This window comes from Ruminiclostridium cellobioparum subsp. termitidis CT1112 (assembly GCF_000350485.1).
Taxonomy (GTDB): Bacteria; Bacillota; Clostridia; order Acetivibrionales; family DSM-1351; genus Ruminiclostridium; species Ruminiclostridium termitidis.
Window position 1 is genome coordinate 403,701 of sequence record NZ_AORV01000065.1, and the last position, 57,671, is coordinate 461,371.

53 protein-coding genes (2 of these 53 cut by a window edge) are annotated in these 57,671 nt (G+C 41.2%); 8 read left to right on the forward strand and 45 right to left on the reverse strand.

Translation table 11 applies throughout. The features are described 5' to 3' along the window. From CTER_RS23950 to CTER_RS24035, 19 genes are all read right to left on the reverse strand, one after another. On the reverse strand, positions 1-409 hold the beginning of the coding sequence (locus CTER_RS23950; RefSeq protein WP_004629923.1) for a glycoside hydrolase family 31 protein. Its footprint begins 1,592 nt before the window's first position; 409 of the gene's 2,001 nt are visible here — the first part of the coding sequence; its start codon is at positions 407-409; its stop codon lies off the left edge, out of view. Between the two features lie 58 nt (positions 410-467). Further along, the gene (locus tag CTER_RS23955) at positions 468-1,304 is read right to left on the reverse strand and encodes a carbohydrate ABC transporter permease (RefSeq protein WP_004630111.1); all 837 of its coding nucleotides are present in this window, start codon (positions 1,302-1,304) and stop codon (positions 468-470) included. A gap of 1 nt (position 1,305) precedes the next feature. Continuing rightward, positions 1,306-2,205, reverse strand: a complete 900-nt coding sequence (locus CTER_RS23960) for a carbohydrate ABC transporter permease (RefSeq protein ID WP_004629629.1) — start codon at positions 2,203-2,205, stop codon at positions 1,306-1,308. Between the two features lie 87 nt (positions 2,206-2,292). Next, on the reverse strand, positions 2,293-3,582 hold the full coding sequence (locus tag CTER_RS23965; protein ID WP_004629873.1) for an ABC transporter substrate-binding protein: 1,290 nt from the start codon (positions 3,580-3,582) through the stop codon (positions 2,293-2,295). Positions 3,583-4,280: 698 nt separating this feature from the next. Further along, a complete protein-coding gene (locus tag CTER_RS23970) occupies positions 4,281-4,736 on the reverse strand; it encodes a hypothetical protein (protein WP_040762013.1) in 456 nt (151 codons plus the stop codon). Between the two features lie 71 nt (positions 4,737-4,807). Continuing rightward, a complete protein-coding gene (locus CTER_RS23975; protein WP_004630085.1) occupies positions 4,808-6,043 on the reverse strand; it encodes an ABC transporter substrate-binding protein in 1,236 nt (411 codons plus the stop codon). A gap of 18 nt (positions 6,044-6,061) precedes the next feature. Beyond that, a complete protein-coding gene (locus CTER_RS27230) occupies positions 6,062-7,606 on the reverse strand; it encodes a response regulator transcription factor (RefSeq protein ID WP_004629612.1) in 1,545 nt (514 codons plus the stop codon). Positions 7,607-7,652: 46 nt separating this feature from the next. Further along, on the reverse strand, positions 7,653-9,521 hold the full coding sequence (locus tag CTER_RS23985) for a cache domain-containing sensor histidine kinase (RefSeq protein ID WP_004630066.1): 1,869 nt from the start codon (positions 9,519-9,521) through the stop codon (positions 7,653-7,655). Between the two features lie 225 nt (positions 9,522-9,746). Then, on the reverse strand, positions 9,747-11,228 hold the full coding sequence (locus CTER_RS23990; RefSeq protein ID WP_004630005.1) for a hypothetical protein: 1,482 nt from the start codon (positions 11,226-11,228) through the stop codon (positions 9,747-9,749). 37 nt (positions 11,229-11,265) lie between these two features. After that, positions 11,266-12,438, reverse strand: coding sequence for a SpoIIE family protein phosphatase (locus tag CTER_RS23995; protein WP_004630253.1), 1,173 nt, complete (start codon positions 12,436-12,438; stop codon positions 11,266-11,268). Continuing rightward, positions 12,435-14,159, reverse strand: coding sequence for a [Fe-Fe] hydrogenase large subunit C-terminal domain-containing protein (locus CTER_RS24000; protein WP_004629692.1), 1,725 nt, complete (start codon positions 14,157-14,159; stop codon positions 12,435-12,437). Before CTER_RS24000 ends, CTER_RS23995 begins: the two co-directional genes overlap by 4 nt. After that, the gene (locus tag CTER_RS24005) at positions 14,156-14,413 is read right to left on the reverse strand and encodes a (2Fe-2S) ferredoxin domain-containing protein (protein ID WP_004629721.1); all 258 of its coding nucleotides are present in this window, start codon (positions 14,411-14,413) and stop codon (positions 14,156-14,158) included. The genes CTER_RS24000 and CTER_RS24005 overlap by 4 nt, the downstream gene beginning before the upstream one ends. 236 nt (positions 14,414-14,649) lie before the next feature. Then, positions 14,650-14,784, reverse strand: a complete 135-nt coding sequence (locus CTER_RS29085) for a hypothetical protein (RefSeq protein WP_278245951.1) — start codon at positions 14,782-14,784, stop codon at positions 14,650-14,652. A 72-nt stretch (positions 14,785-14,856) separates the two neighbouring features. Continuing rightward, on the reverse strand, positions 14,857-16,542 hold the full coding sequence (locus CTER_RS24010) for a [FeFe] hydrogenase, group A (protein ID WP_004629896.1): 1,686 nt from the start codon (positions 16,540-16,542) through the stop codon (positions 14,857-14,859). 135 nt (positions 16,543-16,677) lie between these two features. Further along, positions 16,678-18,549 carry an NADH-quinone oxidoreductase subunit NuoF gene (gene nuoF / locus CTER_RS24015; protein ID WP_004629885.1) on the reverse strand — a complete coding sequence of 624 codons (1,872 nt, stop codon included), beginning with the start codon at positions 18,547-18,549 and terminating at the stop codon, positions 16,678-16,680. After that, positions 18,546-19,022 (reverse strand): complex I 24 kDa subunit family protein, encoded by a 477-nt coding sequence (locus tag CTER_RS24020; RefSeq protein ID WP_004629678.1) that lies wholly within the window; start codon positions 19,020-19,022, stop codon positions 18,546-18,548. Before CTER_RS24020 ends, nuoF begins: the two co-directional genes overlap by 4 nt. Before the next feature lie 287 nt (positions 19,023-19,309). After that, on the reverse strand, positions 19,310-19,642 hold the full coding sequence (locus CTER_RS24025) for a pyridoxamine 5'-phosphate oxidase family protein (protein ID WP_004630139.1): 333 nt from the start codon (positions 19,640-19,642) through the stop codon (positions 19,310-19,312). 27 nt (positions 19,643-19,669) lie between these two features. After that, positions 19,670-20,770 carry an aldo/keto reductase gene (locus CTER_RS24030; RefSeq protein ID WP_004629904.1) on the reverse strand — a complete coding sequence of 367 codons (1,101 nt, stop codon included), beginning with the start codon at positions 20,768-20,770 and terminating at the stop codon, positions 19,670-19,672. Positions 20,771-20,963: 193 nt separating this feature from the next. Beyond that, positions 20,964-21,713: a M48 family metallopeptidase gene (locus tag CTER_RS24035; RefSeq protein WP_004629815.1), complete on the reverse strand. Its 750-nt coding sequence runs from the start codon at positions 21,711-21,713 to the stop codon at positions 20,964-20,966. Between the two features lie 267 nt (positions 21,714-21,980). On the opposite strand from CTER_RS24035, the gene CTER_RS24040 reads away from it, so the two are divergent. Further along, a complete protein-coding gene (locus CTER_RS24040) occupies positions 21,981-22,598 on the forward strand; it encodes a putative ABC transporter permease (RefSeq protein ID WP_278245954.1) in 618 nt (205 codons plus the stop codon). Here CTER_RS24040 and CTER_RS24045 read toward each other — a convergent pair. From CTER_RS24045 to CTER_RS24065, 5 genes are all read right to left on the reverse strand, one after another. After that, a complete protein-coding gene (locus CTER_RS24045) occupies positions 22,554-23,204 on the reverse strand; it encodes a GyrI-like domain-containing protein (RefSeq protein WP_004629706.1) in 651 nt (216 codons plus the stop codon). The two genes, CTER_RS24040 and CTER_RS24045, sit on opposite strands and share 45 nt — an antisense overlap. A gap of 170 nt (positions 23,205-23,374) precedes the next feature. Then, positions 23,375-23,917, reverse strand: coding sequence for an AAA family ATPase (locus CTER_RS24050; RefSeq protein ID WP_004629887.1), 543 nt, complete (start codon positions 23,915-23,917; stop codon positions 23,375-23,377). A 57-nt stretch (positions 23,918-23,974) separates the two neighbouring features. Then, the gene (locus CTER_RS24055; RefSeq protein WP_004629734.1) at positions 23,975-24,310 is read right to left on the reverse strand and encodes an arsenate reductase family protein; all 336 of its coding nucleotides are present in this window, start codon (positions 24,308-24,310) and stop codon (positions 23,975-23,977) included. Further along, positions 24,311-24,817, reverse strand: coding sequence for a GNAT family N-acetyltransferase (locus tag CTER_RS24060; protein WP_004630043.1), 507 nt, complete (start codon positions 24,815-24,817; stop codon positions 24,311-24,313). Positions 24,818-24,938: 121 nt separating this feature from the next. Continuing rightward, entirely contained in the window at positions 24,939-25,580 is a 642-nt protein-coding gene (locus CTER_RS24065; RefSeq protein ID WP_004629789.1) for a PilZ domain-containing protein, read from the reverse strand. Positions 25,581-25,961: 381 nt separating this feature from the next. Between CTER_RS24065 and CTER_RS24070 the strand changes: the two genes are divergently transcribed. Further along, positions 25,962-26,699, forward strand: a complete 738-nt coding sequence (locus CTER_RS24070) for a DUF8091 domain-containing protein (RefSeq protein WP_004629596.1) — start codon at positions 25,962-25,964, stop codon at positions 26,697-26,699. A gap of 86 nt (positions 26,700-26,785) precedes the next feature. On the opposite strand, the gene CTER_RS24075 is transcribed toward CTER_RS24070, so the two are convergent. Continuing rightward, entirely contained in the window at positions 26,786-27,247 is a 462-nt protein-coding gene (locus CTER_RS24075; protein WP_004629843.1) for a hypothetical protein, read from the reverse strand. Between the two features lie 290 nt (positions 27,248-27,537). Here CTER_RS24075 and CTER_RS24080 point away from each other — a divergent pair, with 290 nt between their 5' ends. Next, positions 27,538-28,083 (forward strand): CDP-alcohol phosphatidyltransferase family protein, encoded by a 546-nt coding sequence (locus tag CTER_RS24080; protein WP_004629638.1) that lies wholly within the window; start codon positions 27,538-27,540, stop codon positions 28,081-28,083. Positions 28,084-28,217: 134 nt separating this feature from the next. Here the strand turns inward: CTER_RS24080 and CTER_RS24085 are convergent, their stop codons facing one another. The 12 genes from CTER_RS24085 to CTER_RS24140 form a co-directional block, all read right to left on the reverse strand. Then, a complete protein-coding gene (locus CTER_RS24085) occupies positions 28,218-28,901 on the reverse strand; it encodes a CPBP family intramembrane glutamic endopeptidase (RefSeq protein WP_004629767.1) in 684 nt (227 codons plus the stop codon). 3 nt (positions 28,902-28,904) lie between these two features. Then, entirely contained in the window at positions 28,905-29,420 is a 516-nt protein-coding gene (locus CTER_RS24090; protein WP_004630277.1) for a GNAT family N-acetyltransferase, read from the reverse strand. Between the two features lie 231 nt (positions 29,421-29,651). Continuing rightward, positions 29,652-30,905: an MFS transporter gene (locus tag CTER_RS24095; protein ID WP_004629943.1), complete on the reverse strand. Its 1,254-nt coding sequence runs from the start codon at positions 30,903-30,905 to the stop codon at positions 29,652-29,654. Positions 30,906-31,062: 157 nt separating this feature from the next. Continuing rightward, positions 31,063-31,536, reverse strand: coding sequence for a MarR family transcriptional regulator (locus CTER_RS24100; protein WP_004629588.1), 474 nt, complete (start codon positions 31,534-31,536; stop codon positions 31,063-31,065). A gap of 612 nt (positions 31,537-32,148) precedes the next feature. Further along, a complete protein-coding gene (locus CTER_RS24105) occupies positions 32,149-32,943 on the reverse strand; it encodes an ABC transporter permease subunit (protein ID WP_004629821.1) in 795 nt (264 codons plus the stop codon). 64 nt (positions 32,944-33,007) lie between these two features. Next, positions 33,008-33,802 (reverse strand): ABC transporter permease subunit, encoded by a 795-nt coding sequence (locus CTER_RS24110; RefSeq protein ID WP_004629988.1) that lies wholly within the window; start codon positions 33,800-33,802, stop codon positions 33,008-33,010. A gap of 4 nt (positions 33,803-33,806) precedes the next feature. After that, positions 33,807-34,691 carry an ABC transporter ATP-binding protein gene (locus tag CTER_RS24115; RefSeq protein WP_004629586.1) on the reverse strand — a complete coding sequence of 295 codons (885 nt, stop codon included), beginning with the start codon at positions 34,689-34,691 and terminating at the stop codon, positions 33,807-33,809. After that, complete coding sequence (locus CTER_RS24120; RefSeq protein WP_004630104.1) at positions 34,688-35,347, reverse strand: TetR/AcrR family transcriptional regulator; 660 nt, start codon at positions 35,345-35,347, stop codon at positions 34,688-34,690. The genes CTER_RS24115 and CTER_RS24120 overlap by 4 nt, the downstream gene beginning before the upstream one ends. 187 nt (positions 35,348-35,534) lie before the next feature. Further along, complete coding sequence (locus CTER_RS24125; RefSeq protein ID WP_004629940.1) at positions 35,535-36,458, reverse strand: dihydrodipicolinate synthase family protein; 924 nt, start codon at positions 36,456-36,458, stop codon at positions 35,535-35,537. A gap of 30 nt (positions 36,459-36,488) precedes the next feature. Further along, a complete protein-coding gene (locus CTER_RS24130) occupies positions 36,489-37,331 on the reverse strand; it encodes a carbohydrate ABC transporter permease (protein ID WP_004629797.1) in 843 nt (280 codons plus the stop codon). A 14-nt stretch (positions 37,332-37,345) separates the two neighbouring features. Then, positions 37,346-38,296 (reverse strand): carbohydrate ABC transporter permease, encoded by a 951-nt coding sequence (locus CTER_RS24135; protein ID WP_004629912.1) that lies wholly within the window; start codon positions 38,294-38,296, stop codon positions 37,346-37,348. A gap of 161 nt (positions 38,297-38,457) precedes the next feature. After that, complete coding sequence (locus tag CTER_RS24140; RefSeq protein ID WP_004630120.1) at positions 38,458-39,852, reverse strand: ABC transporter substrate-binding protein; 1,395 nt, start codon at positions 39,850-39,852, stop codon at positions 38,458-38,460. Between the two features lie 426 nt (positions 39,853-40,278). On the opposite strand from CTER_RS24140, the gene CTER_RS24145 reads away from it, so the two are divergent. Together CTER_RS24145 and CTER_RS24150 are read left to right on the forward strand one after the other, a co-directional pair. Beyond that, entirely contained in the window at positions 40,279-42,093 is a 1,815-nt protein-coding gene (locus CTER_RS24145) for a cache domain-containing sensor histidine kinase (RefSeq protein WP_004629837.1), read from the forward strand. Beyond that, the gene (locus tag CTER_RS24150; protein ID WP_004629652.1) at positions 42,071-43,693 is read left to right on the forward strand and encodes an AraC family transcriptional regulator; all 1,623 of its coding nucleotides are present in this window, start codon (positions 42,071-42,073) and stop codon (positions 43,691-43,693) included. Before CTER_RS24145 ends, CTER_RS24150 begins: the two co-directional genes overlap by 23 nt. A gap of 16 nt (positions 43,694-43,709) precedes the next feature. Here CTER_RS24150 and CTER_RS24155 read toward each other — a convergent pair whose 3' ends face one another. The 5 genes from CTER_RS24155 to CTER_RS24180 form a co-directional block, all read right to left on the reverse strand. Further along, positions 43,710-44,807: a GerAB/ArcD/ProY family transporter gene (locus CTER_RS24155; RefSeq protein ID WP_004630147.1), complete on the reverse strand. Its 1,098-nt coding sequence runs from the start codon at positions 44,805-44,807 to the stop codon at positions 43,710-43,712. A gap of 252 nt (positions 44,808-45,059) precedes the next feature. Beyond that, positions 45,060-46,226 (reverse strand): Ger(x)C family spore germination protein, encoded by a 1,167-nt coding sequence (locus CTER_RS24165; protein ID WP_004629791.1) that lies wholly within the window; start codon positions 46,224-46,226, stop codon positions 45,060-45,062. Beyond that, on the reverse strand, positions 46,223-47,779 hold the full coding sequence (locus CTER_RS24170; RefSeq protein WP_004630213.1) for a spore germination protein: 1,557 nt from the start codon (positions 47,777-47,779) through the stop codon (positions 46,223-46,225). Before CTER_RS24170 ends, CTER_RS24165 begins: the two co-directional genes overlap by 4 nt. Before the next feature lie 379 nt (positions 47,780-48,158). Continuing rightward, the gene (locus CTER_RS24175) at positions 48,159-48,458 is read right to left on the reverse strand and encodes a hypothetical protein (protein ID WP_004630028.1); all 300 of its coding nucleotides are present in this window, start codon (positions 48,456-48,458) and stop codon (positions 48,159-48,161) included. Between the two features lie 84 nt (positions 48,459-48,542). Next, positions 48,543-48,932, reverse strand: coding sequence for an iron chaperone (locus tag CTER_RS24180; RefSeq protein ID WP_004629872.1), 390 nt, complete (start codon positions 48,930-48,932; stop codon positions 48,543-48,545). Between the two features lie 156 nt (positions 48,933-49,088). Here CTER_RS24180 and CTER_RS24185 point away from each other — a divergent pair, with 156 nt between their 5' ends. Together CTER_RS24185 and CTER_RS24190 are read left to right on the forward strand one after the other, a co-directional pair. Continuing rightward, the gene (locus CTER_RS24185; RefSeq protein ID WP_004630206.1) at positions 49,089-50,414 is read left to right on the forward strand and encodes a D-alanyl-D-alanine carboxypeptidase family protein; all 1,326 of its coding nucleotides are present in this window, start codon (positions 49,089-49,091) and stop codon (positions 50,412-50,414) included. Positions 50,415-50,655: 241 nt separating this feature from the next. Then, positions 50,656-52,446, forward strand: a complete 1,791-nt coding sequence (locus tag CTER_RS24190; RefSeq protein WP_004630017.1) for a dockerin type I domain-containing protein — start codon at positions 50,656-50,658, stop codon at positions 52,444-52,446. Positions 52,447-52,552: 106 nt separating this feature from the next. On the opposite strand, the gene CTER_RS24195 is transcribed toward CTER_RS24190, so the two are convergent. Both CTER_RS24195 and CTER_RS24200 read right to left on the reverse strand, forming a co-directional pair. Then, positions 52,553-55,606 (reverse strand): FtsX-like permease family protein, encoded by a 3,054-nt coding sequence (locus CTER_RS24195; RefSeq protein ID WP_004630136.1) that lies wholly within the window; start codon positions 55,604-55,606, stop codon positions 52,553-52,555. Beyond that, positions 55,600-56,301 carry an ABC transporter ATP-binding protein gene (locus CTER_RS24200; RefSeq protein WP_004629936.1) on the reverse strand — a complete coding sequence of 234 codons (702 nt, stop codon included), beginning with the start codon at positions 56,299-56,301 and terminating at the stop codon, positions 55,600-55,602. Before CTER_RS24200 ends, CTER_RS24195 begins: the two co-directional genes overlap by 7 nt. A 174-nt stretch (positions 56,302-56,475) precedes the next feature. Between CTER_RS24200 and CTER_RS24205 the strand changes: the two genes are divergently transcribed. After that, on the forward strand, positions 56,476-57,048 hold the full coding sequence (locus tag CTER_RS24205) for a TetR/AcrR family transcriptional regulator (RefSeq protein ID WP_004630016.1): 573 nt from the start codon (positions 56,476-56,478) through the stop codon (positions 57,046-57,048). 10 nt (positions 57,049-57,058) lie between these two features. Here CTER_RS24205 and CTER_RS24210 read toward each other — a convergent pair whose 3' ends face one another. After that, positions 57,059-57,671, reverse strand: partial view of an anaerobic sulfatase maturase gene (locus tag CTER_RS24210; RefSeq protein ID WP_004629840.1) — the 3' portion only. Its footprint extends 512 nt past the window's final position; 613 of the gene's 1,125 nt are visible here — the last part of the coding sequence; its start codon lies beyond the right edge, outside the window; its stop codon occupies positions 57,059-57,061.

The following is a 57,671-nucleotide window of genomic DNA, read 5'->3' on the forward strand; positions in this document are numbered from 1 at the left end:
CTTCCGGGTCGGATTCAAATCTTAGAGTCAGCTGGTAATCCCCGCCGATTATGGGCTTGAATTCCCGGGAGTCAATATTCAGCGAGCTGCAGAATTCCTTTAAATTATTACGGTTCCGTACAAATTCCTCCAGCAGGACTTTATTATTTTGATTAAAAAAGGTTACTTTTCCTCCCTCCGATACCACTGCCCTGATCCTGCCGTTTGTAATGCTGGCAGTATCGCCGTTTATTTCAATTTTTGCCGTCAAAGTCGTCTGGTGTAAAAGTGCCCAATCCTCCTGCTCCACCGCAGCCTCATTTGTGGCCCTGACACGCAGGCTGTTCTCACCCCAGGGCTCGATCCAGAGTTTTTCGGAATCATACCTGCGTATAAGTCTGTTTCCATCAATACTAAAAAAATCACTCATTTGTATGCCCTCCCAAATCTGTTTAATACATGTCAATATCACTGCCGTCAGCATGTGATCAACCTTTTACCGCCCCATTTGTCAAGCCGCTGATGATATATTTCTGCATAAATATAAAAATCAATACAACCGGCAGTATGGTCACTACCCCAAAGGCCATTAGGTAATTCCAGGCAATCCCGTACTGTCCCATAAAATTGAATATTCCGGCTGTAATTGGTCTCATCTCCTGTTTATTGATAAAAGTCATTCCATATACCAGATCCCCCCATGCAAACAGGAATGAGAAAACAGCCGCCACAATAACTCCGGGATAGGCTATGGGAACCATTATCCGCAGAAAGGCGGTAAAGTGGTTGCAGCCGTCGATTTTTGCCGAATCATCAAGTTCCTTGGGAATAGACAGGAAGTATGTTCTTAAAATCAGAACCGAAAAGGGAATCCCTATTGTACAGTCAGCAATTATGGGTGACAGATAGGTATAAAGGATTCCTGTCTTATTGAATATTATGAAAAGCGGGGTCAGTACAAAAACCGCCGGCAGCATTTGTGTCACCAGAAACAGCAGGATAAAAAGCTTTTTGCCGTAAAATCTGAATCTGGCAAGACCATAGGCTGCCGGAATTGACAGAATTGTGGAAATGACCAGCACACTTACCGAAATGACAGCACTGTTGAAAAAAGATCTGAACATATTGTACTGACCGCTTCCAAGCTGAGAAACATAGGAATCCACAAAAATCCTTTCGGGGAACAGCGACGGATGACTCCTGAATATGTCGGCTTCAAACTTCAGGGAGGTAACCAGCATCCAATACAGCGGAAAAAGGAGTACGACAGCTATTATAACTGATACTGCATTTAAAATTATTTTCCTAACCTTCCGATTTTCCATCCTACATCACCTCTTCTTCTCTGACAAGCCTTAAATAAAACAAACTGACAACGAACAGTATTAAGAATAATATGTTTGCAACCGATGCCCCCTTGCTGAAGTTGAATTCAGTGAAGGATAATTTGTATGAATAGGTGGAAAGCATCTCGGTAGCATTTACAGGTCCGCCCTGGGTCATAACATAAACCAGGTCAAATACTTTAAAGGTATATATGAAACCAAGTACCAAAACAGCCTGTATGGATTCCTTCAGCATGGGCAGAGTTATGAAGAAAAACTTTTCAAACCTGCTGGCACCGTCTATATTGGCACTTTCATAAATATCACCGGGGATGGTCGAAAGCCCGGTGGTGATAAGGATCATATTAAACGGAATACCGATCCATATATTGGCGATTATTATTGCCCACATTGCTGTACCGGAATATACAAGCCATTCAACAGGCTTGCTTATAATATGCAAATTCATTAAAAATTCGTTGATTATACCGCCATTGGCACCAAACATAAATTTAAACATAAGTGCCGTGACTGTAACAGGTATCATCCAGGCTACCATTAACAACCCTCTTACTGGCTTTGAAAAGGTAAAATTCTGATTAAAAAACAGCGCAAGAGCAAAACCGACAACAAATTGAAAAATGATGGAACCCACTGTAAAAATCAGTGTATTGGGTATAGCTGCTCTTAAAATGTCATCCCTGAACAGCTCGATATAATTCTGAATTCCCACAAATTCCTTGACCTCATTGTTAAAGGTCATAACATCAACATTCTGAAAGCCAAGGATTATATTATTAATTATCGGATAACCGATAAAGGCCAGCATGAAAAGTAACGCAGGCAGCACAAAAAAGTAACCCACGGATTCATTTCCAAATATTTTAGTCCTATGCTTCATCCAAGTCACCCACTATCTTATTAAGTTAGATGGGATTGCCTCAAAAGTACATTCTGAGACAGTCCCATCACAGTCTGCTGTTGTGCTTTATTTAATGGCTTTATCTATTTTTTCCTGGGCATCCTTTGCTGCGGCTTCGGGAGTCTTTACTCCTGCTATGACCTCCTGCAGTGCCTGGGAAACAGCATTTGAAAGCTCGGGCCATTTGGGATGTGGGCCTCTGGGCTGCGCATACTGCAATTCATCAATAAACACCTTGTATATTGGATCTCCGGTGAATTGAGGATCGGAGGCCAGATCCTTTCTTGAAGGAAAATATCCGAATTTACCGATGTAACCTTTAAGAACATCCACCTGTGTAACGTATTTCAGGAACTTAACCGTGGCATCGACATTTTTGCCGTTTACAACACCCCAGTTTTCACCTCCCAGAACGGACGCATACTGTTTGTCCTTGGGTATTAGAGTTACATTCCATTTTAAATCCGGTGCATCCTTTTGCAGGGTCGGTACCTGCCAGGGTCCGTTGAACATCATGGCAATCTTTCCCGCCATAAACTGTTTCAATACGTCGGACTGTACCCAGTTCATAACTTCCTTGCTCATGGAGCCGTCCTTCACAAGGTCAGAAATCATTGTAAAAGACTTTATGCCTTCGGGGCTGTTTATCTTTGTAAGGTCACCGCCTGCAGAAAGTATCCACGGCATGAACTGGAAGGTTCCTTCCTCTGTTTTTGGGGCTGATACACCCAGACCTGTCACTCCGTTGCCGGTGAGTTTTTTTGCTGCAGCTCTGAGTTCATCCCAGGTTTGCGGCGGCTTGACTCCCGCTTTATTCAACATGTCCTCATTGTAATAGAGAGCCAGGTCATTACTTCCGAAAGGAATGCCGTAAACCTTGCCGTCTAAAGTACAGGATTTCCAGGGTCCTTCAAAATACTGCTCCTTATCGGGCCAGTCCTTGATTTTATCTGTAATATCCGCAAACAGGCCCATAGCCGCATATGCCGCATGGTCAGGATTATCTATAAGTACCAGGTCAGGAAGCTTGCTTGCTGCAAGTCCTATGGACAGCACTTTCTTAAAGTCCGCAAAGGGATAATACTCATTGGTCACTTCAACCTCGTTTTGTGAAGTGTTGTACTGCTTGACTATGTCAGTCAGGATCTGCTGATGGTCTTTATTTTCCCAGTAATACCACAGGGTGACTTTTGCTTTTTCAGCCGGTGCGGCGGGGGTGGATACTTCACTTGCCGCCGAGCCTCCTGAACTCTGGGGACCGGTACTTGACGAAGCTGTCCCGTTTGAACTTCCGCAGCCTGCAAACAATCCAAGCACAAGCATGGATACCATAAGAAAAGCTATAACTCTTTTCATAAATACGTCCTCCTAAAAATTCGTTCTGCTTTTGATGATTCCCGCGCGCTTGGGATCAATTGCTTTTACAACTTAATTATAGAACGTAACCCGGTATTTGATTATTCCAAATGTCTAAGAAAGGTGGATAAATCCAAAGTAAAATAAATCGTAGTGCTAGTTATCAATATTACCAGTAAGAATTGTACTGATTATATCGGTACTTCCGTACAACTTCAATCAATGGCTGCACACAAAGCGCTTACTTTAAATAGTACGGTTCACAACAAGTATTTTACCATGCTGACCATTGCTTGAAGTTATACTCGCGTACCGGTATAATCATATAACGACTTTAACTATAATGTTGAGAGTTAATTTAACTAGCACGATGAGCTATATTAAAAAACCGTTGAAATGAGAAGCCCACAAAGGAAACACCTGAAATCTGTACGCTCAACACAAGGCTTTTTGCTGGAGCTTCAATTTATTGATGTTGTCCTCGTGCACTATGATTAATATTGATTTAATGTATTACAATTGTATTATTTTGAGACAAGTCTTTTTGACAGCAGCGTGGTGCTATGTTGCTACAATTCTGATGACCATCAAGTTTGGTGTACCCTTGGTGCCTCGGCGGTTTTTAACAGAAATCCATATCTCCGTTCCCGCTTATCATTTCTCTTTGTAAATTGAAATTTCGCGGCTACACATAGAGCTCATAATCTTTTGAGTGAACATACTTCATCCCGATAAATTAGCAGAAATTCCCTTTGCCATTCGACCAGTTTTTTCTCATTGTTCCAAATCCACTTATCAATGGATTCAGATTCATCAATCCATTTTTGCGGATAATTGAAATTCCCAATAAATTGAGGAGACTGGTAATCATGTTTACCCAGACAAAACATATGATGAAGCTCTTTCCATGAGCAACGTGACAAGTATTGCGCTGTCAACTGTAAGTCTTGCATATCTGCAATTTCATAATAAGTCCAGACCCCACTTCGCAAGGAGTTCCCGAACCATTGAGAGATTGTGCTGTATATTCGGAGACAATCAGGAATATCAGCCGTTCCCATTTTAATTATCTCTAGCATGAAATCCGTATCAACATGATAAAAGTCACTTATATCTGTTTCTTCAAGTTTTTTATATAGCTTTTCAAATTCCATACTATTCTCCATCAAAAGGCTTAAATTTATATTTCCCTTCATATATACACTCCACATGCTATGAAGTTCCGTTATTTCGCTAATTTTTCCATATCGGCCTGGGCTGCTTTTGCTGCGGCCTCAGGTGACTTTCTCTGGGTCAGGACTTCATGGAGTTCACCGGTAACTATTTTTGATATTTCGGGCCAGTTGGGATCAGGACCCCTGGGAATGGCTTTGTGGACCTCTTCACCGAACAGGCTCACTCCAGGCCGGTTCAACTCTTCATCCACCGGAACGTCCTTCCTCGAGGGGAAGTATGCCATTGATTTTGTAAAGGTTCTTACATTTTCAGCACTGCAAAAGAATTTCAGAAATTCAAAGGCCTTGTCCTTATTCTGACCTTTAACAACACTTATATTTTCACCGCCAAGAATTGTGACTGATTTTTTATCCATGGGAATCCTGACAATGCCATATTCCAGCTCAGGCGCCTTGATCCTGAGCTCGGACAGCTGCCACGGGCCATTGAGCATCATGGCGACTTTCCCGTTGGCAAACTGCTTCATCACATCAGCCTGTGACCAGTTGATGATTTCCTTGCTCATTGCCCCCTGGTCCACCAGCTCGGCCAAAAATGTAAATGCCTTTACAGCTTCGGCGCTTTGAAGATCGGAGGTATCGGCTCCTGCAGAATACAGCCATGGCAGAAACTGAAACATTCCCTGTTCGCTGTTTTGTGCACAGATCCCCATTCCATGGACATTTCCATTTGACAGTTTAAGAGCTGTTGTTTTCAGCTCGGACCATGTCTGCGGAGGACTGAGTTTCTTATCCTCCAGCATTTTTTTATTATAAAACAATGCCAGGCAGTTTTGGCCTATGGGCATTCCGTATATCCTTCCCTTGTAAGTACAGGCTTCTATTGAATTTTCATAAAACTGTGTGAAATCCTGCCAGTTTTTGATATTGTTGGTTATGTCCTCAAGAATACCCCTTTCGGCTAAATACGCATAATCCGGCACATCATAGATGACCAGGTCTGGCGGGTCTCCCTGGGCCATACCCGTCAAAAGTTTTTTCTTCAATTCCTCAAAAGGCACAAACTCCGGTATTGCTTCGCTTTCCTCCTGCTGGTTGTTAAAGGCATTGCAAAGATTATTGACGAGTGAAAATCTCTCCTGTCCTTCGTAATAAAAAAGCAGAGATAATTTTGTTCTTTCAGCATTTCCCATCCGGGCCGGGGTATTGTCCTTCTTCTCGTCGGCACATCCGCTGAAAGAATATAAAAGTAATATGCATGTGATTATCAACAATAATTTTTTCACAGATCTCACCACCAGATATTATTTATATGCTTTTTGATATTCCCCCGGGGTCAAACCGGTTGTTTCCTTAAAAACCCGGCAGAAATATTTGGGATCGGAATACCCCACCTGCCGGGATATTTCATAGGTTTTCAAATCCTTGCCTATCAGCAGCCCTTTTGCTTTTTTTATCCTGAACTCCTTAATGTAAGTACTGAAATTTATACCCATCTCCCTGTTGAAAAGAGAACCGAGATATTCCGGTGTTATGTTAAGCCGTGCCGCGGTCTGATCCAAAGTTATACCGTCCTTGTAAAATTCATTCACCAGGCTTACCGCTTTCTTGACAATCAGACTTACAGCCTGTATTTCCCTGTTTGAACCGGCTGTGATTTTTTCAATTATTGAAAACAGTGCACTATGAAGCTCATTCCAGGTAATTGAATCTATGAGTTTCTGCAGTGTTTCCTTCTGGTTTATTGCTTCATAGAGATCATAATCCGTCTCTTTGATCACATTTATGATTGAAGATGCAAACCTGACAAAGGCTTCAATGACCCCTGCCGGGTGATAGAGCTCCTTTCTCCACCAGGAGGCGAATTCTTCAAAAAGTCTGTTCAGCCTGCCCGGATCATTTGAAAATACACAGGCTTTTGAAGCCGACTCCAGCTCAATCGGATAATGAATGAGCTTTGTGTTTATCTGACGGGTTTTGGGATAGGATATCAATATATCTTCTCCAAGCACAATGGACCATTTCAATTCTTTTCTGATGGTGTTTATGCTGTTTTTTATATTTTCCGGTCCGGTGAACTGTATCCAGCCAAAAGCCAGGCCTTTAAAATCCTGTCCCAATATATCCCTTATTGCCCTGTTTTGAAAAAACCTTTCATAAGCCTGAAGGTTCTCACTATTGTATATTAAAACTATAATTTCCTGATGCAGGGCCAGATCAAATATTGTAAAGCTGCCCGAACCAAAGCCTGTCAGGTCATCTGCCAAAATTATCTTCAATTTGTTTATATGGTCCCGGTCATCTGTACCGTAATAAACGCTTACAGCCGCAAATTCCGTATTCTGTCCAAGCCCATACCTGTCGGATAAAAACCGGTACATTTCTTCAACTTTATCGCTGCCGCCCATAACAATATTTTGAAAAATATTTTCAATGGAGCTGAGCACCTGAGTCTGATTTGCCTCCAGCATTTTCTCCATAAGGATTTCTTTTTCAATGTTTAATAGGGTTTGCTCCAGATCGTTGGCTGTTACGGGTTTAAGAAGATATTCACTTACACCCAGCTTGATGGCTTTCTGAGCAAATTCAAAATCCGAATAACCGCTGAGAATTATTGTCTTGTGCTTTATACCTTTTTCCTTCAGCTTTGAAAGCATCTCAATCCCATCCATCAACGGCATTTTGATATCGACGATAACCAGATCCGGTTTATTTTCCAAAATCGTGTCAACTCCTGCAAGACCGTTTTCGGCTTCGGCAACAACCTCGTATTCAGGCTTTATCTTACCTATAAGCTTTACTACCCCTGAACGAACTCTATATTCATCTTCCACCACAACAATTCTCATTCCAGGCTCCTATCTGCGTATACTGCCGGCCAAACAACAGTTTCTGCTACAGTTTTGGTATTTTAAGGGTTATGGTTGTACCTTTTCCCGTTTCACTCTCCACCTGCCAGCTGCCGCTGTCTCCGTAATACATCTTTATCCTGTTAAATACGTTGCTTGCTCCCAGACCGCTTCCTTTTGCCGTGATTTCCTTATCATCGGGTGAGTTAAGTTTTGAAACAGTCTCAGGATCAATTCCTTTACCGTTGTCCCTGATCACAATCATTATTGAATTCTCCCGACCTTTAATGCCTATATCCAGGACCCCTCCCTTGTTAATTCCTTCAAAACCATGTATTATCACATTTTCTATAAAGGGCTGGAACAGAAGCTTGTGAATATTAAAATCCAGAACGTTTTCATCCACCTCCATGAAGCACTCAAAAGAATAGTTAAATCTGGTCTGTTGAAGGTAAATGTACTGTTTGAGCCATTCTATCTCTTCCCTGAGTTTTACTATGCTGTTGCTTTTATTAACACTGTAACGCAATATTTGAGCCAATGATTTGAGCATATTGCTTATTTCATGCTCATCCTTTTCAATTGCCATCCAGTTGATGGCATCAAGTGTATTATAGAGGAAATGTGGGTTGATTTGAGCTTCAAGGGCTCTGATTTCAGCCTCCTTCTGTTTGAAGGTAGCTGCCCTGACCTCTTCCACCAGCTTATTGATCTTATAGATCATTTTATTGAACCTGGCGGCTATTGCAGACATTTCATCCCCGTCGTCGTCCAGTTCCACTCTTACGGACAATTCACCTTCCTGTGCTGTTTTCATGGCATGCAGAATTTTTCTGATGGACCCTGAGAAATTTCTTGTAACATAAAATATTATTATTATTGAAAACAGCAATGCCAGAATTCCGAAGGTTATTGTCAGTCTCTGCGTCATATACACTTTGCTGAAAAGAAAACTTTGATCTACGGCATTTACAATTATCCAGCCATTCTTTTCACTTGTTAATGAATTTGTTATTATGCTGCTGCTGTCAAAGTATGATATTTTCCGGGCTGCAGCCGTATATCCATCCTCCTGTCCATTTGTTCCGGCCGGGTCAAACAAGGAAATATTGGCACCTATGAGGTCTTTATCCGGGAAGGATATTATATATCCCTTCTTATCAACTATAAAATTTACACTTCTCACACTCTTTTTTGCCTCTTTCTTTGCATCCACCTCATTGCAGGCCCTGTAAATTATGTCTTCATCAATGCTTATTACTATGACTCCTATGGCATCCTTTCTGATATCATTAAAATCCACCATTTTATTAGCAATATGGAACAGGTAATATTTCTTATCACCCAGCTGGGATGCATATGAGGTCGGAATTAAAACCGAACCCTTGCTGGAGGTTATATCCCGGTAGAATTCAGACTTTTCAAAATTCTTGTTCATCCAGGAGCTGTCCAGTGAAGAAGCCGTCAATGTATCGTAAAATGCCGTCTTCCCGCCTGCACTCAGGATTGCTATGCTCCTGATCCCTTCCTTCGAATTGGTAAGCTTGCTCAGCTTGTCACGAAGCAGGCTTATCTCCATGGCACTGTCGGTTTCGGCATTTATCTTTTTAACAAGCTCTATTATCTCATCGTCGGTATATATCTGATAAAGTATGTCCATGTAGGAATTCAGAGTGGTATTGAGGTTCTTTTCGGTTTGGGCCAGGTTATAGGTTATAAGCTCATTGACATTCTCCTTCATGGCAGAAGTAGTATTGAAGTATGAGATTGATTGAACCAGCAGCATGGGAATTATAGAAACAAATATAAAGGAAAATATGAGTTTTGACTTGAAGCTCATTTTTTTAAAGCTGTTGCCCATTTTGCTTTCCTTTATTTTAATAAGAAAACGTTTTTTTCCGGCAGAAATCAACATTGTATCTCCTATGATTCCTTAATTGTATTATATATAAAATCACCTTAATAATATCAAAAACGTATCCAAACGGCAAATGAATTTAAACAAAGCCGTATCAGGCAGGCTGATACGGCTTCATAGGTTAGATAGCTGCACTTTTTTGAACATATTTGCATACATTCAAGCCCACTCTGTAGGCTATGTGCGGCAGCAAAGGCACAATTATATATAATTATAAATTTATCAGACAATTTCAATATTGGCAAAATTATTTCTTTTAAGTTTCTCTATTATGCTCCTTACTTCCTTGGAATTAAGCTTCCGCTCACCCGCATACTCTTCAAAAGAATCGGATATTTCCTGGATTTTTTCCTTAAGAGTATCCAGCGGATTTTGATATCTGGGTACAAAAAAGTCCAGACCTATGAGTTCGTTCTGCAAATACATACCTTCCATGGTTCTCCGGGCTTTGAGCTTAAAGGGGGTGTTTTTATACCTGATAAGCTTGGTTGACAGGTTAAGACTGCCCAAGCTGTCAAGGCTGCTGCTCAACCCGCATGTAGTGCAAATGAACAGGGTTTTTGAAAACCTGTTTTTCTTGGTATTGCTGCCGCAGACACTGCAGCTGTGGAATATATCCACCGAACTCACCTTTGCCGGAGGGGGAAGACCTTTTTGCGGCAGCTTGTAGTCAAGAATTCTGACAAGGTCATTATACTGTTTGCAGCCAAATACCGGTTTAACCGTTTTTCCCTCATCAGTCCAGCTCAATTTGTCACCCTTGCCCGTCAGGTTCTGGAGAACCACCATTGATTTGTTTTTTACGGCAAGGTTTACAATTTCACTTGCCAGCTTATACATTTCTTTTTTGCGCTCCGACTGGTTTTCAGAATTCCTGCAGTAAAAGGTGCCGTTCAGAAGCAGGTGTCCCTGCCCGTCAACGGCAGTGTAGTTCACAGCGCTTTCCATGCCCCTGCTGACACCGAGAAAAGTGTTCGTTTCAATTTTATCGTCTTCGGGCAGATCTATGCTCAAGCTCAGATAATATTCATTGTTTTTGTTAATCAGCCTTGCAGTTCTGAGCATTTCGGGCTTTTCAACCGCCTGCAGCAGAAAATCAAGCTGCCATTTTCCGAAAGAAAGGGGTACTATAATAAAAGTTTCCTTTTTTAAGGCCTTCGCTTTCTCGGGTTTCTTTGAAATATAATTTAGCTCTCTGTTAAATTCATGACTGCGCCTGTCCTTGCCGTTCCGTGTATTCATTAAAAAAAGCTTGGCGAAAAATTTCTGATTTACGGCATCGTGCAGGAGACAAAAACATCTCTTGGTGTCATATCTGCAAAAATAAATGGGTCTGAGTTTTTCCCCGAGGGTCACCGGCTCATTCTTAAAACCCGGATATGGCATTTGCGGATTATTTTTTTTCTGAACGAAATAGCTTGCCAGGGTCATGCCCAAATCAAGCTTAAGCGAGTCCTTGAAAGGTTGAATGTCAAACCTGTTTATTTCTGCCGACAGATCGCTGTCTATCCATTTGGACAGCCCCAGGGTGCTATATGTCCCCTTTTTCGATCTGCACCGCTCCTCTATGATATCAATTTCAGAATAGGCTTTGCCCAGCAAATAATTGTATGCATTATTATAATTCAAAAACGCCTTATTGATTATATTTCTCTTTGCCGCGCCGGGTTTATGAAGTTTTAGATGTATGGTCCGCAAGCCCATAGTCTTCCTCCATCCATATATGCTTATATTATGTTAATTAACAATATTCTATCGTTATATGCTTTCCGGCCTGTCTCAGCAAACCCGCTATCTCCTCGACCAGCTTGAACTTCAGTCCCATATTGAGAGGAAATTCAGGATTCTGGTGGGCGGGATTTATAGCCTGGCCGATAAAAAAGTAAATGCTTGTGCTTTCCTCAAGCAGCATCTTAGCCAATCTTGAGGCTCCGTCCTTTTTATTCAGCTTCAAATAGTCATTCATGGTACTCTCAGGTGAAACACAGGTCTTTAGCAGCTCCAGAGTTTTCCTGAGCGTCAGCACGCCCTCGGTGGTGAGATTTATTCCGTCTATTTCGGCAGTGGGAGGCACCGACGGATTGAAGTACTCAATGGAGGTTTTTATTTCTTTTTTTGTTATACGTGCGACAATCTGCGAGGTAGTACCTCCGCAAATAACCTTTTTGCCCTCCCTGCCGACAAATCTTGTGACAATGTCCCTGTCGTTCTGGGAATCAACGGGAGGCCCGATCATCAAATTCAGCTTGATAGGCTTTTTGGCCTTGAGAGCCACAACGGTGGTGTCATCACCGGGCTCATTGGCATAGAGGCTGTCGCAGGCCGCCAAAAGCAGCTTGGCAACAGCTTTTGAGGACATATCCTTTTTATAGGTTTTCTGGACATATTCCCTGACGTTGCCCCACTGCCAGCCAAGGTCAAGAGTTTGGCCTATACCTGCGTGGATAACTCCGTCGCTGATCATAACAAACAGATCATCGGGACTGACGGTGAATCTTGCTTCATTAATAAGTTTTCCGCTTATTTCACGGCTTTCGGTTTCAATTTCCAGCAGTTTGCCCTTGCGCAGCCTTATTATGGCAGGGTTGTCGAATTCCACAAGATAGCCTTCACCGTTATTGAATATCTGGATAATTGAAAAAGTGGAGTAAGCGACTCCTCGTTCCTTACAAACAGGCAGGGTACTGGCAATGGTGTTGACGGCTTCATCAATATCCAGCCCGTTGGACATAATGGTGCCGATTATTTTGGAGGTGAGTGTGGCAAGTATATTGGCCTTGACACCGCTTCCCAGACCGTCGGCCAGCACAACCACAACCGAGTCCGAGCTCCTGATTATCTCAACCTTGTCTCCGCACAATTCCTCCCTGTATTTATTTAAACTTTCGTAATTTACATCAATGTAGAGGCTCACTTGACTTCACCCATCTCTGACATAATTGATTTTTTCAGTTTCGTCAGGGCAACCTTTGTCTCAGCAGTTGTTTCGCCAAGAAGGCTTGCAATTTCCTGAGCAACTCTCATTTGTTTTTCCATGACCTTTTGAGCAATATCAATATTCTGCTGCCGGCTTTCATAAATTTTCTGTCTTTGATTTTCCTCATCGGTTATATCATTTATTATCACAATCAAAGTATTATGCTTGCTTACATTTATTACAGACTGCCTGACTACCATATTAAAAGTCTCATAGACATATTTTTCGTCGTATATATTTTCCCCGCTCTCAAGAACTGTTTCAAACATTTGGCAATCCAGGACTTCCCTGATATTCATGCCTTCAACGTCGGTAGCACCCAATTTGAACATGGTTTTCGCAGACTTGTTTACTTCCTGTATGTTCAGATTTTTATCCAGTGCGAAAATAGCATAAGGAGTATAATTGATTATGATATTCGAAATGGATTCCGCTCTTTCCCTCATATAGGGCAGACACATGTGAACCTGTGCTTTTCCAAAATACACGGCTATTGCCTTTTCCCTGCAGGAGGGATATCCGCAGGCACCGCAGTTCAGTTCCTTGTCTTCGCTGAATTTACCGATACTGTTCAATATTCCTTGAATTACAGCTTCCGAAGGCAGTTCGGCCTTTTTGGATCTGTCAATAAAGGTTTTGGACAGCTCTATTCTGGTGGCCGCCATCAGAGAATTGCCGCTGTCATTCTGATTGGCTGCCGTCCTCTTTGCATAGTTGAGAAGTCTTTCCCTTGAGGCTAAAAATCCGCCCGGAACATGTTTCATACACGGCCCCGCAATACAGCCTCCGGTGCAGCTGCTCATCTCTATCAGATAATTTTCCATATTGCCTTCATCTATTGAATTCAATATGTCTATGCATCTGTCAACGCCATCAACACTGATGGAGCGGTAATTTTTTTTGCTGTTTCTGTCGATTGTCTTGAGAATTCCTCCGGGAACCGGATAAATTCTGGTAATTGTATCAAAATTCTTCATTTCATCTGCTGTGGCTTCTTCCTGGTAGATGCCCTCTTCCTCCAGCCACTTATCCAGTTCCTCGAAGGTAATCACCGCATCTATCTGGTTTTCATTCTGTAAATCATTGCATTCCTCTTTTTTTGAAATACAGGGTCCGATAAATACAATTCTTATTCTTTGACCGTAGGTTTCCCTTAGCATTTTGGCATGGGCGATCATCGGTGACACAACAGGCGCCAGCTGGTCCCTGAGCCGGGGATAATATTTTTCTATCAATAAAATGATGGAGGAACAGCAGCTGGTAATAATATTTTTCATTTCCCTTTTTTGCAGCAGTTTCTCATACTGTCTCGAAACCAGGTATGCGCCGTTGGCAGTTCCTTCAATATGAGTAAAGCCAAGCTTTTTGAGAGCAAAATACAGCCATTTTTCATCATAGTCAAAGGCAGAAATAAATGAAGGTGCCAGACTTACGTACACCTTTTCCTTTTTAGCGATAAATTTCTTCACCTTTTCTATTTCGCTGTTTACGCTTTTTGCATTCTGAGGACAGACTTTCAGGCAGTTTCCGCACAGGGTACATTCCTCATGAATAATCTCGGCCTGGTCATTTCTGAAGGCTATTGCGTTAACAGGACAACTCCGTATGCACTTGTAGCAGTTTTTGCAATTTGCTTCCCTAAATTGGATTACACTCATAATTCCGCCTCTAATCGATTAATAACCTTCTCATGAAAGAAACTTTCGGCATTGACGATAGCCACATCTCCGTAGAAAACATCACCTATTTTTACGCATACACCGTTTGTACACTTGCCCATACAAAAGGAAGCTTTAAGCACCGCTTTTTCTTCCAAACGGTTTTCCTTAATAAGTCTCTGGAAGCAGTTTATGATCTGATACGAGCCCTTGAGATGACACGAACTTCCCACGCATACATAAATATCAAGCATTGTACTTATCCTCCATCTGCATACCAAACATAATAAAGATGTTCTTTGTTAAACAAATAACAATATAATTGTAAGCCATTGTTAAATTTATGTCAATCCATATGTGGCCTGTTAATATATCGTTTTGTTTAATTAATGCGTCTTATTGCCGGTCAAGTGCCACTGATGCATTTTTACTTGTAAATGCATCAGCGTGCACTTTTCCCGGCAGGCAACCATGTTTTCCATGAATTCAACTACTTATTTTCACATCCGCAGCAGTTATATTCCATATCGGTTCTGGCAGCATCTACAACCGAAAGCATCCTGCAAGGGTCATAACCTTTTTCTGCTCCACTTGTGCTAATTTCACAATTTTTCTTTCCAGGCATATTTACACCCCATTTCTTTATTTTCTGGATTTATTGGGTACTTTTACTTTGAATTTTTTTCATTTAACCTGCTTACTTATGGTGTCTGTGAAGTATCTCCCTGTTGCTCTTCAATACTCCCTCGTATAGAGCTTCTATGGCCGGGTTGTCTTCGGACCTCTTTATGGGGGATGCCGTATCAACCTTGTATATTCCCCTGGCTCTCTTTCTTCGTACGTCATTGTTCTGGGGAATAGGCTGTCCTGCGCCTCCGACACATCCGCCCGGGCAGGCCATGACCTCGACGAAATCAAACTTCTCCTCACCCCTGAGGATTTTTTTTATGAGGTTTTCAGCATTTTTCAGGCCGTGAGCCACACCGATCCTTACCTTCTGACCGTCAATCTCGGCTGTGGCCTCCTTGACACCTTCCATTCCCCTGACTCCCGAGTATGAAATACCTTGCAGCACAGCAGCCGTTCTTTCCTTGTAGTAGTATCTCAAAACAGCTTCCGAAACACCGCCGCTGACTCCGAAGATGACACCTGCACCGCTTGTGAAGCCAAAGGGCATATCCAGGGCTTCATCTTCCAGCTCGTTAAATACGATACCGTTCTCCTGGATCATTATCGCAAGCTCCTGGGTTGTTATGACCATATCCACATCCGGGATTCCGCCTGTCTTATTTTCAGGTCTTGCAGCTTCAAACTTTTTGGCTGTACAAGGCATTATTGCTATCACTATATTTTCTTTTCGGTCATCTTTATAGAGTTTTTTGAACTGCTCTTTTATGACAACACCGAACATCTGCTGCGGCGAACGGCAGGATGAAACATTGTCCATCAATTCGGGATGCTTCTGTTCGGCATACTTGAACCAGGCAGGGCAGCAGGAACTGAACAGAGGCAGCTTATCCCTGTTCTGTATTCTGTCCATGAGTTCTTCCGCCTCTTCTATTACCGTAAGATCGGCGCCCACCGCCGTATCAAATATCTGATCAAAACCCAGTTTTCTTAACGCAGCAACTATTTTGCCCATGGTGATGGCGCCGGGTTCCATTCCGAACTCCTCACCTATGGCCACCCTGACTGCAGGTGCAATCTGTGCGATTACACGCTTGTTCTTGTCCTGCAGGGCTTCATAGGCCCTGTCCATATCCTTCTTTATCATCAGTGCACCGGTTGGGCAAACTACACGGCACTGTCCGCAGTTTACACAGTCAACCTGATGCAGGGCTTTGTTAAATGCAGTGGTAACCTGAAGTTTTGAACCCCTGTATGCGAAATCCAATACCCCGACGCCCTGAATTTCCTGACAGGCTCTGACACAGTCTCCGCAAAGTATGCACTTGTTGGGGTTCCTTACAATTGAAGGGCCAAGATCATCAACAGGCATCTCCTTCTTTTCCTGCCCGAATCTGATCTTCTTGACTCCCACCTTCAGAGCGATTTCCTGCAGCTTGCACCTGCCGCTTTTTTCACAGGTGGTACAATCCCTGTCATGGTTTGCAAGGAGCAGCTCCAGGATCATTTTTCTGTGCTTTTTAAGTTTTTCGGTATTTGTCCAGACTTCCATTCCATCCTTGGGCGGAGTGGAGCAGGAAGTCAGTGTGCTCCCCCACTTATCCTCAACCATGCACATTCTGCAAGCGCCGTAGACGCTCAGTTCGGAATGGTAGCAGAAGGTAGGAAGTTCTATTCCCGCTTTGCGTATGACGGCAAGAATATTCTTTTCTTCATTGAATTCAACTATCTGTCCATCTATAATCATGTTTCCCATAAAAATTCTCCTATCTGCGTGCTCAACGTACTAAAGTACGTGCACGCTATACTACAGTATTGAAAAGACGCTTGAGTTTTTGAAGCATGAAGGTTACAAATCCGTGCAAAGGATGCATCCTTCACACTCTTTGCGTCAGGCCTCCTTTATGGCCTTAAAAGCACAAGCCTCGATACAGGCACCGCATTTGATGCATTTATCCGGGTTGATGGTGTATGGTTCTTTTACCTTGCCCACAATGGCCTGAACAGGGCAAAGCCTTGCACATTTGCTGCAGCCCTTGCATTTCTCCTTCTCAATTACAATTGAGCCCAGGGCTTTACATGTATGTGTGACACATTTTTTGTCTACAACGTGCTCCACATATTCCTTCCTGAAATGCTTCAAAGTGCTTGCTACGGGACTTGCGGCAGATTTGCCCAATCCGCACAGCGCCGTACTGCTTATGGTGTCGGCCAGTTCTTCCAGCAAATCAAGATCCCCGACGGTACCTTTTCCTTCGACTATCTTCTCAAGGATTTCAAGCATTCTCTTGGTTCCTTCCCTGCACGGAACGCATTTTCCGCAGGACTCGTTCTGTGTGAAGTTCATAAAGAATCTTGCAACCTCCACCATACAGGTATCTTCGTCCATAACAACAAGTCCGCCCGAACCGATCATGGCTCCCACCTTTTTCAGGGAATCAAAGTCCAGGGGCAGGTCCAGGTGTTCCTCTGTAAGACAGCCTCCTGAGGGGCCTCCTATCTGGACGGCCTTGAATTTCTTTCCATCTTTGATGCCGCCTCCGATATCGAATATTACTTCTCTCAGGGTAGTTCCCATAGGTACTTCTATAAGCCCGGTGTTGTTAACATTGCCGGTTATGGCAAAGGCTTTTGTTCCGGGGCTGTTTTCAGGTCCGATGCCTTTGAACCAGCTGCTTCCGTTCTTTATTATCAGAGGTACATTGGCAAAGGTTTCAACATTATTAAGGACCGTAGGCTTCTGCCACAAACCCTTTTCAACCGTTCTCGGAGGTTTTACCCTCGGCATGCCTCTTTCACCTTCTATGGATGCGGTCAATGCGCTTCCTTCTCCGCAGACGAAGGCTCCCGCCCCTTTGTTGATGTTTATATCGAAAGAGAAGCCGGAATTTAATATGTTCTTTCCCAGCAATCCGTGTTTTCTTGCATCTTCAATTGCTATTCTCAGCCTCTCCACCGCCAGAGGGTATTCCGCTCTGACATATATATATCCGGCAGTGCTTTTGGTTGCATAACCCGCAATGAGCATGCCTTCAATCACACCGTGAGGATCGCCCTCCATGATACTTCTGTCCATGAAGGCTCCCGGGTCGCCCTCGTCACCGTTACAGACAACATATTTTACTTCGCTGTCCTGTCTGAGCACCTGTGCCCACTTTCTTCCGGCAGGGTAACCTCCGCCACCTCTTCCTCTGAGGTTTGAATCAATGATTGACTGACATACCTCATCAGGCTTCATTTCAAACAACACCTTGCTAAGGGCTTCATAACCGCCTTTTGCAACATATTCCGCAAAGGATTCGGCATTTATGCTCCCGCAGTTTTTCAGAACCATTCTGGTCTGCTTGTGATAAAAGGGTATATCTTCCTGTGCTTTATAAATACGGTTTTCAGCGCTGTACATGAGACGTTCTATGGGTTCATTGTTAATGAGTGTCTTTTCAACGATCTCAACACAATCCTCAAACTGAACCCTCAAATACAAATAATTTTCAGGCTCTATTCTAACCAGAGGACCCATTTCACAGAAGCCGTGGCAGCCGCTTTTCTTTACTCCTATCCCCTCTTTTTCATAATCCAGTTCCAGATCAACCAAAAGCTCATGTGCATCTATAAGTTCTCTGATCCTGTTGTAGATTTCAATCGATCCGCCGGCAACACAGCCTGTACCGGCACATACCAGGACCTTTTTTTTCTGATTATCCAGGGCATTTGTCGACTTGGCAGAAAAGGCTTTTAATTCTTTGAGATTGTTTATTTTCATTGTCCTTCACTCCTTAAAGTCCTTAATATTTCAACTGTTGAATCGGGTGTCATTTTTGCGTAGACCTTGTCATTTATGGTGATAACGGGGGCCAATCCGCAGGCACCCAGACAGGAAACCGTTTCAAGCGTGAACAGCATGTCATCCGTTGTATGTTTGCTGTCACTCAAGCCAAGCTCTTTTCTCATGGAATTCAATATGGGGATGGATTTCCTTACATGACAGGCTGTTCCGTCACAGACCTTGATAATGTACTTTCCTTTTGGAACAAGTGAAAAATTTTCATAGAAAGTTGCTACACTGAATATTTTCGAGAGATTGACATCCAGCTTTTCCGCAACGTATTCCATCAGTTCTTCAGGCAAATACTTGTACTCATTCTGGATCTCCTGCAGAACCGCGATCAGATATGATTTGTTATTATCATATTTTTTTAAGATACAGTCGACAACTTCAAATCTTGAATCGTTCATTTTTATCTCCATTTCTGTTTCCCGTGCCATTTATTTTTTGCCTTAAAAGCAGGTACACTTTGTTATTTTTTTATCACAGTAATTTTAAGCCCTGAGGTCAGGTATCATCAATGTTTATATAGGGATACAATCGTAAAAAAATATTGTTAGATAAGGTAAAAAAAAGCCTGCGAAAGCAGGCTTCAAAGATAAAGATCATTTAAATGGATTTTGGGGTTATATATTAAAATTGAATTGTTTTAGGTTGTCCGGTAAATGATGAAATCGCCGCTGTTGCATTTTTTAAATTAAAATACTTCATACTTTCCATCATCGGCAGCATATAAGGATTTTAACGAAGGATTATCTTCAAGCAGGTGTTGTCTTGCCTCTATTCTGTCGTCCCGAACTGCAACTGCAGTCAGACGGATCCACGAGCCATCCTTAGACATACCTGAAATTTCAACTTTTGGGTTTTTAATCATTTGAGCAAACACATTTTTTACATTGCTTGTGGAAGTATACAGCTTGCCTTCAAAAATCCCCAATGCACCGAACGGACGTACTCTCGGCTGATCATCGTCCATGGTTGCAAGATAAAATGTTCCGCATTCTCTTAAATATTCCAGTACTTCTTCCATTATTAATTACTCCTTCATTCTTTAATATTACTGGTTGGCGGCATCTCCCCAGACACCTACATCCCTGAGTCTGGCAATTATGGGAAGATGCTGGGTGCACTTGCCTTCACAAATGCCGCATTCAATACATTCCTTAGCCTTCTTGTATTCAATGCCCCAATGATTTTTGAGATTATTTAAAACCTCCTGCTCATTTTGAAGTATCTTGTTGTTATAGGCCAACATGAATTTTGATACGGGGATCTTCTTGGGACAATGTTCACAGTAACGGCAGCCGGTACATAGCTTATCCATGGAATTGAACAGCTTTCCTTCAATTTCCTTCAGCTTCTTTTCATCAAGTTTTTTAAGGTTTTCACCTATATGGCAGTTCTGCACGACCTCTTCAACACTTCCCATTCCGGCCAGTACGGTTGTAATTTCGTCATGGGATGCATTAAATCTCAAGGCTGCATCCACTACGGTTTCGTCATCCTCGCTTCTGATGAAATCAAAATATTCAGCCTTTTGTGGAATCAATCCCCCGCCCAGCGGGTTCATTACAGCAACACCAAGTCCCTTTTTACAGGCAGCCTGCAAGCCTTTTTGTCTGAATGGGAAATTCAGTATATTATAGCCCACTGTCATACCCTCAAACAAATCCTCGTTAACAATGGTTTCTATTTCATCACCATTGCAATGGGTTGAAAAAACAATATGCTCTATAAGCCCCTCTTCCTTTGCCTTGAGAGCTGCCTCATAAGCGCCGCCCTTAACCATCCTGCTTTTGAAGTCATCCATATTCAGAATGCACCAGATATGAAAGAAGTTGATTTTTTCAAGGTTCATCCGCTTCAGGGAAGTTTCCAGCTGCTCCCTGAGCTTTGCCCCATCTTTCTGGCTGCTTTTGGTTGAGACATAGAACTGCTTTTTCATGTTTTTAAAAGCATGGCTCATTATAAACTCACTGTTGTCATCACAGTAATAAGGCGCCGTATCAAAATAATTGACTCCAAGTTCTCCGGCCTTTACAACAATCTCGGCACACTTATCATAGTCATAGGTATCCCCCGTCTTTAGAAATCTCATTCCCCCAAAACCTATAACGGATATGTCTTTGCCGGTTTTACCGTATTTTTTATAAATCATTTTTACCTCCATACTACAACAATTTAATAATACAAGAACTATTGAACATTAGCGGACAAAAATTCATGGTTTTCTTCATACAAAGTTTAGTATAATACCATTTGACTCCTGTGACAATGTATAATCTTATCTAAAAACCCTGACAATTTTAATCAGATTAAAATAATCAGGGCCTGCTCAATTAATTTTCAGCTTAATCAAGAGTTAATTTATTTCCATTTTCCTTCAGCCATTTCCTGTGATTTTTATAGTCAGGGCAGACTTTCCCCACTAAAGCCCAAAAGTTTGAAGAATGGTTTAATTCCTTCATATGGCACAGCTCGTGAACTATCACATAATCCATCACTTCAACCGGAGCCATGACCAGCTTCCAGTTGAAATTGAGATTCCCGCTGGAGCTGCAGCTGCCCCAGCGTGTTTTTTGTTCACGTATGGTCACTCTTCCCGGTGACACGCCAATCTGCTGCGAATAGGCAGGTAATCTGCCTTCAAGCTTTTTGGCAAATTGTGCTACATACCATTCCCTCAAAACAGCCCTGAGCTCTTCGGGTTTTTCCGGCACTTTATGGTATACTTCCAAGCTGTTTTCTCCCAGCCTGACTACCGGCCTTTTCAGCAGCCGGTCTTCAATAAGTTTAAGTTTATAAACCCGGCCCATATAAAGATAGCCCTCTCCGTCAATAAAAGCTCTGGGGCCGTCTGAACCGGCAGCTTGGGCTTCTATTGCAGACAATTTGTCCAAAATCCAGGAAGCCTTTTTCTCAAGCAGTTCCCTTATGGTGGTTTCCGATACCCTATACGGTCCTGCGACAGTTATGGCACCGTTTTTGTCTATTGAAATACCAATGCTCCTTCTGCCGGTTCTTTTAAGTGTATACTTTAACTCCCTGCCTCCAAGCACTATTTTAAGTTCTTTAAACTGATTGCCCGCATAGGTTTTCAAATTAACCTCCCAAGCCATTTTATGGCTTTGAGCCACATAGCGGCAACAAAATTGTAATGAGATTTATTTTCCTTCATCGCTATCAGGCACAATAAAGGTGGTTATTCAATACGTTCTCAAGATTGATATTATCAAAGCAAAATTTCCATGTCAACTTTGGGGCCGGGGATTGGAACGCAATACTTTTCAATTTTTCCGGCACTTTTGAATATACATATATAAGGATTAATATAAGGATTAAAATTGGGGTGTTGCTAAACAATGAATATGGTCGTCAAACTCAGGAATGAATTGTCCGGTAAATCATTACTGAATGAAAAATTAATTAACCTTTTTATATGTTTTATTTTATATTCATTTACAGGTTGGGTGGCAGAAACCATATATATGTCAATATATCATGGGCACCTGGTAAAAAGAGGATTCCTGATAGGCCCCCTGTGTGCGGTGTATGGTATCGGATCGGTTTTAGTGGTTTATATCCTCAATCATATCAAATCCCATCCGTTTCTGGTCTTCATATGTGCCGCCCTTATAACCTCGGTGGTGGAATTGTTGGCAGGACTTCTCCTGAGTATATTGACATCAAAACGTCTCTGGGACTACAGCGGTGATTTTGCCAATTTTATGGGATATATCTGTCTCAGGAATACAATTATCTGGGGGATAATGTCTCTCTTCCTGGTTTATATCATCCATCCCGCCCTGCTGAGATTTATCGCACTGATCCCGGCAAAAGCCAGAGAGGTGATCTGTTTTTCAGCGGTGGTCTGGCTCTCTGCCGATATCAGCATTTCGGTTTATTCCAGCCTGAATGGTGTTAATAACCTGGTATGGCTGTCACAGGTCGTTTCCCGGGGAATTTCTTTCCGCTGGATGCCTTAAGACAGTTCTAAGCTTGTCAGGAGCAGTCTTTCTCGGATCTGACAGGTAGATTTCGTGATGCTTCCGCAGCAAACCTGTTGCGTCCTTCAACTGGTTCTGCTCCATAAATTGCCGCATCAGTTCCACAGACTGCGGCTCGGTTGCATATGGTCCCCTGTGGAGGATTTGTACGCACAATCCCTCGGTAAATGTCTCGAACCTTGCTTTTGAAACATCAAGTTCAGGTTTTTTCTTTCTGCAGGTATGGACAGCCCATTCAAAAACCTCGGGAGTCACAAAATCAGGCTGTCTTATCATTGAGGTCCAAAGCCAGTTGTCACGCCTGTAGAAATCAAACGCTCCGTCTTCATACCACCACAGGCCTTCAAGGGGCGGCACCACATATTCAAAATATCCTGCCGGTTGGGCTCCGCTCATCTTTGACATTTTAATTGTAAAAGTGATGCCGTAAAGAATGCCGACAGCCTTTTCATATTCACTGCCATTGGGATCACCTGCCCCATCCACGCATATGAAATTCATGGCGGGGACTTCAATCTGCCGAGGGATTTCCCCAGGCATATAAAGATCTCTGTACTGTTTTTTGAAATCAAATTTTTCAGGCATGTAATACCATCTCCTCATTTTCAGTCTCAAATCTAGTCTTAAGGAAATTATATACGAGGAAATATGACAACTGATGTCATATTTCATGAAATTGTACTCGCGTACCAGTTGATTTTGATTAAATCTATCTGTAAAGCAAAACAAAATTTTAATTGGCACAACGCGTTAATCTAATATAGCAATTCTTTGACTGCGCTTACCCTTTCCTCTACAGACAAATCCCCTTCAAGGGACAGGACGGGACAGTTCAAGCCGTCCAGCCAGGCTTTGTGCAAGGTTTTGCTTCTAATCTCCATTCCACCGTCATCATATCTGGAAGCCCATTGTATAAATTCTTTTGAAGCTTCATACATTTCCCCGCCTGCTTCCAGAGCTTCCTTTCCATATCTCTGCCTTTCTCTTTCAATAAGCCTGGACAGCCTTATATCACCGGGAAGCCATAGAAAAACCACAAGCTCAAAGCTTGGAATGAACACATCTCCCCACCCGCATAATGAACCCGAAAGGACCCATTTGTCAGCAGTATGAATATCCTGTTCAAGGATTTTTCTTCTATCTTCGGCTGGACGGATGTTTTGAAAAGGTGGCCATGAAGGCAGCCAGAAATAAGAATCGGTGTCAAAGTGCCTGTAACCCAATTCCTTCTCAAGAGCACAGCCCAAAGTAGTTGTACCAGAACCTGACGCCCCAAGAATGTGTATGTGCCTGATCATACTTTCCTCCCGCTGTTTTTTATAATATCAACAAAAGCGTATTGCCCGAAGCAAAACCTATTCCCAGTCCTTCCATATATCGGGCTGATAACCCACCGTAGCCTTTTTACCGTTTCTGACTATGGGTGAATTATATAGCTTTGGATTTTTGAAAAGCACTTCCTCCGCCACTTTTCCAACACCGAGATTCCTCATGTTCAAGCGCTCATATTCTTTGCTTTTCTCATTAATTAAAGCCTTAAGCCCGACAGCTGATTTAACGCTGTCAAATTCACCCTTGCTTAGCCCGTATTTATTCAATTCGATATACTGATAGCTGATTTTCCGTTCTTTAAAGTATCTCTCGGCCTTTTGAGTATCAAAACCTTTTGTTCCAAAAATCTGAATATTCATTTAAAATTTCTCTCCCAAAACTTTCAAGTTGTCACCGGTTACCCTGTAAACCGTCCACTCGTCCATAGGAACCGCACCCAGCTTTTTATAAAATCTTATGGAAGGCTCATTCCAGTCAAGCACCCACCATTCAAGACGTCCGCAGTTTCTCTCCAGTGCAAGCCCTGCCAGAAAGGCAAGCATAATCTTCCCCATTCCCTTTCCCCTCATTTCGGGCTTTACATATAAATCCTCAAGGTATAAACCTGCCTGACCCAAAAAAGTAGAAAAGTTATGAAAGAAAAGAGCAAAACCGACAGGCTTTCCCTCATATTCTCCTATAATTACTTCAGCTGCCTTTTTGCAGAAAAGTGAATTCCTCAGTCCTTCTTCAGTGGCAACCACCTGATCCAACATTTTTTCGTATATGGCCAGCTCCTTTATAAAATCCAGAATCAGGGCAGTATCGCTTTCGTCGGCATAACGAAGCTTAAAGCCCTCCAGTTTCGTGTCGATGAACTTTTTCATGCATACCTCCTGCAAATAGTCTTGCTGCAAACCTCCGTATCCTTTGGTGGTCCGAAGTCTATTGCGTAATAAATATATAAAAAAATATAGTCCTGGTGAACTATATTTTTACACTATATTTTTAAAATTTGTATCTGGCATTTATCAAATGCCGGTATATCAATTCCTTTTCAGCCTGGACCATATTTGTCAACTGGGCTTCAGTTGAATACATGGAGTTTTTATCCCTGTGAATAATTTGAATTCCGTATTCATTTCTTCCAAAATTTTTAGATTTTCTAATAACTGTGGCATCGTATTTTGAAACAGAATTACTTAAAAATACGTTTATTTCGATCAAATCATCGATTTCAAAATCCCCCGGAGAATAAATACACATGCCTGAATAGCTAAAATCCTTAATACAAGCGCTTTCCCTCTTGTTGGATTCCAATAGCTTTACCTCTCCGAGCAGAGAAGTCGGGAACCTTTCATATTGTCTTTTCTCCAGTTCCTTTGCAATATTGATCACATTGTTGGAGCATATTATGTACTGCTCCTCCTTGGGGTTGACACCTACAACACTTCCCCCGTTAACCGTAAGATTTTCCCTTTCATCCATCATCCCGATCAATACTGGATCCCCTTTTATCATTTCGGCCACATGATTTTCACTATCGCTGATTTTAACGGTAAATATTTTATTGGTATCGCCGCTGATAAAAGTGCAATTAATTGGTTTTAATTTGTTGTAATGTCTTAATACAAGATTTGTTTTTTGCATATTATCACCCTGATTATTATTTTTTGTATATATTAAAATTACTTCTGCTAAATTCTACTGCATCTGCTGGTCTTTCGGGTAAAACAACATATATATAACAATCTAAAATAATCCAATAAAAAGAAATCTATTAAAAGAATATCACATAAAATCTGGAGCAACAATACTGTCCATGAAGTATTTAACACATATTTAACCAAAAGCTGCTAAAATTTATGCAAACCCGTCTTAATTTTTGCCGGCAAAAATTTTTTATGTAGAATGGAACTTAGACACTTAATAGCCTGAAATCCTCATTGAATAACAAAATGGATTAATGTAAAATGTTTATCGGACCGTGTTGCATTTTATTGAATCCTTTACATGGCCCGGGAGGTCAATATGGGTACTTCTTATAATTTTGAGCAGGCCTGCGGCAAAGTCATGGACTCGGCCTACCGCCGGGAAGGTATCGGAACTCTGGGAGAAAAAACTCTTCATGCAGTCCTTAAGCACTATTTCGAACCTGATGAAAGCTGCCATGAAATAAAAGTTGGCTCCTATTACGCAGATATACTGAATGCTGAAGGAATAACCGAAATCCAGACCCGGCAGTGGAACAAACTGAGGGGAAAGCTTAAGGCCTTTCTCCCTGAAAACAAGGTCACACTTGTATATCCTGTTGCGTATACCAAATGGCTTTTATGGATTAATGAAGAGACAGGCGAAATAAGCAAGAAAAGGCTTTCTCCCAAAAAAGGCTCCGCTTATGATATCTTCTTTGAATTGTACAGAATAAAAAATTACCTGGATAGTGAAAATCTCCGTTTATGCATTGTATACCTTGATATCGAAGAATACCGCCTGCTTAACGGCTGGAGTACCGACGGCAAAAAAGGCTCCTGGCGGCATGACAGGATTCCCAAAGACCTGCAAAAAGTAATTTATATAAACAATAAAAGTGACTACTCCAGACTTATACCCGAATCACTCCCTCCCCGCTTTACAAGCAGAGAGTTTCAAAAAGCCTCAGGCCTGAGCCTTTCAAAGGCACAAACTGCTTTAAATGTTCTATTTTATGTTGGGGCTGTTGAACGGGTTGGAAAAGAACGGAATATGTTTATTTACGAAAGAAGATAATTTTAAAAGGTATTAAAAGTACATGTTTGAAATTGCAGGCAAAATACTTGTGCGAGCCCTGAAAAATTTTAACATGTACTTTTTCTCTATATATGAATATTCTGCGCACCCTGCTTCTTAAGAGTTTCTCTGACAGTATCCTTATCCCCGGATTCACATTCAACCATTACTACAGAACTTCCCGAATCGATAACAGCCTTTATTTCATGTTCTATATCTCCGGGTACTCCCCAATTTACCATTATCTCTTTAAAATCACTGCCAATACTTCCATTGACCAGACTGACTATGGGACGTGCCTGTATAAGAGGGCCTGTTCCCGCAAGCATAAAACCATTTATTCCTGATGCCGCACCTGTAACTCCTCCCATAAAACCGAAGTAGGGCACCTCCAGACCGTCCTCATGGTCATTAGCCACCTGTCTCTCCCTGAAGTCCTCCTGGTTCTGATGCCCGAGAACTTCAATTTTAAAACCCTGCCTGCTTAAATATCTGGCTGCTTCAATAGCAGGTGCCCTGCTGATAAAATATCCGGTTGCTATTTCCATATTAACCTCCATGAGCCACATTCGCGGCCACAAAATGTAATGAAATTTCTTCGCTCCTCTTGTTAATCCCAGTTACCTTATGAATTAGTATTTCTTTTATCAATATGGACTATTCGGTAATTTCTTCTAACTTTTTAAGCTTTTATCAGACAAGGCTTTCCCTTCTTCGTAGAATAGGTAACTATTAACAATTGGCTGCATAAATAATTACTGTTGGAGTAATATTTATGCAGTTGAAACTCCCAAACCGGATTTTTGGATTGGCAACCGTGAAAGAATAAGGTGCATGTATGAAACCATTGGTATTTGTAAACAGTTTGACGCTCTCCAGAATATTTTTAAGTGTCCTGTTCTATTGGACCGTATCATATTTCCCTGAGCAGTTTGTCTATCATATCCTCATTTTTGCAATAATTTTTTTAACCGATTTTTTCGATGGAAGGCTGGCCAGGCAATATAATGTTGAAACCAGGGCAGGTGCTGTTTTTGATGTCGTTGCTGACCTATTCTTTGTTACATGCTCCTTTGCTGTCCTGATCAGAAATAACATCCTCCCCTTCTGGATTTTGATTGTTGCAATAGTAAAATTTGCCGAGTTCTGGGTAAGCTCCATGGTATCGGCAAAAAAATCAAAAACCGTTGCAGGTGTATTTATTTTCGATGGCCTTGGCAAAGCTGCCGCACTGCTGTTGTATGCATTATCCGCAGTGGGTATTATGGCGTATGTCCTGCTGCCCGTAAATGCGGCTGCTGTCCTTGTTCTCTTTTACTGCGGTCTGGTAACATTGATGGCAGCAGTTTCATCCGTAAACCGGGTCTATCTTTGTATAAAATAGTAATTCGCATATCGAATCGGTCCCATTTTTAAACATTCTTTGTGAATTTATATTGTAATATAAGGTAAAAAGAATATACATAAGCTGTTTATCATAATAAAAAATATTGAACAATTTCAGCACATAATAGCATGCTATATTCCGAATAGCATGAAACCTATTGTATTAATTGCGAAGTTTGCAAACATGTGGACCAGCCATGAAACATAAATATTGTCATATTTCTCATCCAAACGGTTGAATAGCAGCCCTGCCCCAAAAAGTCCGGCAATCAGGAGGACAAATAAGCCCGGACTGAACCAGTTGGTCATTATGGCTATATGATATGCCGCAAAAGCCGCAGCACTGAATATGTATGCAAATTTTCTTCCCGCCGCTTTTTTCAGCCATAAGAACGCAACACCTCTGAAAAAATATTCCTCCAGCAGGGAGTTAATGAAAGAAATATAAAGCGCCACAAAAATGAAATTATCCCTGGTTACTCCAACATTGTTCTGTAAGGCTGCAGTTACTTTGGAAAAGTCCAAAAACGATGATAGTAAAAAGTAAACTCCCAGTATGAAAATATATACCCCTGCTCCCAATGCGGCAGCAAAGCCCAAACTTTTCCTGTTAACCCTCAGCAGATTTTTCAGTTCCAACTCTTTTTCAAATAACGAATATATCAGCGGCAGCCCGGTAAACAGCACAATTTTTATTCCTGATTTAATTGCATAATCAGGCCTGATAACCGCATCGACATAGGCCATTACCACGCAGCCAAGCAGTACTGCGGTGATTATGGACAAAATTCTTCTTTTTCCATTGAGTATAAGCATAAATTAATTCTCCTGTCGGAGTATTTTTTCAAAAGCAAGCCTCTTGCTTCGGTCTTCCAAATAAATTATACCGCAATACGCGAATCCGTTCTTTTTTAATAACCTCTGCATGGAGATATTCTTTTCATGGGTATCCACCCTTATACCTGAAACTGATTTACGGCGGCATATTTTTTCAGCTTCATTTATCATAACGGAAGCCAGACCCGTACCCTTCAAACTGCCGTCAACAGCCAGCCGGTGAATGACAGCATACCGGTCGGGTGTAAGCCATGCACCCTCATAAATATCGTTGTAGGTCTTTTCCCCGTCAAAGGAAACGGCTATTGTACCGGCAATCTTACCGGCATTGCTCAGAACATAGCCGTGTTTATTCTCTATATCCCTTTTAATTGTCTCCATATCGGGATAACCATTCTGCCACTGGTCGATTCCGGTTTCCTTCAAGTACTCCTGCGCCTGGTGTATTATATTTAATATGTGATTTATATCGGCTTCTACTGCTCTTCTAAATTCCAATAATACAGCTCCTTTATTTTGATTAATGTAATATTAACATTTATTCATGAGTTATCAAGAAGTTTCTGTTACCTATCCATTTTGTCATGCCATTCCATTTTAAGGTTGAATAAGCAATAATATTTGTTATAAAATATTTCTCCTTTCCAATTTTACTACAATAATACAGTTTTGTAATCAGGATTAATACACTTTGAAAGTTCGCTCAATAATTTAACCAGCCCGGCTGAATCAGGCCGTTATATTTACACGCGCAACCTTATACAAAACCGTTATTGCTGCCGCTATAAGGATCATACCCATAAAAGCAGGTGCGGCATGACCAAGTGATACATAAATTTGACCTCCAATGATAGGACCGATTATTCTTGCCAAAGATTGAATAGATTGACTGCCGCCTTGAATCCTTCCTTGCTCACTGGAATCGACAGACTTGGAGACCATCCCATTGAAGGAAGGCCCAAAGATCGAATCACCAAAACCAAATATAAACATTCCAACAATAAAAAGAGGATAGAAGGAGAATAAAGCCGATGCTGCAATAAAACCGTAGCCTGTAATCTCCGAAACCATCCCAAGGATCGATATCTGTGCGTCACTGATTTTCAACAAAAGCTTTGGCATTATGAAACCTTGTGAAATGATGTCCTGTACGCCCATAATTGAAAACATAAGTCCGATCAGTACAGGTTCCCAATTGAAAGTATCTATTGTAAACTGTGAAAAGACTGCCTGTAAAGCTCCGTTGGGTACCCAAAGTAAGAATGCTGAGACAAGCAGCCTTTTTAAGTTTTTAGTGGAAAGTACGTTTACTAGCTGTGTGAATGGATTCAGTCTTACAAAGGTAATCTTTTTCAGTCTGTTATTCCTGTCAAGGCTCTCAGGCATATATAGAATTCCATACACAACATTCAATAAAGTTATTATGGCTCCGAAATACATGGGTACTGAATAACCAAGCCTGGCAAGTAATCCGCCCAGAGCAGGTCCAATGGCGGCACCAACACCTGCAACCGCACTCACCCACCCAAAATATTTGGTTCGCTGTTCTCTTGGAGTGATATCTGCAAAATATGCGAAGATAGTACTTATGCTCCCGCCAGTTATACCCTCTATTATGCGTCCGGCAAACAGTATCCATAGTGCTCCTCCTATGCCAAAAACCAAGTACCCGATTGCCGAACCAAAAAGGCATACCAGTAGCAATGGACGTCGGCCATATCTGTCACTCAAAGCTCCAAGTCCCGGGGCCGCAAAAAATACGCAGACTGCATAAACAGAGGTCAGCAGCGTAACAGCTATAGCTTGATCTCCGGGATTGCTTATATAAGGCCGTACTAAGAACGGGACGACAGGCGCTATGATGCTGAAGCCTATTCCGCAAAGAAACACAGACATAAGACCGAATATTAAAGCCTTTTTATCGACGTTTTGTTCTACGTTCTTTTCTATATTCTTTTCATTGTGTAATCTAAATTTAAACACGTAAATTCTCCTCTCAAAAGTTATAATTTTGTTTCCTTGGAAACATAATTATGGTAGCATGATTTTTGTTTCCTTGTCAACAAAAATTACGGCAATAAAAATGCAGCCTGTTCTCAATAGAGTTGGCTGCCTGTGTTTTTATTTTCATTATTAAAATTTATTCAGATTTAATATCTGCACCCTGTTTCTTTATTTCTTCATCCAAATGCCTGCTGTACTTTTCCACCAGGCCAAGCATACTCTCGAGCTGTTCCTCGGTTACCTGATCAAATACGGCTTTGTCCCGCTCACGAAACTCTTTGTGCATTTCCTCATGGATCTTATAAATTTCCTGTCCTTTTTCAGTAAGCCTGAAATAGATTTCTTTCTTGTTATCCGGCTTCCGGTAGCTTTCGACAGCACCTTTTTTTATGAGCTTCCTGGTCATTTTACTTATGGCACCGCTGGTCATATAAAAGGATTCCGCAAGTTTTGTCACGTTGGAATCCGCATTTCTTCCAATGTATTCCATACAATGTACTTCGGAAGACTTATAATCCTCAAAACTGTCTTTCATCCTGGAATTATTGAGCCAAACCATCTTGTTATATAAGTTCCTGAAACTCATTACCAGCTGTTCTTCTTTGTTCATGGCCTGTCCTCCCAACCATTGGTATATCAACAACATTATATTAAATTTTTGTTTCTTTTTCAACAATGTGTTGTGCTGATTAAAATTTTGTTTTGCTTTACAGATAGATTTAATTATAATCAACTGGTAACGCGAGTACAACTTCATGAAATAAGATGCACGGTTAAAAACAATTTTAGTAATTGGTTTTGGTGTGTCTATTTCATGAAGTTAACCCGTTGTGCTAATTAAAATTTTGTTTTGCTTTACTGATAGATTTAATTATATTCAACTGGTAACGCAAGGACAACTTCATGAAATAAGATGCACAGTTAAAAACAATTGCGGTAAATTGTCGCCGAAGGTAAAGTGGTTTTGCCGGCAAAGCAACAGGACGTTGCTTTGAGCTTCAAATCGAGACAGGAGGTCGAGTTTGAGCGACGGCAAAACCACTTTAAATGAGGCAATACAATTTTCGCAATTGTTTTGGGGGCAGCCTTATTTCATGAAGTTAGTACGGAAGTTACCAGTTGATATAAAAAAGTTACAAAGTTAAATCAAAAATTAAATTAACTATAATAAGCACAACGCGTTGAAGTTGTTATCATTTAATATAAAAAATCACACCTTAAATTACACCTTCAAATCTCTTTTCCTGTAAAAAGTATAGGTTACCCATAACATTACGGAGATGATTACAAGTGACAATACGACAAATACAGGCTTTAAGCCCCCTTCATACAGCTGCTGGGCTTCAAAGTATTTAAACGGGGTGATATACTTAAGTCCTGCAAGCTTATCATTCATATCGGTCAGAATGGCTATGATAAAGGTTACCAAAAGTATTGTCGTGGCAATTGATGCGGATACTTTGGGATTTTTGCTGACAGCGGCTATACCGCTCCCTATGAAAAGGAACAACAGCTGTGCCAGCAGCATTCCAACCATAAGGATGAAAATATCACCGTTTACCTGCTCGCCTTTGGCGTATTGGTTAACAATAGCAATTGAGAATACCAGCGTTATAATATTCAGCACCAGGATGTTCACCAATGCAGTTGTTAATTTTGCCGTTACCACCGTAAATCTCGAAACAGGCTTTACCATTAAAAATTCTGTTGTCTTATCCCGTTCCTCCTTTGCAATAATATTGGCACCAAGCATGGCTGCATGAATTGTAACCATTATCAAAAGATACAGGAAGAGCATGCCATAAAAACCGCTTGCGGTTGTGACATCCAGAGTTCCAAAACCCAGGACTGCCTTCAGGGCTTTTGGCATTTTATCCAATATATCTTTCATTGTTTGGCCCGAACCTGTATACGACGTAAACTTTCCCATTCCGGCAGCAATCATGAAAAGCATTCCAATACTCCAAAAGATAAGAGACTTTCGATGCGCCCTCATTTCTCTTATAAAAATGTTCATATTAACCTCCATGAGCCTTATAGCGGCTACAAAACTGTAATAAAATCTTTTTCACTCTTATATCTTATACTGCGTGTACGTCTTTTCTGGTATATACCAGATAGCTGGCCGTAACCGCTGCAATGACAAAAGCCGCTCCAACGATGATGTATGGCATTTCATATGCATTGTTTTTGACAATATATCCATAATCAAAGTATTTGAAGGGTGTTATATACCTTACCGTCTCTTCTCCGATTACCGAACCGAACATGTTTACTATAAAAAACCCGAAAACAGTGCTGAGTGAAACGGCTATGACGGATCTGATTTTACCTGAAAGAACCGCTACGATGACTCCCAGGGCCATAAATATCAACTGTATAAACAGCAGGGTTATGGAAATCAATATTACTGACTTTACGCTGAAATCAGTTTTTACAGTAAGTGTGGCAAGTAAGGTTACGGCAAGATAAATAATGTTGGTTATAACCAGCGAAACAAAGGCTGCTGCTATTTTTGAGGTCATAATTACCGCACGGCTTACAGGTTTTGTCAACAAAAAGTCGGCAGTCTTCTCACGCACCTCCTTGGAGATTATGGAAACTCCAAGATTCATAGCCTGGATGGCACCACACAATGCCACGTACACAAATACAAAGGAATAAAAGCCCTCAAGTGTGGACAAGCTTGCCACATACACGCTGAGCAATTTTTTGACAACCTCCGGCAGACTGTCCATCAGGCTCTGAAACTCTGCAATATCATTGCCCAGGCCCTTGAAGATCAGAATATACATTACTGCAAGTGCTGCCATGGAACAGGCCCAAATAATTATTGATTTGAAGTAGGACTTCAATTCATGCAGAAATATATTCATACCCTCAGGCCTCCTTTTCATAGTAGTGCATAAATATCTCTTCAAGGCTTGGCTCTTCTATCCAGACATTTTTCAAATCAATTTCGGTTATTCTTTTCAGTATGGTGTTCACATTACCTTTATACAGGAAGCTGATAATATTGCCCTTTAGCTCAAGGTTACTGACTCCGTTTATCTGGAAATGGTTTTTATCAATTCCGCTGTTGATTTCAAGCTTGAATTTTTTATAATTGTTTTCGGTGAGATTGCTCATGGTTTCAAGCTTGATGATCCTGCCCTCCTTGATTATGGCAACACGTGTGCACATTCTCTGTACCTCGCTGAGAACATGGGAGGACATGAAAATTGTAGCACCTTTTTTATTCTCCTCCTCCAGCAGGTCAAAAAACTTCTGCTGCATAAGAGGGTCCAGTCCGCTTGTGGGTTCATCGAGAATTATGAGCCTGGGTTCATGCAGCAGTGCCTGTACTATACCCACTTTTTTTTTGTTTCCAAAGGATAAGTCATCCACTCTCTTTTTTAAGTCCAGATCCATTATTTCAGCCAGATCCTCTATTCTTTTGCTGCAATCTTTTTTATAGAAGCTGGCGGAATATTTCAGCACATCAATAACCTTCATCTTGTCATAATAAAATACCTCTGAAGGCAGGTAACCTATTTCTTTAGCTATTTCAGGGGCATTTTTTATACAGTCGGCTCCAAATATTTTTGCGCTGCCTGCAGTTGGATATATCAATGACAGTAAGGTTCTTATTGTTGTGGATTTACCGGCTCCGTTGGGACCAATAAAGCCAAATACCTCACCCTCTTCCACATTAAAACTTACATCAATTATACCTCTTGATTTTCCATAGGTTTTTGTAAGATTGCTTATTTCTATAACATTCATTCATGAACCCCTCCATCCTTATAAAACATCTTTTTTAACATATTCATATAAACATCCATTTCCTCCAGCATTTCATCATAATCCACTTCATCCAAAGGTACTTTTTTTATCCGGGAAATCACCTTATTTATCACGCCTTCACTGGTCCAGTCTATTATTTCAATAGCCCGGGCCACATCAACATTCTCACGGAACACGGATGTATCAATGCCTTCATATAACTTATTCTTTCCATATACCATCAGTTTTTCATTCCTGCTCCGGATGTCATTCTTTATTTCGTTGGAATCATCCATGTATGCTGCTGCAACAAATTCAAAAATCAGAGGATGTATTTTGTGAACCTCAATCTTTTGCAAACCTGCCTGCCTTCTCCTGTCAAAAATATCCGTTGTTCCGAAGTCTATTTTCATCAGTATCTCATTTTTTATGATTTCCAGAGTGTAGTTATATAAAAACATAAACAAGTTCTTCTTATTTTTAAAATAGTGAAACAGAGCACCTTTGGAAATTGCCGCCTCCTTTACCATGTTATCGGTCGATGCATTTTTATAACCCCTCCGGGCAAACTCCTTCATGGCAGCATTGAGGATCCTCTGCCTTTTTTCCTCATCAAGCTTTAAGAAATTAGAATAAATAGTACTGCCTCCTTTCAAGTTTCAAAACTCACAATCAGCCTGTTTTCATAGTTATTCCGGTACCGTTGCACATACCGGAATTCATTGACCGGTTGAGTCAATGGCATAATTATAATCCCGTTGACTCAACCGGTCAATAGCAATACAAAAAAATTTTTACTAATAAAAAAAGAGACCGTAACAGTCCCTTCTTTTATTAGTAAAATTATCTTTTTATAATGTTATCCCTGTATACCTTCAAATAGCTTTCAATCAAAGCCTCATCTGTGACCTTCGGGAGATATGGACTAGTAGGTGAACAATAACCTGCCGGTATGTTGTATACCCTTTCCATAACGATCTTGATGCCCGGGATTGTTCCGAGATTCCGTACCGAATATGCTTCGGCTATTTCATTGGTGCGGTATTGTATTTCCCGGGCCTCTTTGTAGTTTCCTTCCTTCATCTTTTCCAGCAGAACTTTGAAATCATAGCAGGTTATTGCCTGAAGTGCACCAATGTTGCCGTCTGCACCCATTATATCGGAGCATATTACAAGGTTGTCGGCTCCGGTGAGTATATTGATATCCGGATTATATTTTTTGAATCTTTCAAGTATATAAAAGTTATTGTCTGTGAACTTTATTCCCTTAAAGGTAGGAACAGCCTTCATGGCCTCCAGGAGTTCCTCGGGATCCACTCTTTCTCCGCCTGTGAGCATTTCTCCGTTGGAGGTCCAGTATATATAGAAAGGCGTTTTTGGGGCTGCCTCGGATATACGTTTGAAATATGCCACATTATCAGCAAGTGTGGACCTGGGAGAAATCCCCACTGAAGCTACTGCATATGCTCCATGCTCCTGGGCATGGCGTGCAAGTTCAACCGAATCATCCGGATTTTCATTATATCCCACATGAACGAATATTGGCATCCTGTTATTGTTTGCTTTTAAGACCGCTTCGGCCCAGGTTTTTCTCTGCTGAACCGACAGATACATGCCTTCTCCTGTCCAGCCCAGCATGTACAGCCCGTCAGCCTTTTCCTTCGCATACCAGTCTATGAGCGGTTTCGCCGAATCCACTAAAATATTTCCATGTTCATCCATAGGCGTAATTAATGCCGGTAAAACTCCTGTAATTAATTTAGACATAAAAACAACTCCTCTATTTTTTATTATTTTTTATCCTTTTACCGCACCGCTGGTAAGTCCTGCAACAAAGTACTTATTCAGACATATAAAGACTATCAGCATGGGAACGACTGCCATCGTTGTCCCGGCCATCATCAAATCCCATGAAGAAATGGTCTCTCCGCTGCTTTTCATTGATATAATCCCAACCACCAGAGGCTGGCTTTTTGGGTTGCCCAAAGTGAACACCATTGGCAGCAGGTAGTCATTCCACGAATTCATAAAGGAAAGCAATCCGACTGTAGCTATCAAAGGTTTTGTCAATGGGAAAATGATGTTGCAGAATATTCTGAAAAAACTGCAGCCGTCAACCTTTGCCGCTTCATCGATCTCCTTCGGTATTGAATCTATGAAACCTTTTGAAATATAAAGATTTGTAACATTTATTCCAAATATATATATAATTATTACTCCCCAAAGAGAGGTGTTAATATTGAGCAGTTTGGCTATTTTAAGCTGCGGATACAGATACAGGCTCCCTGCCGAAATAAACATTGATGAGGTTATGATAAGCAGTATCAAATTTTTACCGCGGAAGCTGCTGCGGGAAAATACATAACCCGAAGTAATTGAAGTAATAATAGTTCCTGCTACAATAAAGCTGCACATAAATATGCTGTTCCACATATAAGTCTGAAAATTTGAAAGTTTCCATGCACGTACATAGTTGTCAAAGCTTATTGAGGAGGGAAAGAATGATGTTGATGTCAATATATCTGCTGTTGATTTGAAAGACGATAATATTATATAGAATATTGGAAATATCACAATAACGGCAAATACGGTCAAAAGCAGATAAATTGGTATGGATAGAAGTGAACTTTTTGTTTTCATGGCATGTTCCCCCCTTAATATAGATCGCTTGACTTCTTTGTAGCTTTAAAATATACTCCGGTGATTATCCCCAGAATAATAGCGGTAATAACCGCCAAAGAAGCTGCGTAACCGTACTGGCTTATTGAATCGGCCGCACCGTATGAGAAGAAATACTTGAAGGTATAGGACATTACAACTTCTGTTTTACCTCCAGGCTGTCCGTTTGTGAGTACCAGTACAAGGTCGGACATTTTCATGCTGTTTACAATTGCCAGCATCAATACTACCCTCATTACAGGCGCCAGCATTGGAAGAGTAATTTTAGAAAATTTCTTCCAGACCCCTGCTCCGTCAATTTCAGCACATTCGTAAATTTCCCGGGGTACATTCTGAAGCCCCATTATAAAGAAGATCATATTTGTCCCGAAACTTCTCCATATACTGGCAAGTATGATTACCCAGTCGGCAAGCCACTGTGTCCCGAACCAGTTTATATTCTGCTGGATAAGTCCGAAGGCTTTAAGCAAATAGTTTACCGAGCCTCTGAAGGGCTCAAACATAAGAAAGAATACAAGTCCCACTATGGCACTGCTGACAATTGCAGGCATAAAAAATATTGTTCTGAAAAATGAGTTTATTCTTTTTGTACTGTTTAGAACTACTGCAAGAAATAATGCGAAGGGAATTTCAATGGCCAGTTTTATTGCCACAATATAAAAAGTATTTAGCAGAGATGCCCAGTAATGACTGTCCCGTGTAAATGCTCTGACGAAGTTATCAAAGCCTATAAATTTAGCAGTTGTCATACCGTCATAATCAAAGCCTGACCAGCGTATCAGCCATAGCATGGGATAGATGGTAAACAGGGTGAAACCTATCAACATGGGCAAAAGCATAAGGATAGCCTGAATATTGTCTTTTTTTACACCCTGCCTGTATCCGCCAAAGGAGCCAAAGGCTGCTGATTTATTTAATTGTTCCATGTGTTTGTCTCCTTGTTTTTCGGGAAGGTGTAAAGTACACGCCTGAAATCTGTACAGCTCAATACTTGTATTTCACCGGCAATTTCAGGCGCATACTTTTAATGGAGCTTCCCATTTATTGAAGTTGCCTTATTTTGAGACAACCCTTTTCATTAAATTATTTATTTAAAGCTGGTATCCCATTCCTTATCAATGTATAACGTCATATCAAAGCCATCGGCAACCGCTTTTTCCAGCGCAGTGTTGTAACGCTTGTCGAGATCAGCCAGAACTTTGGCGATATCAGGATCCGAACCTGCCACGAGATTGATGATGGTGTTCTGGTATGGCTGGCCCTCAACAGTTATGCCGCCGTCGGGAGGAGTAAGTGTAAAATATGACCGGCTGGTGTCTGCGAACTCTTTTGTACCTGCCTTTGTGAAATTGCCGGAGGATTTCTGCTGAATATCTTCTCTTGCTATGAAGTCAACTTCCTGTTCCTGAATTGCTGTCTGAATCTCATCACTCTGTACAAGTTCATATACTTTCATAGCTTTTTCAGGCATATTTTCGGCGCTTGGTCCAATACAAAGTGCATCTGCAATCTGGGCGTAACCTTTGAATTTTTTGTCCCTGCTTAGAACAGGAGTATCGCAAACGCCCATTTCAAATTTGTATCCCAGCTTAGCCACACCGTTAACGTCCCAGCTGACTCCCGGCATCATTGCTATTCTGCCTGCCGCAAACTGAGCAACGCATTCATCGAGTCCCATTCCTTCGGCGCCAGGGAATATACTGCCGTCAGCCTTCATTTGAAGTATTTTGCCAATATTCCCGGTAAAGTCTGAAAATTTGAATTTACCTTCTTTAAAGTCGTAACCCATGTGTCCGACAGAAGTTGCAAACTGTGTGGCAAAATACCATTTGCCTGAAGAGGCGGTATCTTTCAGATGTATTCCGTAACCATAGGCTTCGCCCTTATTGTCTTCTGTGATCTTCCTGGCATAGGCCACCACATCGTCCCAGGTTTCGGGAGGTGCGGTAAAACCTGATTTTTCAAGTAAGGTCTTGTTATACATGAACTTGGTGTTCAAAACCTTAAAAGGTATGCTGTAGGTTTTTCCGTCAAAAGTGGTATAACCTTTTATGAGTATATTCTCATATTTTTTGAGGAATTCGGGGCCGCCCGGCAAATCATCAATCGGCAGCATCCACTTTGATTTTATAAACGGCTCTTTAACCGTTCCGACAAATTTATATATCTCGGGACCTTGCTCGGCAGCCAATGCTACCTTCAGGACATCATTGTAATCTCCGCCGAATATCTTGTATTCGATGTTTATCCCGTCTTTCGTTCCTTCTCCCGAGTTATATTGCGCTACTATGGGATCAATAATTGGCTGATACTGGTTATCATTTGTCCATACACGGACTGTCTGCATTTTAACATTGTCAGTTTGAGAACTGCTGCTCTGAGTACTTACCGCATTCTCAGATGAGCCGCATCCTGCAAACACACTTGCTGTCAATGCCAAAGAAAGTACACATCCCAGACCTTTTATCAATTTTACTCTCACTGATATCTACCTCCTGAAAATAATTGATTTAATGAATTTTATAATACTTGCCGGTTTTATGTCTACTATTTATTCCGACTGACGACAACGCAGTCCCGGGAAAATTTAACCTCCGGCAATGTATGAATTCAGATGTTACAGACCACTGGATAGAAAGTTTAAACAAATACATATGCAAGGGCCCCTGCCTTTTGTTCCCTGTTAAAACTTTTTATTACCTTGCTATATTTATAGCTTAACAGACTGCAAAAAGTTTAAAATACAAAAAGTTATTCTTGTTGGTACAAAATATTAAGATTTAAAACCAAAGGTACAAAATATTATGATTTGCCTTCCAACCAAGTAATATCTTAACCTTGAAGGTATACATAAAGGCCTGTATAATACAATATTAACGAAGGTATTCAAATAAAGGAGAATAACACAATGAATATCAGCATAAGAACCAAACTTGTATTATATTTCCTGGCATCCATTTTAGTACCCACATTGATTATAACCTCAATAGTATATGTACGTTCTACAAGTATAATAAATAAAAAAATGAATACCCTTATTGAACGCAATATAGACTCGGCCCGTTTGATCGTAGAGCAAAGGCTGGAATTTATCAATGAGCTGACAACTCTTATATCCATAAATCCCGATATAAAAAATGTCCTGAGTTCCGATCCTACGGCAGACATGCCTGTTAATATCAGGGAGATAATAACTCTCGACCGAGCGCTGGACAGCTACTATCTTACCAATTATCATGTTTTCACCAATTCCTCGGTCGTACCGAAAATATATATGGTAAACAAACCTAATTACGCACGGTACGACCTGTCCACAAAAATTCATGACATATCCGAAGCCGAGCATAATCCCTGGTTCAGCCAGCTGAAAGATAAGAGCATGGTGGTTGTCAACAATCAACCAAATGATCAGATCACAGTCGCAAGAAAATTATATGATTTAAAAAGTGCAGACAGGGTTGTATACGCGGCACTTTTGACAATTGATATGGATAAAAAATATTTCAACTCACTCTTATCCTCCTATAAGGCCTCACCCGGAACGGAAATCTATATACTTGATGAAAACAATTCGGTCATTTTAAAAAGTGATTCCGCAACCAGTGATTCCTTGAAATATCTGGAGTCAAATATATCTGATAAAAAGCTGGAGCTCCTTTTTGATACAAATCATATTACAAAGAGGGATACCGTCAATGGAAGATCCACACTGATCTCAACCGGCGAAATGCGTTCTCTGAACTGGAAGATAATCAGTTTTACCAGGGTCAATGAAATCAATGCCGACCAGAATAACCTCAATCACATTGTCATACTGCTCTTATCCGTTTGTATGGTAGTCGCACTCCTTACTGCCTTTGCCTTATCAAAAAGTATTTCAAAGCCTATAATAAAGCTTGTAAAATCAATGGCAACCGTCAGAGATCACAATTTTGAAATCAAACTGGATTATAAAAAGAAAGATGAATTCGGGTATCTGATCGGGCAGTACAAGCTGATGATCGGGCAGATCAAGGAGTTGATAAACCAGCTTTACACCAGTGAGGCCAACAAGCAAAAAGCCGAATTGAATGCAAAGGATGCCGAGCTGCGGGCTCTCCAATCCCAGATAAATCCCCACTTTTTATATAATACGCTGGATTCCATAAACCTTTATGCCGTAAAATATAACGTACCGGTCATCAGCGACATGATAACCTCCCTGTCAAACTTTTTCCGCTATGGTTTGTGCAAGGGAAAATCCGTTATCACCATTGAAGAAGAGATAAAACATATGGAAAGCTATATGGAAATACAAAATATGAGATTTAAACAAAAATTGAAATATACAATAAATATTCCCCGGGATATTGGAAAATACCAGATAGTGAAGCTGGTACTTCAGCCCCTGGTAGAAAACTCAATCATCCATGGCTTCCAAACCTCAAGCCGCGAATGGATTCTGACTATTTCAGGCCGGATTGAAAATGATAATATTATATTAAGCGTAACTGACAATGGTGAGGGCGGGGATGTTTGCAGACTGAATGCCCTGCTGGATTCCGATGAAATCCGGAATGAATCCATAGGTATATTTAACGTACATGAAAGGATCAGAACAACTTACGGTAAGGAATACGGACTCCATTACTACCGGAACTCCGATTACGGAATTACAGCAGAAGTCGTGATACCATGCACCAGGATGGGAGGAACCTTAAATGATAACAGTACTATTGGCTGATGATGATTTTCTTGTGAGAGAAACACTATATGAAATCGTACCCTGGAAAGAGCTGGGAATGGAAGTCATAGCCCAGGCAGAAAACGGAAAACAAGCTCTTAACATGTGTATAGAACTCAAACCCGATATCCTGTTCACAGACATCAAAATGCCTTTTTTAAACGGTCTGGAGGTGGCAATAAGTCTTCAGGAACTGGATATTAAAACCAAAATCGTGCTGATAAGCGGTATTCAGGACTTCAACTATGCCAAAACAGCCTTATCCATAAATGCTGCGGGATATATTTTAAAACCTATACAGATTAAAGAAATAATTGAAGTGCTGAAAAAGATCAGAAACAGTATTGACATGGAGCAAAACCGCGAAGAAGTATATTACAGGCTGAAAGTCCAGCTTGAAGAAAATATGTACCTGATGAGGGATAAGTTCCTTGGCAACCTTGTCATGGGTATAATTACCGACCAGTATTTAATATCCGAAAAGCTTGAGTACTTTCAGATACCCTTGAAGGTTAATGAAAGCATTATATTGGCTGTGGCAGAAATTGATGACTATGTCAAGCGTGTAACTGATAAGGCAGAGAGCTATAAACAGTTTCTTAACTTTTCGGTGAAAAATATTATTGAAGAAACCCTGGTCAATCATCAGGCCGGTGTTTGCGTTTATACCAATGACAATCAATTTGTAATTATATTCAACAGAAAATTTTCCAGTGAAGAAAAAATGACTGTAATATTTGATGAAATGCAGGAATTACTTTCGGATTTCAATAAAATAACGCTCTCTATCGGCGTTGGAAATCAGGTTTCCAGTATGGAAGCCCTTGCGGTTTCCTATAATAATGCCCTCAGTGCTCTGAATTATAAATTCTATACCGGAAAGAACTCCATCATTCACATCGGTGACATCAGCAATACCCAGAAGCTGTATCAAATGAGTGATTTCAATGTTTATTCCAATCTCAATCTTATGCAGAAAGAGCTTTTGTCACAGATAAAGCTGGGTGACACCGAAAAACTTTCCAATACAGTGGAGAGATACTTTGCTTTTTTAACTGAAGTGAAGCTTTTTACAGAAGAATATATCCGTGGAGTTTGCATTGAGCTGATAATCAATGTTTATCAGGAGATTTTTAAAACAGAAACCGATGTACAGGAAATTTTTCCTCACTATCTGAATTCGGTGCAGACAGTTTTGAAATCTGAAACGGTTTTTGATATGAAACAAACCATATATCAGATGCTGGAACATATCTGCAAATATTTTAAAAGTAAATATTATCTGAAGCACGGCAACCTGGTAAGCCAGATAAAAGAATTGGCTGAGAAACGTTATATGGAAAACATCACTCTTTCAGATATTGCCAATGAAGTATATATGTCGCCAAACTACATTTGTTCGGTATTCAAAAAGGAAACAGGTATAACAATAAATGAATATCTGATTAAAGTCAAAATGGATGCAGCAAAAAACATGCTGAAGGATACCAGGATGAAAATCCTTGAAATTGCTGAAAAGCTGGGCTACGACAATCCACACTACTTCAGCTACTCCTTTAAGAAATATACAGGTCAGACTCCCCAGCAATACAGAACCTGACCATTATTAAAATATCTCAGGCAATTTGTTTTTTGGCAGTGATTTTATTTTTTTTGATTTCGGCCATTATCCAAATAAACACAGGGAGAATAGCCTGAAAGGGCAGGGCATAAAAGGGATAAATCTTAAAAGCCCAATCCGACATTGTCATAATATCTTTATATATGAATTGAGCAAAATACACCATAAGCAGGCCCAATTGGATTACAACCGACCTGTAATCATTTAGATTGCATACTTTTGCAACACCCTTTGCTGTAACAAACAGGCATATACTGATTTTTATCAAAGCCGCAACTCCAAAAACAAAGGCCACCGACACCTCTATCCTTTGGAGAAATTCTCCGATGCTTATCCGGCTGACAGCCACATGGGAAGGGAAATACAGGCTTGTGCCAAGGGGTCCTAAAATCAGAATATTTCTGATGGTTATAGCTATAATAAGCAGACCGGCCAAAAATACTCCGTAAAAATATACTCTATATGGAGATTTCTTTGTTTTCAAAGTGAAGAATACCCCTAAAAAAACCACCGACTCTGCAAAGGGAAAAGCAAAAGAAGAAAAGGCTCCATCCAGTATGGAAGTAATTGTACTGCTGAAGAAAGGCTTTAGATGGTTAGCTTTCATCTCAGATATTCCCAGAAACTGTACAATGATTATTATAACAACCAAAATTGGCAGAAGATATGCACATGTCCTGCCTATAACTTCTATTCCCAATTTCACTGCCATTATTGCAACAGCTCCAATAGTAACCATGAGCACAAACATTGGAGTTTCAGGCATTACCACGACATTGACAAATTCCCCAAAGTTTCGGATTACCATAGCCCCCAGATGAAAGGCATACCAGACATAAATAACTGCTACAAACCTTCCGCCTATTTTTCCCAACAGTATGATTAATATATCAAAGATATCCCTGCCTTGAAATATGGTTTGAATCCTTGCATAAATCAGCAGAAATGGTATTGCCAGCACTAATCCGATTACCCCTGAAATCCACCTGTCGTTTTTGGCATCACCGCCGATTCCCAGGATAAGAGTACTCCCTATTGTAAAAATTATTAAAATACATATAGCTTCCTTGTCGGTAATAACTTCCTTTCTCATGCTTACCTCCTGCTGTACCTGAAGTCTTTCAGGTTAACCCTGCTTTCCGAATATTGACTCTATAAATTTCCGAACAGGCGCTTGAGGGCTGGGAATTTCCACATTAAAGCACAAAAGCAGCACTATTATCAGGGAAGAGGTCCATAACACTGCATTTACAACAAAATCAGCCCATTTTTTTTCTTTATATAAAGGAATAAATTCATATATTGCCAGAATGGCATATATTATGACTACCATTACACTCATAAATTAGTTTTTTCTAACCTCCAGTGGTTTCGAGAGCATAGCACTGTTTTTAATAATAATTTTTGTTTTTACATTTACCTGTAAATTCTTAAAATTTTCATCCCAGTTATCTTTAATCTTTTGCCACTCCTTATAATGATTTTCATAAATTCTTTTACCAAACCCGAATACATCAGTTCCATACTCCTGCTGAATTTTTTTTATGGTTTTCTCCACCCTTTCTTTTAGTATGGTTTCACTTAATTTAACGAGCTCCTCACGGCCTTTTTTACCTATAAAATCCTTGCACCCTCCCAACTCGGCAAGAGTCACCGTCGTCTCAATATCAACATTCATTTTAACTTGATTTTTGTTAAAAACCGGCTCGATTTTTGTCTTGCTTTTAAAAATTTCAAATGAGATGGGAATTTCTCTATCTTTATCTTTCCCCTTTACAGTTTCCACCAGCAGACCACCCTTGATATTATCCTGTGCAAACAGAATATCCTTGGTTTCCTCTTCACCCACAATTCCTATCAGTTTGTCACCCCTGAATATTGCTGTTCCTCCGACAGCAGGAGTTTTTTCACCGCCGTCCATCTTTTGCAGTTTAACAGCGGCCGCACAGCCATATATACCTTCCTCAGCCATATTATTGGCAAATTCCCATACTTCCGTTCTGGGAGCTTTTGATAAGGCATCCTCATTTTTTAACATTTCTTCCATTTCAAAGGCTTTTATGCTCTGAATTACTTCTTTTCCCTTAAAGATATCCTCCGCAGTGTTTTCGGTGGAAATAGCAAGATGTACATTGGCTCTGGTTTCTGAATCCCGGTTAAACCAATCAATCATCTCTATTACACCTTTCTCTGCAATTTCCTTGCTTATTATCAGGATTTTGTTATGACTCCAATAAAGTCTCTTCCCTGACACCGAAATAGCATTTCTTGCGCAGTCAAATATTGTATCGCCTTCGGCTGACATCAGTTTTGATTCTGTAATTGCATCGTTTCCGGCGGCAATCTTTACAATTTCAACAGTCAGTTTATACCTTGCCTTTTCACCCTTATCCACAGCAGCTCCCGCAACAATGGCCAGGTTTTCGACTTCCCTGTAGTTCCAGCAGGCGGTGGTCACAAATGAATTTATTAAAATGATGATTGCAAGCAAAATAAGCTTAACATTCCTCATCTATTATTTCCCCTTTTGTTTTTTGGACCCTGCCGTACCAAATTTCTTGCACCGATAATTTTTGGTCTTAAGGTCATTGACCACCAGGGAGCTCTGACCAGAACATCCTGTCCGTCATGATCTTCTATTTTGGTGGTGCCAAGCATGTAGGGTACCCCGAAAGACCGCAGGCTCATGAGGTGTAACAGTGTTACAACAAACCCGAAAATAAAACCGTATATTCCTATAAATGCCGATGCGAACAACAGAAAAAAACGTATAAGAATAGAAGGTCCTATAAAGGTTATATTCATTAAGTTTACAATACCTGTAAAGGCCGTAACAATGACTATGGGAGCACTCACAAGCCTTGCTTCAACGGCTGCCTGCCCCAATACAAGCGTTCCGACTATATTGACGGCCTGTCCTATAGGTGTCGGCATTCTTGTTCCCACCTCCCTTAAGAGGTCAAAAATCAAAAGCATGATAAACATGCTGAGGACTGTGGGAAAGGGAACACCTTCCCTTGAAGCCGATATGCTTAACAGCAGAGGTGTCGGCAGCATCTCCTGGTGATAGGTGACAATCGCCAGAAATACGGCTGGTACACTTATGGACAGAAGTAATGACATACCCCTGAACAACCTGTTTATGGATGCAAAGATATAATTATTGTAATAATCTTCATTGGACTGTATTGTTTCAACAATCACAAAAGGGACCGTCAGCACTACCGGGCTGCCGTCGACAATGACAGCTACCCGGCCCCCCAGCAACCTTCCGGCAACGACATCAGGCCTTTCAGAATAGCCGACCGTTTCAAGGGGTGAAAAGGGCTCATCCCGGATCAATTCCTGAATATAACCCGAATCAAGCACTCCGTCAATTTTGATTTCATCAAGGCGTCTTTCCAGTTCTTTAAGGACATCCTTTGAGATTATGTCATCTATATAACAGATACATACTTTTGTATGGGTTCTCTCTCCAATCTCCCTGAATTTGAACTTTAGCTCATGGCTTTTGATTTTACGTCTGATCAGGGAGATGTTCATAATTATTGATTCGGTAAAGCCTTCCCTGGGACCGCGTACTACCTTTGCAGACTCAGGTTCGGTTATGGAGCGGGTTTGCCAGCCCTTTGAATCTATTAAAAGTACCCTGTCACAGTTCTCAAGCAGAAAAACCGTATCCCCGGCATACAATGCAGCTGCTATTGTATTAAAATCATCCGATACCGAGATATTGTTGGCGACAATGATTTTATACCTTAACTCATCCAGCAGATTATGGTTTGAAATATCTTGTGTTAAATCATCGGAAAGAATTGGCTGGATGATGTTTTCATTTATTATCTCACAATTCACCATACCATCCAGATAAAAAATACAGCATTTGGCCGAATCCAGATGTTTATTCTGAAATACCCTGTACATAACGGTTTCATCCCCTGAAAAAGCATTTTTTAACAGCACGATATTTTTTTCCAGGGACTTGGTCAGCGTTCTAATGCTCACGGTATCTTTCTCTTCACCGGCGGCCTTTTCAAGTTTCTTTTTGCGCAGTATCTTGTACATATTAACCTCCATGAGCCGCAATAGCGGCCACAAAATGTAATGAAAACTTATATCCTTTATCGCAATGTGGCGAATAAAGGAGGTTAATTGGCCATGTGCGCTTTCAAAGTATTACAAATACTTTGAATATTTCGCACGGCCATAAATTCACAGGTTAGTTTTGGAAGACAATCGCAAGTGAAGTCTTTCAAGCTAACCTCCATGAGCCACATTCGTGGCCACAAAATGTAATGTAAGTAATTATCCTTCTGACCATCAATGATTAGTTTGCGCAAAGGAAGCCAAGCCTAGTCATAAATATCATATTTGATTTATAAAATTAAAGTATCCCATAAAAAAACTCTTCCAATACAAATAATTCATATCAGAAGAGTTTTTATCACTTGTTATTCCTGTTGGAGGTTTTATTACGGAATAGGGACAGGCCTCCGAACCCGCCTATAATAGCCATATAAAAACCAAAATCATACCACCAGCCTTTATTTGCAACTTCGTATACCCGTATGTTTTTGTCAAACAGTCCCCAAATCAATGATATGGGAGAAATCCAGCCATGCCAGATACCCCAGAAAAAACCTGCGGGTTTTGAAGCGGTATATGTGCCGTCCCCCGGCACACAGCCTGTCAATACAAATAAAATCAACACTCCCAAAGAAAATAATACTATCTTTTTCCTCACGGTACACCCCCATTTATGCCTGAAATTTTTTTGCCATATATAAGTAGTAGTCTGTAGTATCTATACTATGATAAGTTCAATACTTTATTTCTTCTTTTTTCCTTTATTTTGTGCCAGTTGGATGTTTTCAGCCACTCTGAATTTAACAATCCTGCCGATCAGCTCAAAGGGCATGGGCCTGTCAGACGGAAACTGTACCGAGCCTTTTGCTCCCTTGTACACCGACAATTCGTCCTTAAAAGCTTCAATACCGCTGGGAGTGGGATAGAAACCTATGTGCTTCTTATATGCAGCAAAATGAACAAGATTGCCATGCAGGGTAAAAGTCGGCATCCCATAGCTTATTTTTTCAGCCGCCTCAGGAGCGGCTTCCTTTATACACTGCCTTATCTGCTGTAATATCTGCCGGGTATCCTTATCGAACTGAAGGATATATTCGTCAACGGTTTCAATAGGTTTGGCATCTTTATCCATAAGTACCTCTTCAACAAATTTATTTTTATATATTTTTTATAATTATAGCATAATGATGCCCATATGTTTACAATTAAAACCTGTTTCTGCTATACTATTGTTTGTCTTATTTTTTTGCAATATAAATCATATTTTATAAACTATACAGGTGCCGATATGAAGAAAATAGTTATCTCTGCTTTTATACTGCTGATTTTTTTACTTTTTGGGACACCGGCATTCGCTGATGTTATAACTACGGATGCTCACTCTTACATACTAATGGATGCCAAAACAGGCCAGGTGCTTTGTGAAAAAAACGCCGACGACAAGTTATATCCTGCCAGCACAACAAAGATTTTGACAGCTGTTGTCGCACTGGAAAAAGGTGATTTGAACCAGATGATGGTTGCCAGCAAGGAAGCCGTCAAGGATATCGGACCGGATGGTATGAATATTTTTATAGGTGCCGGTGAAATATTGCGCATGGAAGATTTATTGAATGCCATGCTTATCCAGTCGGCAAATGAAACGGCAAACATTCTGGCGGAAAACCTCGCACCCACCCGCAAGGATTTTATAGATATGATGAATGAAAAAGCCAGGAAATTGGGGGCCACCAATACTCATTTTACAAATCCCAACGGAATGCACGATGATGAGCACTATACAACTGCACGGGATCTGTCAAACATAGCACGTTATGCCATGACAATTCCCAAATTCCGCGAGATTGTTTCAAAAACTTCATATAATATGGCCCCGACAAATATGCACAAAAAATGGGATGAGCTCTATACAACCAACAAATTTTTGTACAGAACATCAGACTATTTCACAAAAGTAACAGGTATCAAATCAGGTTTTACCAGCCAGGCCGGTTTCAATCTTGTATCTTCGGCAGTAAATAAAGACGGCATGGAGCTTATCGCTGTGGTATTGGGAGAAAAAGACCATACTAAAAGCAGGGTCGACAACGATTCAAAAAAACTTTTGGAATACGGGTTTCAAAACTTTTGTGCTCAAACGCTGATTGATGCGGGGAAAGCTGTCAGTAATGTCACTGTTGCCGGAGCTGCCGGTACAACAAATGTAGATCTGGTTACAAAAAGCGAATTTGCCTGTGTCCTTCCTCTTGATTCCAATCTGTGGAATATAAACTTTTCCGACAATATAGAGCCGAAGATTGAAGCCCCTGTAAAAAAGGGAGATATACTGGGTTACAGGGCTTATGAGAGAAATGGTACCGAACTTGGAAAGGTTGAACTTGTGGCTGCAAGCAGTGTTGAAAAGAAAACTGCCGAAGGTGCGAGTGGCAGCAAAAGCCAATTAGCCGAAAACAAGCAGCAAAAAAGTTCTCTGCTCATTAATATAATAAAAATCGTTCTTATTATTATCCTGGGATTAATCCTCCTGCGCATTGTGCTGCGATTTATTTCACGAAGTATAAAAGCGAGAAGACGCAAAAATAATATTTATGACAATAAGATAAAATTTAAATAGGAGTTTATTCCATTTTTAGTATTCAAATTCCAAATTATGTGTTAGACTATAAATAGTTGGACAGCTTTGTAGTAACATCCTCTGCTTTTCATAAATATTTCAAGCAAGATATTTTGCCTTTTAATATTGTATTTTTCACACTGAATTCCCCTTCTCTTATTTTCAGTATTACAAAGTGTTTATACTTTGTCCGGCATTTGTTATTTAATAAACAAATATACTGAAAGGAGAATACCCCATCATGGAAAAATTAAAAAAGTACATTTTCAGAACCTGCCCTAAAAGCGGCAAAATTACCGGATTCAACTTCAAATCACGTCTTTTGTGGCTGTTTTTCCCTGCCATCGGACTGTTTGCTTTGATCTGGTTCTTGATCAGAGTCATTCCCAAACCAAGCAGGGCCAGTTATCCATGCCAGCAGATCGCCGCGCCTATCGCAGCCAGTTTTGTTTTATGGATAGCCGGAGGTTTCGGCTCGGCGTTGCTTTTGAAAAAGGCAGGTAAAAAAATCCGGCAGTCCAGGTTTGTTTCAGCAGGCGCTCTAATCGCACTGGGTCTGGCTGTGATCATAACCTGGTCTTTTCAGATGTTTCCGTTAAACAGCTCGGCCTATACCTTCAAGGACGGACCAAACCAACCTATGGGCCAGGGGCGCGGAGTTTTCCCGGGAAGAGTCTCCTGGGTGCATGACCCCAATTCCACCTCCTTCAATTTCAGCGGTAACTGGTGGGAAGATGCATATAACAATCAAAGTGCCATAAATACAATGGTCTCCTGTGCCATAAAAAATGTTTCGGGCAAAACCGACGATTCAGCCGCCTGGGATGAGATATTCAAAAACTTCAACCAACGTACGGGTAAGGGCAATGTTGGATACCAGCCCAATGAAAAGATTGCAATTAAAATCAACCAGAACAATACCACCGGCCACTCCAACACCAATCAGATAAATGCCTCACCCCAACTGGTCCTCTCACTTTTGAAAAGCCTCATAGATTCGGCGGGAGTGAGCCAGAGCAGTATTACGGTTTTTGACTGCAGCAGGTTTATAACCGACAATATTTACAACAAATGCCATGCCCTGTACCCCAATGTCATTTTTGTAGACAATATCGGGGGAGACGGCAGAGTGAAGTCCACATATGTAAATAATACAATTCCCTTTTCCATAAACAACGGCAACCAGCAAACGGGAATCTGCAGCAGTGCCGTCAATGCAAATTATATTATCAATATGGCGCTGCTGAAAGGTCATGCCGGACAGGGTGTCACTCTTTGCGGCAAAAATTTCTTTGGTGCTACCAGTATAAACTCGAACTTTATGCTCAATTCACATAACAATTTCGATTCACCCCGTGACGGCAATCCCAAATTTATGACATTCACTGATTTCCTGGGCCACAAGGATCTGGGCGAAAAAACAGTCCTATATATGATAGATGCCCTGTACGGGAATGATGTCGTGGCAGGAGCACCGCATGTAAAATGGCAAATGGCCCCCTTTAACAACGATTGGCCCTCCAGTTTATTTGTATCCCAGGACGGAGTTGCAATTGATTCTGTGGGTATAGATTTTTTGAAGACCGAATTTACAAATCTGGCTGATATGAACTACTGTGACACATATCTGCACGAAGCGGCAAAAGCGGACAAGCCTGACTCGGGAACGGTTTATGACCCCGAAAGAGACGGCGTCAGATGCAAGAGCCTGGGTACCCATGAACACTGGAACAATGCAACCGATAAGAAGTATTCCAGGAATCTTGGCAGAGACACCGGTATTGAGCTGGTTTATACAGACCCTGCCCAAACCCCGGCCATCCTTTATGGGGATGTAAATGAGGATACCAGGGTAGACGCCCTTGATCTGGCCTTGCTAAAGAGTTATCTTCTGAATTTGGCTTCCCTGTCCGAAAACGGGCTGAAAGCCGCCGATGTAAATCAGGACAATTCTGTGGATGCAACAGATCTGGTGCTGCTGAAGGCATACCTGGCGGGAACTGTAAAGACCCTTCCGGCAAAGGGACTGTAAGGTGGTGCAAAAAGGGTTGGCCAGCCAACCCTTTTTGATTTTATCCTTTTTAATATTTTCTGCCGGATGTGTGCCATATGAAGCTCCGTTCTATTTCTGCCCCGGCTTATTCCACAGACTTCAGCGACTCAATCATGTCGATTGTCTGCAATTTAAAATAAGTAACTATCTGCATAATTACAGTAAATACAATGGTAAGCAGACTGGCCAGAATAAAACTGGGCCATTTGATCACCTTGAAAAACAAAGGTGCAAATTCCCCAACAATATCGACGACAAAACTGTGCAGGAATATCCCCAAAACCAGGCCCACTCCGATACTGATCAAAGTCAGGATAAAGGCCTCCCGGTAAATGTAGCCGTTGGTCTCCCCGTCTGTAAAGCCCAGTACCTTGAGGGTTGCAATCTCTCTCGTCCTCTCGCTTATGTTAATTGATGTCAGATTATACAGGACAATGACTGCAAGGAGTGAGGCTACCACCACAATCAAAATAATGATGCTGTTTAAGCGTTCGCTGCTTTCAAGGGCTTTTTGCATAACGTCACCGGTATAAACCACATTCAATACCAGGTCACTGTCTATGAGATGCCGGGCCAAAGCTTTTTCATCTCCGCTGTGATTGGATACAATGGCATTATAGGCTGCAGCTTTGCCGAAAACCTTGTTATACATGGCAATGTTCATGTATATATAATTGGAGGTATAGTTTTCGGCCACATCGCTTACAGTCAGCTTATATTCATTATTGTCGGCATCTTTTACAGCTATGGTATCACCTTTTCCAACACCGGAGACCTCCGATAAGCCCAGTGTAATGACAACACCGCTGTCCTTCAGGGATAGCCTGCTCCCGTCAGCCGTGCTTTTCAGATTGTAATAATCATAAAAATCCTTCTCATTTTCAGGTACAATCAAAAAGAGATTCTGGGACTTGTCATGGGTTTCATATTTGAAAGCAGTTTGCCTGATCAGAAGAGGTTCTTTTATCTGTTCCTGCTCCAGCAGACTTTTCAGCTCTCCGCCGAGCTCCCTGGCTTCTTCATTTAATATGATCATATTGTCGTAGCGGAAGATTTCTCCGAACTGCTTTTCGGCGACACCGTTCATGCTGTCTCTCAGGCCGAAGCCTGCCAGCAGCAATGAAGTGCAGCCTGCCACTCCCACTATGGTCATAAACGCTCTTTTCTTATACCGGAACATATTCCGCATGGTAACCTTCCAGGTGAAGGAAAGTTTTTTCCACACCGGACCGATTTTCTCCAGTAAAATGGTCTGCCCCTTTTGAGGCGGCACCGGACGCATCAAGGTCGCCGGCTCCTGTTTAAGCTCACTGCTGCACGAAAGGATGGTCACAAAAGTCATAAGTAACAGGGCAACCGCTAAAATCAACAAAAACAGCGGCATATAATATTGGATTACAAGTGACGGAAGTATAAACTGGAAATTTGAATAGATAAGAGGCGGAATAACACCGCAGCCTGCAAAAAATCCGGCTGCCGCCCCTAAACCCGTGGCAGACAAAACATAGAAAAGATATGTCGTGATTATGCTGTTGTCCTTATAACCAAGCGAGGTCAGGGTTCCCAGTTCGCTCCGTTCTTCTGCTATCATCCTGGCCATTGAGTTGGAAGTCATAAGCACTACGATAAGTATGAAAAAGAAGGGTAAGACGGCGGCGACCGCAGTAATCACATCTATTCCGGATTTCAATTCACTGTAGCCCACTGCGGTATCCCTGTCTAAAATATACCACTGTGGTTTTTCAATTTCTGAAATGTCTGTTTTTGCCTTGTCTATCTTGGATTGGGCGTCAGATATCTCCGTATTGAATTTTTCCAGGTTTTCGTTATATTCCCTGTATCCGTCATTGAGTTTCTTTTCATTTTCGGTTATTTCAGTTTTGCCTTCCTGAATTTTAATTTTTGCCTTTGCTATTTCAGAGTTAAAGGTATCAATCCCCTTATTCAGCTCAGCTTCCTGAACAGTTAACATATCAATGGAGGACTTGAGCTTTAAAAGTCCTTTGTACGACTCCGAATATTGCCCAAGTGCGGCACTGAGCCGGGCATGTTCGTCACTGCCGGCCGGAAGCTGCTCCAGCTGCGCCTGCATGGCCCCTATGGCCGAGTCCAGCTCCTTGATTTTTGTGCCTAGCTCCTCCCTTTTAATTCCGTTTTGTGTCAACGCTGAATTTATTTCATTCCAGCCGCCGGCAATATTAGTTTTAGCCGATTCAAACTGAGCATTTTGCTTTTCGGTATTTTTTTGCAGCTCCCATTCGTTTTGAGCAAGCTCAGCTTTTCCGTCCCTCAGTTTCTGCGCATTCTTATCAAGCTCGGCTTTTGCATCGTCAAGCTTTTTTTTGCCTTTTGCCCTTTCATCACTGAGTTTTACCTGGTTTTTATCGATCTCATCGTTTGCTTTAGTGTAAATCTCCTGATACCGGGCATCCTCTCTGCCGGATTTTATTTTAACCAGTTCATCCCTGAGCCCTGATGCTGCCTTGTCATAAGCCTTTGAATATGCAGCTGCAGCTTTTGTATCCCTTGCGGTAATATAAATCTCAGTATAGGCCTCCAAAATGAAATTACTTTTTTCAACAAATATAAAGGAAGCCAGCTTACCGTCGCCAATGGTAGTACTTCCGTAATCCTCGGCCAGGTATAATACCGACTCAGCCGTACCAACAACAGTGAATTCGCTGTTCCTCAATTTTTCATCTATATCACTTGTAATCCTGATTTTATCGCCTGTCTTGTAAGTCCTGTCATCAGCAATACACTCATTTTCCTTTTGAGGCATCCTGCCGCTGATCAGCTTGACTCTGTTGACCGTCTGCTCTATTGCATGGACGCGAATGGCTTTATCCTGGTCCAGAACATCCAGTGAATAGCTCGGGACAACGGCATTTGCATTGTTCAAAACCTTAACCGCATTGGCGTCCTCATCGGTAAGGCCCATTGAACTGACTATTTTAAAATCCGTCAGGTTGTAGTCCTTATAATAATTATCGGCTACCGAGATCATATCAGGTGCAGTTGTCTGTATTCCGGCAAAAAACCCAACTCCTATCATAACTATAATAAACAGTGACAAATACCTGCCAAAGGATTTTCTTATTTTTTTCAAAGTGTTTTTAAACAGCAAGCCAATCACCACACAATCTCTTCTGCTTTTTTAGGATTTTTATTGACCGAAACATCCTTCACAGTTCCGTTTTTTATTTTGATTACTTTATCCGCTATATCCGCAATTACGGCATTATGGGTAATCAGAACCGTGGTCATACCCATTTCCCTGCAGGTTTTCTGCAGAAGTCCGATGATCCGCTGTCCTGTCAGACTATCCAGCGCACCGGTGGGCTCATCGCACAGAAGCAGCTTGGGATTTTTTGCTATGGCCCTTGCTATGGCAACACGCTGCTGCTCTCCCCCCGATAGCTGGGAAGGAAAGTTTTTCATGCGTTCAGATAGTCCCACCTGCTCCAGTATGGCTTCAGGCTTCAGAGAATCTGGGCAGATCTGGCAGGCCAGCTCAACGTTTTCAAGTGCGGTCAGATTTCCCACCAGGTTATAAAACTGGAATACAAATCCGATATCCCTGCGCCGGTAATCCACCAGCTTCCTTTTGCTGTATTTATGGATTGGATTTCCATCCACCAGTATACTGCCGCCGCTTGGACTGTCCATCCCTCCAAGCAGGTTCAATACCGTTGTCTTCCCTGCACCTGAGGGACCTAATATGACAACAAGTTCACCTTTTTCCACTGAAAAAGAACAATTATCAACTGCCGTAATTCTAACATCTCCAACTACATATTCCTTTTTTATTTTTTCAAATTCAATGAGTGCCATCCATTTGCCTCCATATTTATTAAACACTGTGTTGACAATTATACTAATGTATATTATATTGACATTATGAATCAAAAACAACAATCATATATTTTATATCTGTAAGCTTCTCAACAAATATTAAAAATATGTTTAAAAAATATCAAATTAATTTTTGGTAACAGGGGGATTGGTATGGAGGGCAGGAAACTGGACAGGCGCGTAAAATATACCAAGATGGTTATTAAAGACAGCTTTGTTAAGTTCTTAAAACAAAAACCCATTTCAAAAATATCGGTTAAGGAAATCTGTGACGATGCAGATATCAATCGCGCCACTTTTTATTCCCATTATCTGGATCAGTATGATTTGCTCCAGCGCATTGAAAACGAAATAATTGATGATATCAACGAATATTTAAAAGGCTATGATTTTAAAGACAATAAGCTTATTCCTGTTGAAATGATTGAGAAGATACTTGTATATATAGAGGATAATGCTGAAGTTTTTGACCTTTTGCTGAATTTAAACGGGGACATGAAGTTCCAGCAGGAGGTAATAAAAATCATAGGCAGGCAGCACTTTATTTCCATGCTGGAAAATGACTCCCTGAATAAGGAAGACGCCGAATACATATTCCGTTTCCTGGCAAGCGGTTCTGTCGGCGTCATCCAGATGTGGCTTAAAGACGGTTTGAAAAAGCCTGTCAGGGTCGTGGCCGAATTGATACTCAAAACGGCGTTCAATGGCAGAGCAGGGTTCATGTGAAAAGCTGCCGTCAGCCATTTCTCCCCATGAGATATTGAGCTATTCTTTTCAGCCTTCCCCCGGAATAATCAAAGAAATCTTTATAAGCTGGGCAATAGTAGTTCAGCACGGGCCGGCCATTTTCAAAGGGCTCCCTTGTCCTTCTGCAACCGCCCCGGCACAGCTGAAAATGCCGGCACTCCCTGCACTCAGGATCAATAATTTTAGATACCTCCACAAATCCCGTTCCGTTCCGGGAGTTTTTCATTTCATCAAACCCCGTATCCCGTACATTGCCAAGATACCAATCATCGGTTACATAAAAATCACAGGGATATGTACTCCCATCGGCTTCAACTACGTAATAGCAGGTACAGAAGCCCGCCATACCGCAGGAATCTGGCGGATACCCCATCAGCATGTCGGTCAGGTCGTCAAAGTACCGTATGCTCACTCCGTTTCCTGATATAAAATCCTGATACCACAGATCAAATAAAGTATTCAAAAACCGCGAATATCTTGCCGGAGTCAGCGAATAATCCCTTCCTCCGGGAATTTCATTCAAAGGGTCAAGACACGGTATGAATTGCAGATATTTAAAATTATTCTTTTTAAAAAAGTTGTATACTTTGTTTACATGTCTG

Bases quoted from the DNA above. Each gene is read 5' to 3' on its own strand.
- CTER_RS23955 (WP_004630111.1), bottom strand. From the start codon at position 1,304: ATGGAAAATCGGAAGGTTAGGAAAATAATTTTAAATGCAGTATCAGTT.
- CTER_RS23960 (WP_004629629.1), bottom strand. From the start codon at position 2,205: ATGAAGCATAGGACTAAAATATTTGGAAATGAATCCGTGGGTTACTTT.
- CTER_RS23965 (WP_004629873.1), bottom strand. From the start codon at position 3,582: ATGAAAAGAGTTATAGCTTTTCTTATGGTATCCATGCTTGTGCTTGGA.
- CTER_RS23970 (WP_040762013.1), bottom strand. From the start codon at position 4,736: ATGGAATTTGAAAAGCTATATAAAAAACTTGAAGAAACAGATATAAGT.
- CTER_RS27230 (WP_004629612.1), bottom strand. From the start codon at position 7,606: ATGAGAATTGTTGTGGTGGAAGATGAATATAGAGTTCGTTCAGGGGTA.
- CTER_RS23985 (WP_004630066.1), bottom strand. From the start codon at position 9,521: ATGTTGATTTCTGCCGGAAAAAAACGTTTTCTTATTAAAATAAAGGAA.
- CTER_RS23990 (WP_004630005.1), bottom strand. From the start codon at position 11,228: ATGGGCTTGCGGACCATACATCTAAAACTTCATAAACCCGGCGCGGCA.
- CTER_RS24000 (WP_004629692.1), bottom strand. From the start codon at position 14,159: ATGAGTGTAATCCAATTTAGGGAAGCAAATTGCAAAAACTGCTACAAG.
- CTER_RS24005 (WP_004629721.1), bottom strand. From the start codon at position 14,413: ATGCTTGATATTTATGTATGCGTGGGAAGTTCGTGTCATCTCAAGGGC.
- CTER_RS29085 (WP_278245951.1), bottom strand. From the start codon at position 14,784: ATGCCTGGAAAGAAAAATTGTGAAATTAGCACAAGTGGAGCAGAAAAA.
- CTER_RS24010 (WP_004629896.1), bottom strand. From the start codon at position 16,542: ATGGGAAACATGATTATAGATGGACAGATAGTTGAATTCAATGAAGAA.
- nuoF (WP_004629885.1), bottom strand. From the start codon at position 18,549: ATGAAAATAAACAATCTCAAAGAATTAAAAGCCTTTTCTGCCAAGTCG.
- CTER_RS24020 (WP_004629678.1), bottom strand. From the start codon at position 19,022: ATGAACGATTCAAGATTTGAAGTTGTCGACTGTATCTTAAAAAAATAT.
- CTER_RS24025 (WP_004630139.1), bottom strand. From the start codon at position 19,642: ATGGAAGAAGTACTGGAATATTTAAGAGAATGCGGAACATTTTATCTT.
- CTER_RS24030 (WP_004629904.1), bottom strand. From the start codon at position 20,770: ATGATTTATAAAAAATACGGTAAAACCGGCAAAGACATATCCGTTATA.
- CTER_RS24040 (WP_278245954.1), top strand. From the start codon at position 21,981: ATGGTCGTCAAACTCAGGAATGAATTGTCCGGTAAATCATTACTGAAT.
- CTER_RS24045 (WP_004629706.1), bottom strand. From the start codon at position 23,204: ATGCCTGAAAAATTTGATTTCAAAAAACAGTACAGAGATCTTTATATG.
- CTER_RS24050 (WP_004629887.1), bottom strand. From the start codon at position 23,917: ATGATCAGGCACATACACATTCTTGGGGCGTCAGGTTCTGGTACAACT.
- CTER_RS24055 (WP_004629734.1), bottom strand. From the start codon at position 24,310: ATGAATATTCAGATTTTTGGAACAAAAGGTTTTGATACTCAAAAGGCC.
- CTER_RS24060 (WP_004630043.1), bottom strand. From the start codon at position 24,817: ATGAAAAAGTTCATCGACACGAAACTGGAGGGCTTTAAGCTTCGTTAT.
- CTER_RS24065 (WP_004629789.1), bottom strand. From the start codon at position 25,580: ATGCAAAAAACAAATCTTGTATTAAGACATTACAACAAATTAAAACCA.
- CTER_RS24070 (WP_004629596.1), top strand. From the start codon at position 25,962: ATGGGTACTTCTTATAATTTTGAGCAGGCCTGCGGCAAAGTCATGGAC.
- CTER_RS24075 (WP_004629843.1), bottom strand. From the start codon at position 27,247: ATGGAAATAGCAACCGGATATTTTATCAGCAGGGCACCTGCTATTGAA.
- CTER_RS24080 (WP_004629638.1), top strand. From the start codon at position 27,538: ATGAAACCATTGGTATTTGTAAACAGTTTGACGCTCTCCAGAATATTT.
- CTER_RS24085 (WP_004629767.1), bottom strand. From the start codon at position 28,901: ATGCTTATACTCAATGGAAAAAGAAGAATTTTGTCCATAATCACCGCA.
- CTER_RS24100 (WP_004629588.1), bottom strand. From the start codon at position 31,536: ATGAACAAAGAAGAACAGCTGGTAATGAGTTTCAGGAACTTATATAAC.
- CTER_RS24105 (WP_004629821.1), bottom strand. From the start codon at position 32,943: ATGAACATTTTTATAAGAGAAATGAGGGCGCATCGAAAGTCTCTTATC.
- CTER_RS24110 (WP_004629988.1), bottom strand. From the start codon at position 33,802: ATGAATATATTTCTGCATGAATTGAAGTCCTACTTCAAATCAATAATT.
- CTER_RS24115 (WP_004629586.1), bottom strand. From the start codon at position 34,691: ATGAATGTTATAGAAATAAGCAATCTTACAAAAACCTATGGAAAATCA.
- CTER_RS24125 (WP_004629940.1), bottom strand. From the start codon at position 36,458: ATGTCTAAATTAATTACAGGAGTTTTACCGGCATTAATTACGCCTATG.
- CTER_RS24130 (WP_004629797.1), bottom strand. From the start codon at position 37,331: ATGAAAACAAAAAGTTCACTTCTATCCATACCAATTTATCTGCTTTTG.
- CTER_RS24135 (WP_004629912.1), bottom strand. From the start codon at position 38,296: ATGGAACAATTAAATAAATCAGCAGCCTTTGGCTCCTTTGGCGGATAC.
- CTER_RS24145 (WP_004629837.1), top strand. From the start codon at position 40,279: ATGAATATCAGCATAAGAACCAAACTTGTATTATATTTCCTGGCATCC.
- CTER_RS24150 (WP_004629652.1), top strand. From the start codon at position 42,071: ATGATAACAGTACTATTGGCTGATGATGATTTTCTTGTGAGAGAAACA.
- CTER_RS24155 (WP_004630147.1), bottom strand. From the start codon at position 44,807: ATGAGAAAGGAAGTTATTACCGACAAGGAAGCTATATGTATTTTAATA.
- CTER_RS24165 (WP_004629791.1), bottom strand. From the start codon at position 46,226: ATGAGGAATGTTAAGCTTATTTTGCTTGCAATCATCATTTTAATAAAT.
- CTER_RS24170 (WP_004630213.1), bottom strand. From the start codon at position 47,779: ATGTACAAGATACTGCGCAAAAAGAAACTTGAAAAGGCCGCCGGTGAA.
- CTER_RS24180 (WP_004629872.1), bottom strand. From the start codon at position 48,932: ATGGATAAAGATGCCAAACCTATTGAAACCGTTGACGAATATATCCTT.
- CTER_RS24185 (WP_004630206.1), top strand. From the start codon at position 49,089: ATGAAGAAAATAGTTATCTCTGCTTTTATACTGCTGATTTTTTTACTT.
- CTER_RS24190 (WP_004630017.1), top strand. From the start codon at position 50,656: ATGGAAAAATTAAAAAAGTACATTTTCAGAACCTGCCCTAAAAGCGGC.
- CTER_RS24200 (WP_004629936.1), bottom strand. From the start codon at position 56,301: ATGGCACTCATTGAATTTGAAAAAATAAAAAAGGAATATGTAGTTGGA.
- CTER_RS24205 (WP_004630016.1), top strand. From the start codon at position 56,476: ATGGAGGGCAGGAAACTGGACAGGCGCGTAAAATATACCAAGATGGTT.